Here is a 57,671-nt window from a genome sequence, read left to right as displayed (position 1 = left end):
ACCACGGCTCCTTCCATGACATGGCTGCGCCGACTAATCCGCGAATTGCGCGCGATCGTGCAAGCCCATAGGTGACTTTCTTCACCAATCGTGACACCGTTACAAATAATCGGTCGTTGCAAGTCACAGTCAGGCCCAATGGTGACGTGATCGCCAATAATCGTCCCCGCCGAGATACTCACCCTCGCCCCAATTGAGCAATTGTCCCCAATCAGGATGGGTGCTTCGATTTTGGCAGTTGGGTCAATTGTGCTGTGTTGTCCCACCCATACGCCAGTTCGTAACTGTAAGTAATCTAATTCGAGATGAACCCTACCCCTAATCGCATCATACTGAGCTTGCCGATAAGCTTCTAACGTACCGATATCGCACCAGTAACCCTCCGCCACATAGCCAAACATGGGGACTGCCTTTTCTAAAAGCAAAGGGAAAAGATCGTGAGAAAAATCTTGGGGCTGATTGGCGGGTAGATAACCGAGCACCTCGGGTTCGAGAATGTAGATGCCTGTATTCACCGTATCAGAGAAAATTTCGCCAGTGGAAGGCTTTTCTAAAAAACGTTGAATCCGATTTTGTTCGTCAGTGATCACGACCCCAAAAGCCATCGGTTCGTTAACGCGTCGCAAAATTAAGGTGGCCTTTGATTTTTTGGTTTTGTGGTAGCGAATTGCCGCAGTCAGATCGAAGTCGGTAATGCTGTCACCACTGATGACGAGAAATGTGTCATCCAAAAGGCTTTCCACATTTTTGACACATCCTGCCGTCCCGAGAGGCTGATCTTCCTCAACCACATACAGCATATCCATGTCAAATTCACTGCCATCCCCAAAATGGTCGCGAATCATGTCAGGCAGGTAGTGCAATGTTGCGATCACTTCCCTGATGCCATGCCGCTTAAGCAAACGCAGAATATGCTCAGTAATTGGACGATTTAAAACCGAAACCATTGGCTTGGGCAGATCGCAGGTGAGCGGTCTCAGTCTTGTGCCAGAGCCTCCTGCCATCAACACTGCTCTCATATAACCCTCCTGATGCCAATAGCCATATTATTATATAGAGATTAGATCGCTGTGTCAGTATCAATTAGAACCACTCGTCATCTTATGCAATCGATGTTTTTTCCCTCAGAGCAAATTTCAGATAAGATTTCTGAGCAAGTTTCTCACAAAATTATCGTAGCGCTAGATGTGCCCAGTGCCGCAGAGGCAGTAGCGCTATGCGATCGCTTGCCCGAAGTTAGCTTTTGGAAAGTAGGCCTAGAATTATTTATTGCCGAGGGACATGCGATCCTGTCTGAACTAAAGCAACGCCAAAAGCAAATTTTTCTCGATCTAAAACTGCACGATATCCCTAACACCGTCGCCTCTGCCTGTCGGGTCGCCGCTAAGTTTGATGTAGATTTTCTCACCGTTCATGCCGTTGGCGGTAAAGCCATGCTCAAGGCTGCCCAAGCCGAAGTTGAGGGATCGAGCACCAAGTTGCTAGGGATCTCCCTGCTGACCAGTATTTCTTCTAGGGAGTTGGCTTTCGATCTCAAAGTTCCGCTCGAGTTACCCGAATATGCCCTGCATATGGCTGAAACCGCCCAGACTTGCGGTTTAGCGGGGGCAGTTTGCTCTCCCCATGAAGTCAGTAGTTTGCGATCGCTTTTGGGGCGAGATTTCTATCTAGTGACGCCGGGCGTCCGTCCCACTTGGGCAGCCACTGGGGATCAAAAACGGGTGATGACGCCCAAACAAGCGATCGCGCTAGGTGCAAATTATCTTGTGATCGGTCGTCCGATTACGGCTGCGCCCGATCCAGTATTGGCTTGGCAGAAAATTTGTGACGAAATTACGGATGCTTCTTAAAATTCGGTTGACAAGTTGCTAACTTTGTTTGCTATAGTATCTAAGTTGCGTTTTCAGAAGCGCGCGATTGGGGTGTCGCCAAGTGGTAAGGCAGCTGGTTTTGGTCCAGCCATTCCGAGGTTCGAATCCTTGCACCCCAGTTCCTTAAATTTAAAACAAATCTTTTTTGCCACGAATTCTGGCAAAGACCCTTTCAGGTTCGGGGTTGGCTTCTTTAAGATCCGCTGCCGTTTGAATGGCGGGTTGATCCCACCGTAGAAATGGATTGGTTAGCTTCTCAATGCCAATCGTTGTAGGGATTGTAGGCTCGTCTCTTTGGCGCATTTCGCTCACAGTTTTGAAGCGATCTTGCAAGATCGCGTTCTTGGCATCTACGGTCAGGGCAAACTTGAGATTGCCCAGCGTATATTCATGGGCGCACCAAACCCGCGTAGCATCAGGCAGTTGGCGCAATTGGCCTAAAGAGTGCATCATTTGGGCAGGCGTTCCTTCAAACAATCTGCCACAACCTCCCGCAAATAGGGTATCCCCACAGAATAAGTCGCCCGACTCTGCATTGGAGGCTGGAAAGTAGTAGGCAATATGGGCGCGGGTATGCCCAGGGATAAAAAATACCTCAGCGGTACGATCGCCAAAGGTGACGCGATCGCCTGCCTTTAAAAACACCTGTTGATGGGGGATGCGTCCGCGATCGAGTTCCCCACCGTAAACGATTAACTGGGGAAATTGTTTTGCCAGAGCTTGATTTGCACCGACATGATCGTGATGATGGTGGGTATTGAAGATCGCGACTAGGTTTGCGCCGAGCTGTTCGAGTTTTTGCAGCACAGGACGAGGTTCGGCAGGATCGACGACAGCGGCAATGTTGCGATCGCGATCGTGCAACAGAAAAATGTAATTATCATTGAGTGCAGGCAGACGGTAGATTTGCATAATGCGGTATACCCGTGGGAATGAATGGCTGACAGACTCCAGAAAATTTTATCTCGCTATGGTGTTGCTTCTCGGCGAGAGGCAGAGCAGTTGATTTTGGCTGGGCGGGTGAAATTAAATGGCGCGATCGTAACTGAATTGGGAACAAAGGCAGATCCTACCTGCGATCGCATTGAGGTTGACAACCATCTGATTGTAAAAGAAACCCCTCAAATTCTGTGGGTACTGTTATACAAGCCCGTAGGGTTCATTTGTACGCGACACGATCCGCAAGGGCGTAAGACGATTTTTGATTTGCTGCCACCCACCTACGATCGCCTCTATTATGTCGGGCGTTTAGATTACAACAGCAGTGGGGCTTTGCTCCTCACCAACGATGGCGATCGCGCCAATTTGCTCACCCACCCCCGACATCATATTCCCAAAACCTATGAGGTCTGGGTCAAAGGACAACCCAGCCAATCAGACTTGCAACAGTGGCGACAGGGTGTTTTACTCGATGAAAAGACAACCCTACCCGCTGACGTGACCGTCCTTGCTGCCCAGCCCCAGCAAACCCAGCTACGCATTGTGTTGCGAGAGGGGCGCAATCGGCAAATTCGTCGTGTAGCCGAGCAGTTAGGTTATCCCGTGCTTGCTTTACATCGTGTTGCGATCGCTTCGATTACGCTTGGCGATCTGCGATCGGGCAGTCATCGCCTCCTTAAGCCCTGCGAGATTGAGAAATTAGCTCTTAGTCATTCTCGCTAAAGTGTTTGGAACCAGAATGATGAATGTAGCGCTCCTTAATTGTTTGCGAACGTAGTACGGGCTTCTGAATCCTTGCAGGCAAGATGTCCACGCTACAAATTAATTACAATTCATTTAGGCTCGCTATAGCTATCCCCTGTCAACCATCAAACGTTCACCTGCCAACCAGCATCTGCCCCAATAAGCGAAAATACTTAAACAAATGTTATATTTATGGTATGGAAACCTTGACTTGCGGGGATCGGTCTAGGTAGTTAAGATAGTTAAAGTTTTGGTATAGATACTGTGGTTAGCAATTGTAATCAAGCGGATAAGTTGGCAGAAATAGGCGCGCAGCTCAAACAGATGCGCGAACAAAAAGATATTTCGCTTCAGCAAGTCACTGCTACTACGCTAATTGCAGAGCGTCATCTCAGAGCCATTGAAGAAGGCGATTTAGGCTCTTTGCCCGAGCCTGTCTACATTAAGGGTTTTATTCGTAAGTATGGTGAAACCGTTGGATTAGGAACCATTGCTGACGATTTTCACCTCACCCCTGTAATTGATGAGAAGAAGAATTGGTCTAAGTCTCCCGCAAGTGAGCTGCGTCCCCTCCATCTCTATGCTTTGTACATTTTGGTAATTGGTGGGGCAGTAGGAACTTTAGCGGCATTTCTGAATCCACCCCTCGCGAATAAGATTGATGATAGTAAGACCAATCTAAGTAAAGCAGCGCAGATAACCCCCAAGGCAACTCCTAAAACAGTTAAGCCAACCCCAGCGATCGCTTCTCCCGTTGATAGTATTATTCCTGTAACCACAGCTTCTGAGGCACTAAAGACCTCTAAGCTTTTTACAAGTAGTCCCGATTCATCCTCAAGTTCTAATCCTAATGGCGCCAGCTTTTTGACTGGTTCTACAGGCGAGACCCTAAGTGCATCTAGTCCACAATCTTTTAGCAATAGTATTTTTAGTCAAGATCTAACCAATACAAGCTTTAGCTTTACGGGAAATAAAGCTGTCAATGTCGGGATCGTGATGACAGGTCAATCTTGGGTTCGAGTGCTTGTAGATGGCAAAACTGAGTTTGAGGGTGTGCTATCTGAGGGTAGAAAATTATCTTGGTCTGCCGATCGACGCGTAGCAATTCGGGCTGGAAATGCTGGTGCTATTGCTGTTACTGTTAACAATCTCCCATCAGAACAACTAGGCAGAGAAGGCGAAGTTGTCGAAAAAAGGTTTGAACAAAACTATAAGCCCACCACTTCAAGCACGAGTCTAGTTCCGACAACGGGTGCTAACGCAAATACTGCTAACGAGCGGGATCGGCTCAATGGGTTTATTGATAACTTCTACGGTGATGGGGGCTCAAGAAATCGGTAGTCGTAGACTTAAATTCTATAGCGACACCGCTAATTTCCCAGTTTGGGACCTTTGGCAAAATCCTCGGGTCTCAAGTTTGATAAAAACTCACGAAATGCTCGCCGCTCCGCCTCATCAGCATCTTGATCGACGGGAATGGAAGCTTCTAAGATCACTTCTTCCATAACCCAAATTGGGCAACGGGCTCTGAGGGCTAGGGCGATCGCATCACTAGGGCGAGCATCAATTTCTTTTCTGACTTCTCCGTATGTGATCGTCAATAGTGCGTAGAAGGTACTATTTTTGAGGGCATGAATCACAACGCGTTCTAGGTTAGCCGACCAACCGTCAATGATATTCATAATCAGATCGTGGGTCATCGGCCTTGCTAAAGGCTTAGGATCGAGCGCATTTACAATTGCCTTTGCTTCAGCTTCACCAATCCAAATCGGTAATGCCCTGCGATCGGTTGTATCGCGCAATAAAACGATGGGGTTATGACTGACAGCATCAATCGCAATTCCAGCCACCTTCATCTCGATCATTGTATGCCACCCTCTTGAAATCAGTTAAACCTCAAATAGCGACCCTCTCTCAGCCATCTGAGAGGAACTTACAGATAGGGGTGTGTTGATACCAAAAGCTTACAGTTATACCTCAGTATTACGATCGCCCTTAAAGTAAATCTTAGGAGTAAATTATGATCCAAGCCAATCTATGTTAATTGAGTTACATAAATCGATTTTCCCAAGATTGCTGCAAGTTTGTGAAGGATGCTGCATATTATATCACTGACCTATTCTTACACTCAGCCTGAATTTCATCAATCAGCCCGATCGCTGACAAAGGGCAATCTCGCCCCACATGCAAATTCTGTCAGCGCTTCTTGACTTAAACTATTTCTCCCCTGACCACTGCTCTCATTCTAAGTTTTTAACGTTCAAATTATGAGTCAAACAAACCTACCTGAAGCCTCTACAATCGCTATTTTGGGTGCAGGAGCTTGGGGATCGGCATTGGCAAAGTTGGCAAAGACCAACCAGCATCGAGTGACGTTGTGGTCGCGCCAGAGTTCTCAAAGCTTAGCCGAGGCGATCGCAGGTAGCGACATGATTGTTTCCGCGATATCGATGAAAGGGGTCGCGAGTATTGCCCAGCAACTTCAGGCAATACCTTTGCCCGAGGAGACGATTTTGGTCAGTGCCACCAAGGGTTTAGAACCAATCACAGGCAATACCCCAGCTCAGATTTGGCGCAAAGCTCTGCCCCATCACCCGATTGTGGTTTTGTCGGGGCCTAATCTGTCTAAAGAGATTGAGGCTGGTTTGCCCTCGGCTACAGTTGTTGCCAGTGATGATGCCCAAGCTGCCCAAATTGTGCAAACAGCCTTCGCTTCTAAAAATTTCAGGGTATATACCAATTCCGATCCCATTGGGGTGGAGTTAGGTGGGACATTAAAAAATGTGATTGCGATCGCCGTTGGAGTTTGTGATGGCTTGCAACTAGGGACAAATGCTAAGGCTGCATTGATCACCCGTGCGCTTATGGAAATTATCCGTGTGGGTTCTTATTTTGGCGCTCGACCTGAGACTTTTTGGGGGCTATCGGGTCTAGGCGATTTGCTCGCAACCTGCAATAGTCATCTCAGTCGTAACTATCAGGTGGGCTTTGCCTTGGCACAGGGAAAACAACTTGATGAAGCGATCGCCTCGATTAGCGGTACTGCCGAGGGTGTAAACACAGCGCATGTCTTAATTGGGATCGGCGATCGCGAGAACATTGCCGTACCCGTGTCTCGTTATGTTTATCGATTATTAAATGGCGAAATCAATCCTCAAGAGGCAGTAGAAGGGCTAATGGAACGAGACTTAAAATCAGAGAGTTGAACCCTCTGCTTACAATCAGCATTCCTGATATCGTGCGATCGATCTAGCCGCGATGAACGAGTTAGACGACATTCTCTCCTGATAGAATTGCGCCTGCTAAAGCGGCTTCATCAATCGAGACTCCCATAAGATTGGCATCGCGCAAATCGGCATCGTGCAGGTCTGCCCCACGCAGGTCTGCCCCGCGCAGATCTGTCCCGTTCAAATTCGCTTTATGAAGGTTGGCTCCCCGCAAATCCACGCCGCGCAAATTCGCTCGTTGAAGGTTCGTATTTCCAAGATCGCTGCCGTTTAACTGCGAACCACTGAGGTTTGACTGCTGCAAGTCAGCATTGGCTAGGCTGACACCACATAAATTCCAACCTAAAAACTCGCGTTTCCCAGAGGCATATTGGCTTAGAAGTAACTGTCCTGAAGCTAGCGCACTCGTTCCATTCTGAAGATAGGCAGACATGAAATTGAAGCTGCCATTGCCATTCTTTTGGGCAGCTTCGTGAAGTGACAGCTCCGTTGCGGTCTGGGCATTCACCAATGACTCTAGGCGGCGCAGTTCGGCTTCTTTGCGTTTGCGATCGCTGATATCTTCAATGATTCTCAATACACCCAGAATCTTACCTTCGGCATCCTTGACTTGGGCAGTGGAGAGACTGACATCAAGGGTAGTTCCATCTTTACAAGGATAAACAGTTTCAACAGCATTGAGTCCATCTCCTGCCAGCGTTTCTAAAAACACTTGAAATTCCGAATCAGACTGACTCATGGTGACTGGTAGGGGGTTGCCAATTACCTCTGCTGCACTCCAACCAAAGATTTTTTCTGCGGCGGGATTCCATAGTAGAACCTTACCTTCGGGACTAATAATATCAATGGACACAGGTGAAGAACGCACGACTGCCTGTAGGAGTTCGTGGGCTCTTTGTAGTTCGGATTCGACATCGCCGCGTTCGCTAATATCGATACAGACCCCATCGGCGATCGTGGAACCATCTTCGCTACGGTAATAACGGGCGATATCCTGTACCCATTTGACTTCGCCCGATTTAGTCACAATCCGAAACTCGCGGCGGAATGTGGCTAACTTTTCGATGCCAGCTCTAACCATTGCCTCAAACTGTTCGCGATCGTCTAGGTACACCAAATCAGCCAATCGGTCAGGTCTAGCCATAGCTTGCTTGGGTTGCATGCCTGTAAGTTCGATCAGACCATCGCTAATGAAGGGTAAAGTCACCGTACCATCAGGATTCCAAACCAATCGGTAAAACGTACCGGGCATACTTGCCGCGATCGCAGCTAGCCGCAGTTCGCTTTCCTGTAGGGCGGTTTGGGTGCGTTTGCGATCGGTAATATCTCTAGAATTAATCACAATTCCCTGAATATTTGGATCTTGCACCAAATCATTACAAACTGACTCCAGATAAACCCAGTCCCCATTGATATGGCGATAGCGCATCACCATGGGCGGAGAGATACTAATTGCTTGTTGAGATTGCGATAGGAAGGATTGAAAAATCGGTAGGTCGTCAGGATGGATAAACTGCACTAATTTTTTGCCTACGATATCTTCAGGCTGAAATCCCAAAATCCGAAAAACCGAGGGGCTACAGTACTGAATGCTAGCATCGGTGTCGATAATATTCACGATATCGGAGGAATGTTGCATCAACGCCCGCAGTTTTCCCTCGTTATGAGCGAGATGTCTAGCTACGCGGCTCTGTTCCTCACGCTCAGAACGAATCTGCCGCTCCAATAGGTTCATCTTGGCATTGAGCGAAGCCAACCGAATTTCTAACTGCTGATTGGCACGCCACAGTTGTTCTTCATCTTGTTTGCGCTCAGTGGTATCCTGAATCCACCACCGCAGTGCCACAACCTTACCATTCCCATCCCTCACACTCAGAATTGTGAATGTGGCATCAAAGGGTTGCCCTGTGGGAAACAGCATCTTAAGGTCAAGGCTCTTAAGATTTTGCCCCCTTTGCAGTTGCCCCAAGAACCGCTGGAATTGCTCTTGATTGGCAGGCAGCACGTATTCTTTAAGATTTTGCCCGATCAGATCGGAGCCCAAAATGACTGTGGCTGCACGGTTTGCCGATTGTACGATTCCCGTTTCATCGGTGACAAAGTAACCGTCAGGGGCAAACTCAAACAGTTCGCGATAATTGTGGCAGTCAGTGGCGATCGCCTCCTGTTGGGTCTCAACTTGGGCGATCGCTTTTTGTAAAGAAGCAAAGGATTCAGATAAAGCAGAAACAACAGCACGTAATTCCCCCGATTGTGTTGCTGGATCGATGGCAGCTTGGAGCTTTTGCAAATTCTGAACCGACGCATCAAGCAACTCGTGGCAGACGCTTAATACCATAGGTTTAGGATGGCTCAGGTAATGTTGTAAATCATCCTAGCATTTTGCTATAGTCATCGATTGCTCGAATTAGATTCGTTATATAAGCTCATGTTCTGTAGTATCTTGATCTTGTCCTGGCGGTTAAAATCAAGAGCCTAGAATTTGCGTATCTTTCATGTCTAGATCTTCTAAATCCAATAAGCCTGCGTCCAAACGTCAAAAATCTTCAGCCCCCTTGTTCGTTGCAATTGGGGCTGCTGTTGCCACAGTCGGTGCAGGGGCAGCCGTTTTCTTTGTCTGGCAAAAATCACAAGTCCCAACCGGCGTAATCGGTACGGCTTCAGCCATTCCCCAAGAAGCACAGGTGGTGATGGCATTTAATACCACTTCTGAGCCTTGGCAAAAGTTGGTACAGTTTGGCACACCAGATTCACAGAAGCTATTGAGCGAGGGCATGGAAAAGTCGCCCCTCAATTCTTTACTCGTGCAAAGCAAGACAGATTTTAGTCGCGATGTACAGCCTTGGCTTAAGGGGCATGTGATTACGGCTTTGATCGCCGACCCACAGAAACCGAATGCGCCACCTGCTACCTTGGTAATTGCCCCCACCAGCGATCGCGCCAAATCCGATCTGTTTTTGACCAAGTATCGCGATGCCCTCACCCAACAGGGGGCAAAGTTTACGCCTAAGGAATATAAAGAATTTAAATATTACGAGTCGCCCACTCGCGACCCTAACAACAGCGTGATTACGGCGGATATTGGGGGGCGCTATGTGGCGATCGCCACCAGTTCTGCCCTGATCCAACGTACCATTGATACCTATAAGGGAGATCTGCCCTCCCTCGCGAAAAAATCTAGCTTTGCTACGGTGTTTGGTGCTGAGAGCAAAAGCAATATTGCTGAGCCCTTGGTACAAATTTATTTAGATGGTGCGATCGCGTTGGAATTCATCGGTTCTCAGACGAAATTAAGCTTGGGAGAACCGATTATTGCCCAGTCGCGCCGCGAGCTAGATGCGATTACCCTCACCGCAGGCACGCAAAAAGAGGGGTTGCGGTTTGAAGTCACTACCTATCTCAAAGATAAAGGCACAACAAATAACCCACAGGCACAGACTGCCGCTGGCACGGTGTTAAATTCTTTGCCCCAAGAAGCTTTCTTACTGGTTTCAGGCATCAATCTCAACCAGTCTTGGCAATCCCTCGTGGCACAGGCAAAGGGGAATGCCAACTCCGAGCAAATGTTAGACCAAATTCGTAAAAGCGTTAAGGATGCCACCAAACTGGATCTGGAACGCGATATTTTGAAATGGATGACAGGTGAGTTTGCGATCGCGGCGATTCCCAATAACCAAGGCATCTTGGCAAATCCAGGATTTGGCTTTGTGGTGTTGTTGCAAACGAGCAATGATAAAGACGCTCAAGCAACTTTTGATAAGCTCGATGCCGCTGCCAAAACCTCTTCTAGTGGACTGATTCCCCAAGGTGTCGATCTGAAGTCAAAGAAATTAGGCGATCGCGACATTGTGACTTGGCAAGTGGGCAACGCCACGATGGCATCCCACGGTTCTCTAGGGAATAATTTTGTGTTTTGGTCGATGGGCGATCTAGCCGATCAATTTGTGCCAAAACCCACCAAAAGCCTACCTGAGAGTAGCTCCTTTCAAATTCTCACGACTGGACTACCCAAAACTAATGGGGGATATTTCTATCTGAATATGACCACAGCGTTAACCATAGCCGATCGCCTGTTGCCACCAGACATTCGCTCGACACCCAGCTTTACCCAAGTTAGAGCCGTACTTGACGCGATTCGCGGCATTGCCGTCACCAGCACCAATATCAACAGCCGTATCACTCGTCTAGATTTCTTGTTTACGCTAAAGCCCACCCCCGGAAATTAAGGCGGGTTTTCCCTACTGCGCAGAGTATCAATTCTTGGATATTGCCCAAGCCCAAACGATTACAATGCAGTAGGATATTTCAAAATTTCTAAAATAAACCTCACACAAACCAGCAAATAAATAAGCCAATGATTACGACTGAAGCAACAGATACCAGAGCCCGCGACCTATTTCGCGCTGCCTATGAAAATCGATATACCTGGGATAGTAACTTCCCTGGGTTGACTGCCAATGTTTCTGTGAGCTTGGATGGAAATACCCGCACAGGCAAGGCTCGCATCAACGCCGACCAATCGGTGGAAGTGGTGATGGATGAACCCAAACTCATTAGTCGCACCACCCGCACGCCTAGCGGTGAAGAAAAGACCGTCAACGTAGATGAAGAACAGGAATGGTTGACCAACCAACTCAAGGATGTCGTCACTCATCGCAAGCGTAAGACCTTTGAAGAAGCCCACGGCAAGTCTGGGTTTAGCATGGGCGCAGCCGATGACACTGGCGCGGTCGAGATTTTAGTGACAGGTGATGCCATGGGCTCGAACTATAAGGTGCGAGACAACCAAATTTGCCTCGTCAGTCGCGTCATGGGACGCATTGGTTTTGTAATCAATCACCTCGATCACCTCGATACGGGCGAAGGCTATATCTCTTCGGCTTACAGCGCTGTATTTCGCAATCCTCAGACCGATGAGATCGTGCGTCAAGCCAAGTTTGAGGATATCTATGAAAAGCTGGGTAACTATTACGTTATGACCAAGCAAATTGTGCATTCTAACGAACAAGGTCAACAAAAAACCTACGAAATCGTATTTAGCGATATCCAATTGCTCTAGGGAATTGCCCCTACCCCAACTTCCCACAGGGTAGGGGGAAACTTAAATCCTCCCCCTTTGCAAGGGGGAGTTAGAGGGGGTAAAAGTAGAGATTTATACGAGATACTGGACTTCTAAAACATCCCCTAACCCTCCCCTTGCCCTAGACACGAAGCAACTTCCCGCAGGGGAGGGAACAAGACTTTCGTAGCCGCGATCGCCTATGCAGACCGATTTAAAACAACTTGAGATTTCGGAAACAGCGCTACAAACCCTGACAGGTGTGCCAAGAACTCTGTCTCGTTCGTCCAATGCGCGATCGCAAGAAGATCGGAAGTTGCTCAAATTTACGATCGTGGCTGCCTCCATCGCAGCGCTGATTGCTTTACTAAGTTCTCTTTGTTATTTCGTTCCCAACTTTCGCATTCCTGCTGCCGTCTTTGCCTTTTGCCTTTTGTTTGGTGCATCTTGCTTGGCAATGGAAATGGCAGAATTGGCATTGATCGGTTTTGCCTTTGCCTTAGCCGCAGGAGCCTATGCGATCTATACCCTTACCGCAGTTTCTTTGCAGATCGTTTTGTTGAGTGTCGCGATCGCAGGGGCTATGGCGCTAGGCGTAGCCGTCTTAATCCAAGTAATTCCATTGGGATTTTCTAAAAACCGCAACTATGGAAATCCCAAACCATCGAGATCTCTGGCGCGTCTCTATGGCGAAGTTGATAAATACAATAAGGTAATTCGGGATATCCATGTTTTTGACCAACTGGAAGCCGCAGGAAATCCCATTCGCTTACACGATCGCGAATCTGTGCTCTCTGCCCTCAAAATTACCCATGGCGATCTGGTGCGCGCCTTAAAAACTGAAAAAATTCTACGAGAAAATCCTGACTTTAATCCCGAACAATTTGCGATTGACTTGAACGCGTTTCATGCCATTCAAGTCAGCGAGCAAGCAGGTGAATACGGACAGTTCTTTGATACCACCATGCAGATAGCGATCGCTGTACAAAAAACCATGCGAGATCTGCAAAAACACCCCTAACCCTCCTAAATTTAAAGTCAGTGGGCTGTATTAGCATCTAGAATCTTTGGCGATCGCATCGTTTTCAATAAGATCGTTCAACTTACTTATGGCGAATGTAGTCATAAATTCCTACATATTGTTCGCCAGGATGGTTCCACGAATAGTCATATTCCATTCCCTGTTTTACTAATTTTTGGAACTCTTCGGGTTCCTTTGCCCATAGGTCTAGGGCGCGGCTCATTGCTGACTCTAGGGCTTGATAGTCAGATTGATAAAAGACAAACCCATTCCGTTCTTCTAGGGGCTTATTTTGATCGTAGTCGCGATCGAAGACTGTATTGACTAGACCACCCACACCGCGCACAATCGGAACCGTACCATAGCGTAAGCTAATTACCTGAGTCAGACCGCAGGGTTCGTAGTTACTAGGCACGACGATCATATCCGCGCCAGCATAAATCAGGTGCGAAAGTTCCTCGTTAAATCCTAATTCCAAATGGCAGTCGGGATTGTTGTTTAAATGCTGTTTCTCATGCCAGAACTTAGAATTAATCGCTGCTTCAGTCGCGGAACCTAAGAGAACAAACTGCGCACCTTTATGCAGCGCATAATAGATAGCATGATGAACTAAATGTACGCCCTTTTGATTGTCTAGGCGACCGATATAGCAAATCAGCGGCTTATCTGAATCCCGTAACAATAGTCTTTCCCGTAGCGCCTTTTTATCCTTGGCTTTCCCCTCTAAATCATCCTTGTTGTAAAAGCCTGGAATATAGCGATCGGACTCAGGATTCCACAGGTTGTAGTCAATGCCATTGAGCACACCCCCAAATTTGCTCTGATGCACTTCCAAAATTCGCCCTAGTCCGCAGCCAATGTCAGAGAAGCGAGCTTCCCACGCATGGTGAGGTGAAACCGTATTCACAAAATTGGAGTAGACGATTCCCCCTTTCATGAAATTGATTGCCCCTGGATGAAAATCATCTACGAGGCGATCGCGACTGTAGTAGTAGGCATCATTATTGAGTCCTGTAGCCCGCAGCACATCTGGACCAGCCATCCCTTGGTGTTTAAAATTGTGAATGGTATAGACCACGCGCTGCGTCCCCATACCGTGAAACTTGTACATTTCAAACAGCATGACTGGAACTAAGCCCGTCTGCCAGTCATGGCAGTGAAGTATATCGGGACGCTTATTGCTTTGCAGCAGAAACTCTAGGGCAGCTTTACTAAAAAAAGCAAAGCGCATATTGTCATCATTCGCACCGTAATAAATGCCTCGATTGAAAAAATTATCGCCAGAATGAGGCTCGATAAAGAAACATAGTTGCCCATGCACCCAGCCACAATAAACCGAGCAGTGAATTGTGCCACCGTACCAGGGCACCCACAGATCGCGATAGGCATCATGCATGCCCCAAACATGGTCATAGCGCATACAGTCGTATTTAGGTAATATCACCTCGACCGCATGACCGCGTACTTCTAGCTCTCGACTGAGTCCATAAACTACATCACCTAGCCCCCCAGCTTTAATGACAGGAGCACACTCTGAAGCTATTTGTACAATGTACATAATCCGTTGAATTAAAAAAGTTGATTTTTTATCATTTAAGCAGGAAACGCATCCCCTTGTTGCGATGAGTCTATGTTTACAGAGCTTATCAATATCAGCTTGCTTTCTATTGCATTGCTGCTACTATGTGTGCATTAATAATGCCACCTCAATTTCACCTCACATTTTAGGTAGTTACAGTGCAGCTTCCACCTCTCCCTGAAATCAACCATCCCAAGGTACAAGCTCTGTTTCAGAAGAGCGATCAAGAGCTTGTGACACTATTTCAGCGTCACCCTGACGCAGGTCAATATTTTGCTGCGGTTTTCTGCCGCTATGGACAGGTACTCTATACCTTGATGAGTACGGCAACGCGATCGCCCGTGCAGTCAGACTATCTGTTCGTCAAGACTTGGGAGTATATCTACCATGAGATGCGATCGCTAGACCTGCGGGCTGTAACTCCTAAAATATCGTTGCAGAGTTGGCTGATCAATATTGCAGCGATGATGATCAACCGTGTCGATCTACCTCTAGTAGAAGACATTCAGTACTCGCTTACCGAAACACCACCCGTGCTATGGTGCTATCTCAATCAAGCCCTGAATCAATTAGCTGGCAATTTACGTCTTGTATTGCTGTTGTCCCAAACGTTTAAATGGAGCCCCGCCCGTATCGCGGCATATTTGCAAGCTGAAGGAGAAAATGTATCGGCAAACGATACGAGACAGTTACTGAACGAAGCATACCAAGCCCTTGATGAAGCGCTACCTGAAGATATTCGAGAGATTTATTTAGCAAAAACCCTAGTTACTGCGTGAGGCAACGACTTATGCAAACCCTTAGTCCCAATATTACATCTAGAGCTACTGAGCCTTCTGAAGACGAAGACCTTCCCTCGATTGCCAAGTCTTCTGTACTCCAAGCTGCATTGAGTGGATTGGATGCCAATCTCAATGATGAACTGGAGCGTTATCGCCATTGGCAGGCAAATGGACAGAGCTATTCTTATTTGAATCCGTTTAGACCGTCAGGTAAGTCATCTGCATGGTCACCGGTGCGTGGAGATGGGCATAAGGACGATCGGTATGAGAATGCCACCTTGCCAACCATTCCAATGAATCCAAGTAAATCACCGATCAGAACCGATGCCAGTGCAGCAATCAGAGAGCTACAGTTACCCCTAAATCAAAAGGTCGCTGACGACTCACCTCGTCCCTTTTCCTATACAGATGCTACGCAGCCAGATGCTTTTGCTTACAAAGCAAGCTATGGCTCTGCCCACCCTAGTATGAATGCAGCAAATGTCACGGCAAACACCAGTGCTAGAACGGTCAATGATGAGGAGTTGTTGCGAGATATCTCCAATAGTTATCAGGAACAAGACGAGTATGTTGAGCCGTCAGTAGTCCCTCAGACACCAGAAACGAATATATTTAGCAGCTTGATGAACCCAGTGGGCATCATCTCTTTGATGCTACTCCTAGTTTCTAGTGCGCTGATCGGCTTTTTAATTGTCGATCCCTCTGGACTGGTAAGGCTGTTAAAGCACGAGCAAAAGAATAATCAATCTTCAGCACTATCCGATCCAAACAGCGATGTCAGCATTAGCGCGCAAAATCGAGAACCTTCTCTGAGTGTGCCAAATTCTGGACTTTCTACTGACAAAAATGGTTTAGTTCCTTTTGTTCCGTTGCCTGGAAGCCAATCAGGGCAGACAAATTCGAGTTTTACCAGTACTTCGCCTAATGCTGTGTTAGGCAATACAAAACCTTCGACTTCTGTGCCTTTGCGATCGCTCCCGAATGCTAATCTCAGTAGTAGTAGCTTACCTCCAGTGTCCTCTAGCTACGAAACGCCTAGAGCTTTGCGACCTGTAGAGTCTTATTTAGAACCAGTTCCACAACCAACGACTCGCAGCAGACCACAACAAACTTCTCGTCCAGTAGCTCAGCCAACGACCAGACCTAGCTCTAATGTTGCCGTGCGAAACGTGCCAACCCCAGCGCCCGTTCAGACCTCTGCACCCAATGTAGAGACCTCTGTACCGAGTACATTCCCTCCCGTGAAATACTCGGCACCGATCTCTTCGGTTTCTACTGCCAATAGTGGAAGTAACTATCGGGTTGTAGTTGATGGGAGTTACGCATCGAAAGTACAGCAAGTTGAAAAGGATGCCTTTGTGCGCTCTGATGGTCAAACCCAAGTTGGCGCTTATCAAGATGTCAATGCTGCTCGTCAACGCGCCGAACAATTGCGTCGTCAGGGCATTCCTGCCAGAGTTAACTGATGTTAGATTCTTGCCATTAAATGCAATTACTCTTTGATGCGATCGCTTGTGGTGTGCTAGCTGCCTTGACTTGGGCAGGTTTAGTTTGGATGTCGCCTGCTCAGCCCATTCAGCAAAGACTCGGATGGTTACAGGGAATTGGCTCGGTCGCGATCGCCAATCTAGCACTCTGGCTGATATTGGTAGGAATTGGCTCGAAGCTGATTCCTGTCTGGGTAATTGTATTGTTTGGATTTAATGCCCTAATTGGCAAGTTGGTATTCCCTTATTTCGGAAATATTCAAATTCCCACGCTGTGGTCGGTCGTCATTCATCCTGCGGCGATCGCTCTGATTGTTGTTCTGCTAGGCGGTGCTTTGGGCGCATTTTAGGAAAGCGTACGAATATTCCACAGGGGACTGGCACAGGGAAACTAGCTATTCTCAGCATCTTCTCTTAGATCGGTGGTTTGCCCCCAGATGATCTGCTCGTGGGTGTAAACGACCATACCGGGTTGTGCGCCATTGGGTTTATGCACGTACTTAGGTTCTGTGAAAACAACTGGGACGAGATCGCTTTGGCGGGCACGGCTATGATAAGCAGCTAGATTAGCAGCAGCCTGTAGATCTTGACTTTCGGCTTCTGTACCTGGTTGCAGTCGCAGCAAGACATGACTTCCTGGAATTTCTTGACTGTGAAACCATAGATCGTAGTTCGTCGCAACTCGAAACGCGAGTAGATCGTTTTGATAGTTATTGCGCCCCACCCAAATTTCAAAACCACTGGGACTTTTGTATCGATAGCAGTTGGGTAGCTCGTCTCTTTTGCCCTTACTAGTCTTTGCTTTACCTTTGCCAGACTTACTCGATCTTGCTTGAGAATTTTGATAATTTCTAGCATTGTTTCTGGAATTGCCGTTGCCCGTACCCGACTCATTTGATTGCCTATTCGCTCCTTTTAAATAGCCCTGTTGCCCTAGCTCTAGTTTGATTTCCTGTAATGCCACCAGATCGTCTAAATCTCTGGGGTCAAGCAAAGCCACGGACGTAGAGACCTGTTCGAGATAGTAAATTTCTTGTAGGGCACTGCTGAGATGGGGTGCGATCGCCTCTTTGGCACGTTTGCGTTTTTGGTGTTGTTTGTAAAGTACTTGGGCATTTTGCACGGCATTCAGCGTCGGGTCGAGGGCGATCGCGACTAATTCTGAAGTCTGAAAATCGGGTAAAGCGATCGCTTTCATGCCAATTTGCCATTGCGATAAATTTGCCATCAGTAAATCGGCGCGATCTTTGAGTTGGTCGGCTTGGGCTGATTGGCGCAGTCGTTCCTCAAAATCATTAACTTTTACCTGCAATTTGGCAATTTGTCCGATCAGAATTTGGCTAATTTGCTGGTGCAGTTGTTGAAAGTTTGAGCGCTGGAGTTCTTGGCTGTAATAGCGATCGAGCAGAGCGTTAATGCCTTGGGGGGAGTCAAGAACGGTGCTGGCTGCGGAATTTTGTGCGGGAATTACGCTATAACTGCCCTTGGTATAGGTTGGCTGAAATTTTTTATGGGTTAAACACAATAGCCAGTGTTGCCAAGCTTGAAATAGGTTTTGCCAATCGGAAGCAGAGAGACTATCAGTAGATTTTTCTGCCTCCGAATTAGGAATACCCGCATCAGTTAACAGCGATCGCACTAGGGCCGAACTCACGCCTCTGTAATTTGTCAATAGACTGCGTTTGATCGATTGGGGAATGAGTGTTAGGCGATCGCGCCATTGCTCAAAGGGTTCATCTAAGCTGGGAATCGTTTCCAATAAAGCAGGGGGCAATGCATAGACATCCCCAGTTTGAATCGGACGTACCCTAGATTGTTTAGCGCTCACCTGATGGGCAGCCGTGACGATCGCATTCTCAGCATTGACAAAAATGGCGTTGCTATATTTGCCCATCACCTCTAGATACAGATGCCACAAAACTTCGCTATCAGGACGTTTGGCAAACTGTAGATCGATGACCCGTTCCCAATCGCTCACAGGTTTAATCGCCACCAGTGCTAAACCAGAGACTTGATGCCAAATTTGTTGGCTAAAAGTAAATGTATCTGGCTCGGAGGGAGGCGATGCGGTCAAATGTAGTCTTGCTGCCTGTGGATGCCAAGATAACAACAGCCACAATTTTTGCTTGAGCGTGCGCAGAGAAAGATAAATGGTATAGCGATCGCTCTGGTGTACTTGCTCTAACCTAGCAGGCAGACAGCACTCAGATATCTCGTGGCAAATTGCCACAAGTGTGGTTAAGTCAACAGGCTGCATTGTGGTGAAGTTAGATCGTAAACATAATTGAGCGTTAGCAAATACCGCCATAAATTCCTAGTTTTTTGGCAGCTACAACCTAAGTTTATTAGAGAAAATTGAGATTCAGACCCAAATCTTAATAAATAAGGCAATGTCTCAGAAAATCTAAACTAAACAATATAAGGGTAATCCCCCTATGGTTACCCTAGACACACTGGGCAGTAACAACAGGAGAACTACCCCTTGATATGTTTATATGTTAGAAATCTCCTAAGAACTCAACAGATCGAGCCTCTATCTTTCATATGCTTATCTACATACGATTTACATATTCACAGATTCGCTGCTTACTTCTCTGCGTCAGGTCGTGGATGGATTTGTTCAGATTCTGGGCAGTCCTCCGATACAAGAATATCGGCAGAAGCCACATTGATTTTTGGCACAGAAGAGAGTCTTTGCGTTACTGCTCCAATACTTTCTAGCCTTACCATTTCTTCCCAAGAGCAAACCTCTTCTTCATCTTCAGTTTCGTAGCGAAGGGTAACTACATCTCCTTCGATGTCTAGTATTTTCGCTCGCTCTAGCCAACGTCCTTGATCCCTCAGATAAATCCACACATCGCTCTTGGCTTCGCAGAGTTGATAAATCTTGCGATGTAGCATTTCGCTTCGTTCCTCTGGGTTACATTGCGTTTTAAGATTTAGAGAATACCATCTACAAGTTATTTGTGTTAGGTATGGCATCTAAACTTTTACCATTGTAATAGACTGAGTAGAAATTTTGTGATCCCCTGTACCAAATCCTAGGTAATTAGTACCAAAATCGCATTTTTGTTTGGATAAACATGAGGATTTCAGGAGCAATTCATATCATTCTCAAGAAATGATGCAGCGCATCTTTTTTAAGACCGTACAGAGCGTGGAACCTAAGGCTCGATCTGCTGAAAATTCAAGAGAAATTGGGTCGAATTTAAATCAAGCGTTAATTCACTTGAAATTGGTATTAGCTATGGGAAATCTAAATCTTACTTTCATCCATAGTCATTCCCTGCGTTAACGATGCCGCCAAGCATGCCAAGCACCCGTTTGCCAAATCGTCGTACCAACACCAATCAGACATAGTAGCGGCGTTAGCCAGTCCCCCCATTGCACATACAAGGTTTGGGTTTGTCGCAGATAAACAGTCTCGGCATGATGCTCAAAGGTATTGATTCCTGAAATCCAGATCGTGCGACCGTTGGGGTCAATAAATGCCGAGTAACCCGTATTGGTTGCTCTTACTGCCCAGCGATCGCTCTCGACTGCCCTTGCGACATCTTGGGCGTAGTGTTGTGCTGTCATCACTTCGGTAAAGTGGGCGTTATTAGACGCAGTAAGAATTAACTGTCCACCAGCGGCAGTTTGATAGCGAAAATGAGCAGGATAGGCAGATTCATAGCAAATTCCCACTGTAAAACGCCCCCAAGGCGTATCGACCAACTGATCGGTAGCCCCTGCTTCGACTTCACCACGCAGCGGCGATAGGCGCTGAATTAAACCGCCAAGAATCGCTTTAAACGGAATATATTCGCCGATGGGGACGAGTCGCACTTTATCAAACTGGCTGAAAATTTTTCCCGATCCATCAATCAAAAATAGGCTGTTGGTATAGTCGTAGGCATTTTCGGGATTAGGTTTGCGCGAATGACCAAAGGCTCCTAACCATGTAAATACGCGATGGTTTGCCACCGAGCGATCGAAGATGGCACGCCGACTATCTGGATCGGGATAGAGAAACGGTACGGCGGTTTCTGGTGTCACCACCATCTCTACACCCTCTTTTACCAATTGCTCGTAACCATTGGTGTAATTGTTCACGGCAATCAGCGTGCCTTTATATTTGAGCGTATTGGGAATATTGCCCTGAATGATTCCTGATTTAATCGCTCTGCCATTTTCCGCTGCTACCCGTTCGGGATTCATCTCCCATAGTCCATAGACCATCATTGCGGCAAGCATTACACCAGCAGCGATCGCGTATCGCCAAGCAATCATTCCTCTTGCCTTCAGCACAAAAGTTTGGCGGTAAGAGTTCTTTGCAGAAATGCGTTGTCTTTGCAGCCATGCCTCTGCCCACAGCCCGTTTACTGCAACGATCGCGGCAGTAAGCGTTTGTTGCCCCGAAAGCCGACTGACTTGCAGCAGTAAAAGATCGTGAGGACTTTGGGTATAGCCTAATGCAGTCCAGTAAAGGGGGCCCCAACTCCAAATCGTTTCCAACGCACATAAGAGAGCGCATCCCACAATTACCCGTCCCGTTACATTCAATTTGGGGGTGAACCATGCCATTCCCCCTGCCCACAGCCCTGACATCACCATGCCCCATGCGGTGATGATTAGCCACACTGCCGCCGCGATCGCCAAACTATTCCACCAAGATACGCCATCGATCCAGGTCATAGGATGAATGCCCGTAATCCAAAATAGCGACATGCCGTGATAAAAAAATCCCCAAGTTGCGCCCATGGCGATCGCCCCACGGATCTTGAGTTTTTGCGTGAGTATCCATAAAGGAACCAGTCCAACCCAAGCTAATATCCAGCAGCTATAGGGATCGGGAGCCAAACCCATGCATATTCCAGCGATCGCTGCGGTTATCAAATTGCGGAGAAGTTGCATACAAGGTCAAGAGGAATATAGATTTGGCTTTGTGCCAGTCTAGCAAGGATAAATCTATACTCCCAAGATTCGATGAATCAAGTAGAAAAAGCACTGGAACCTATTTTCCCCCTTCCAGTACTCAAAAATCTGTGTTGAAAAGCGATCGTAAATTTGGAATTTCCCGAGTTTAAGAATAAAAATGCTCGCTACAGGTTTCCATAAAGCTTTTCTGATAAAGGATCTGATAGAGGATTTGAGTAGCTTCACGCTATTATTCTCAACTCTATTATTCTCAGGCTTTGGAAGGCTCTTGTCAGTTACTAATGGTTAGCAGTAGGTTACTCACAAGTTATCTAAATGTTATTCGTTGAAGTTGTTGAAGTTGCAGCGATTCAATGGTGAAACTCGTAGTGCGATGTGTATCGCACTACGAGAAAATCTGATGAAGCCCTATTAAAGAATTTCTGTCGTTTTTCAAAGGAGGAGACTAAGCCGTGAGGACTCCAAGCGCAGTCTGTTTGGGCAATATTTGCAGTAGATCGAGTTTAGCGCAATAGGCAATATCAGCTGCACAGTTGAGGCGAAGGAGGCGACGACCGTGACTGGCTTGGCAAAAAAGCTCTTCTAGGCGATCGCGCCAAGTTTGATAGAGGGTCAGGGCAGCAATCGCTTCATCATTTCCCCACTCACATTCCCCCTCTAGACCCGCAGCGATCGCGCCTGCACATGCCGTGTCTTCTAAGGAATAACTACCTTCCCAGCCTGACCCCACCACCCAAATCGTTTCGGGCTTTGCTTGTTTGAGATAGCTGACCACTGAGCCGAGGTTAATCATGGCACAGGCAAGAACTACTGGCACGTCTTGTACCCTCTGTAGCGATCGGGTGCCATTGGTGGTACTCATAAAAATACGTTTGCCTTTGACCACATCGGCAGTATAGTCAAACGGTGAATTACCAAGATCGAAACCTTCTACCATACCGCCTCCCCTTTCAGCCGATCGCAATCTTAGTTCTGCTGGGTGTAATTCACTCGTGCGGATTAATGCATCGAGATCGGCAAACACCTGCACTGCTTCAGCGCCTGCAGCAAGGGCAGTGGCAATCGTGGTTGTGGCTCTGAGTACATCAACAGCGATCGCACAATCAGGGAGCACGCCCTCTGGCGTGAGTTCAGGGGTATGGAAAACAGATAGTTTCATTAGTTGGGTTATGAATAATCAGAATCTTAATTATCGTAGATAGGTCTAACTTTTAAACCCGAATCTCTAGACATTCTCAGGGTTTTCTCTGAGCTTAGTCTGGATACAAGACCTAAAAAAAATAAGTATTTTCACCGATCAAAAAAAAGCACAAACCCTGATGGGAATAAGCTTTAATAGATACAAGGGTGCAGCGAATAACTGATTTGGAAAATTGTAATGGGAATTGCGCGGCGGCGGTTCTTACAGGGTGGTTTGGTGAGTCTCATCGGAGGACAACTAGTTTTTGGTCGTCAGGCTGTATGGGCTGCGGATCGGTATGCGCAAAAATTAGCGCAACCCCATAAACGAAAACTGGCTTTGTTAATCGGCATCAACCAATACGATGCCAAAGGCGACTGGCTGCCTTTAACGGGCTGTGTTACGGATGTAGAGCTACAAAAAGAGCTGTTGATTCATCGCTTTGGCTTTGATAGTAAAGATATCTTGACACTGACAGATCGACAGGCCACGGGACAAGCGATCGCAGAGGCAGTCGCAGAACACTTGATCGGTCAAACACTACCTGGTGATTTGGTGGTCATGCACTTTAGCGGTCATGGTTCGCGGCTTGGCAAGCAAAACACCCTTGTCCCGATCGATAGTGGCTTGCCTAGTGCGGGTGAGCTGATTCATGACATTACAGAGGCAACTTTAACTAGCTGGCAACAAGCGATCGCTACCGATCAGATCGTCACAATTCTCGATACAGGCTACAACTATCCAGGCACCCCCGTAGTCGGCAACTTTCGCATTCGCGCTCGTCCTGGTAAACGCGATTGGCAGCCCAGTGCCGCAGAGATAGCTTTGCAACAGGAATTTAGCCAGAAATTTGGTCAGAAAAAATCTGACGAGCAGTTAGGCATGATTCTGAGAGCGGCAAACAACGACGAACTTTGCGCCGATGCCCTTTGGTCAGGATTTAGCAGTGGTGTTTTTACCTATGCGCTTACACAGCAACTTTGGCAAATTACTCCCGCCACCTCTCTGCATGTCGTCTTGAATAATGTGGTCAACACGCTGGCTCAAAAAGCCTTTCGACCCGAGGAAATTAATCTTGACAAGCAAATGGAGTCCCATGTTGAGGGAAATCTTCCGAAGGCAGAAGAGAATAAACCCACCCACAAATTTGGCAAACAAGATTTTAGCCTGTTAGCAACCAGCCTCCCAACTCCCGCACTGAGTCCTAGCGCTGATGGCGTAATTCGATCCACAACCCCCGATCGCAAAACGGGTGAAACTTGGTTAGCTGGACTGCCGATTTCCTCGATTGGCTACTATGGGGTCGGTTCGGTCCTGGCTGTAGCTCCCGATCGCGATCCTTCTGACATGAAACCTAGTAACGCCAATCATCTCGTACAGGTGCGATCGCACAACGGCTTAACTGCCAAAGTTGAAGTTATGGATACCTCCCTCAGACTTGAATCGGGGCAGCTCCTACAAGAGCAAATTCGTGCCCTACCACGAAACTTGGGGCTAACGATCGCTTTAGATTTGAGCTTGAGTAAAATTGAGCGCATTGATGCCACCAGTGCGATCTCGGCGATGCCTAGTATGCTTGGGTTCAACGCCACCGAACAATGTGCTGACTGTTTGTTTGGGGCTGAGTCTACAAGTTATGGACTATTCACCGTGGGGCGCAGTCCCATCCTCGGCTCATTTGGGTCTGTAGGCGAATCTGTAGGTGCGGCGATTAAACGCTTACAGCCTTTATTTGAAGGATTACTGGCAGCTAAGCTAATTCGCCTTACCGCTAATCAAGCATCCTCTTGTCTAGGTTTAAGAGCAACCATGTCGGCAGAAGTGGGGCAAGAATTGCAGCCAAAAATCTTAGGCAGTAAAGTGACCGATCGCGCCAGTGAATCTGCCCCCAAATTACAAGACAGCATCAGTTCGACTTGGCAAAAGTCTTTGGCCATTGGCGATCGCCTTGCCTGCCACCTAGAAAACCTCACCGATCGCCCCCTATATGTCCGCATCTTTAGCTTCGATCCTAGGGGCAAAGTGCTTACCCCCAGTTTTGTCACCAGCCCCTACGCCAGTGACGGCATCATTCAGCCCAAAGAAACCTTAGTAGTTCCGCAGCCTAATGCCCCCTTTAATTGGGTTGTTTCAGCGCCTCAAGGCATGGTGGATGTACAGGTGGTTGTCAGCCATTCACCGCTATCTCAAACCTCGCTTGTGCTAGAAAGCTCGATGCGGCAAGCATCTTCGCCGACAGGAATGATGGTGATTTCAGATCCGTTAAAAGTGGCACAGGCATTACTCTTAGATTTGCACCAAGCAGGTCAAGCCTCTCTAACGGCTAACAGTGAAGATCTCTGGATGCTCGACGTGAGTCGATGGGCAACTTTAGGCTTTTCGTATCATGTGGCTTAGTTAGATAAACACCCCTTAACGACCTCTTAATCCCTGATATATTGGAATTTCCTATCGCAAAGCCACTATATGATTACACTTTGCAATTATATTAGCGATTGCAATGGAATAAGAAGCAAAATGATCGAAAACTCATCAATTTCCTCAAAGGAATAAGTTGCTTAAACCCATGTAGGACAAGGATCTTGTCGCCTTTTATTCACTTGGATTGCTCAGATAACAATCTGCTATACCTCCCGATGGAAATTTTTTCTATTTTTTACTTTAGATTCCAAGAGCGATATGATGCGATCGCATACCCAAATATCGTAACTAGGTGAACCTGAGATAAACTTTGTCTTTCTATAAGTCCAAGGTGATACAGGTAATTCCCTAGATACAACTTCGCAATTTTGAGAGGATCATTACACACATGGCTACATACAAGGTAAGACTGATTAACGAAGCTGAAGGTTTAGATAAAACTATCGATGTACCTTCAGACGAGTACATTCTCGATGTCGCTGAAGCACAAGGAATTGATTTACCCTACTCCTGCCGTGCTGGTGCTTGCTCCTCCTGTGCAGGCAAGATCGTCAAAGGTGAAATCGATCAATCTGACCAATCTTTCTTGGATGATGAGCAAATTGAAGCAGGTTATGCCTTGCTATGCGTAACCTACCCTCAGTCCGATCTAGAGGTAATCACTCATCAAGAAGAAGCTCTGTACTAATACTTTGTACTAATACATAGACGATTTAGATTCGATTGAGATTACTCCGATCTTGTGTGAGGTCGGAGTTTTTGCTTGAAAATATTATTCCAGATAGTATGGAATGCTAATGAGACAGGTGGTAAGAGAACCGCTATACTGATGACTTTGAATTTAGAGGGATTGTAGAGACCATATCCCCTGCCGTTTATGTATGAGATGGGAAGCGAGAAGATTGCCTGAATCAAGCCCTAATTTAAATTCAAACCCCGATCTAAGTCTTAGTTCTGACAACCATGACGAGACAGGTGATTTGGGTGCTGTTCCTGAGTCAAGCGATGAGCTAGTTGAGGAAAATCTAAACGAAGACACTCGCGAAGATACGCTGATAGAGCCTGAGCCCAGTCAGACCAAACCGCAGCGATCGCTGCTCAGTATCGCCACCATTGTCGCTTTTGCGACGCTCCTAAGTAAGGTTGTGGGGTTGCTACGTCAAATGGCGATTGCGGCTGCCTTTGGCGTAGGAGTTGCTGTTGATGCGTACAACTATGCCTATGTGATTCCGGGCTTTTTGCTAATTCTCTTGGGAGGGATCAATGGTCCTTTTCATAGTGCGATCGTCAGCGTCCTTTCTAAGCGCAAACCCGAAGAAGCTGCTCCCCTCGTTGAAACGATTAACTCGATCGTTGGGCTGATTTTGTTGGTTGTGAGTATTTTGCTATTTGTTTTTGCGGAACCATTGATCGATTTAGTCGCTCCTGGTTTGGGTAAAACTGACTTGGGGCAAACTACGAGATTGGTCGCGATCGAGCAATTTCGGATTATGGCACCGATGGCGATGCTGTCAGGTCTGATCGGAATTGGGTTCGGTACGCTCAACGCCGCAAATCAATTTTGGCTACCTTCGATTAGCCCTTTGCTCTCAAGTGTGGCTGTTTTGATTGGTTTGGGTGGCTTGGCGATCGCATTGGGAAAAAATATTATCGACCCTCAATATGCGCGTTTGGGTGGGCAAATTCTCGCTTACAGCACGGTAGCAGGCGCAGTTTTGCAGTGGTTAGCACAGGTTCCAGCACAATGGAAATCGGGCTTAGGAGGACTGCGCTTCCGCCTAGATATTCATCAACCAGGGGTACGCGAGATCTTTAAGATCATGGGGCCTGCGACATTTTCATCGGGCATGATGCAAATTAATGTCTATACAGATTTATTTTTTGCATCTTACATTCCTCAAGCCGCTTCTGCACTGGGTTATGCTGGCTTGCTCGTGCAGACTCCCCTAGGCATTATTTCCAATGTAATTCTTGTCCCCCTATTTCCCATCTTTTCTCGGCTTGCTGAGCCCGAAAATTGGCAACAGCTCAAACTCCGCATTCGTCAAGGACTGGTGTTGACGGGTATTACGATGCTGCCGCTCAGTGCCTTGATGATAGTACTGGCAAGACCAATTGTTAGCCTTGTCTACGAGCGCTATGCCTTTAACCAATCAGCCTCTGAGATTGTGGCAGCCGTTCTTGTTGCTTATAGTATTGGCATGTTTGCCTATCTAGGTCGCGATGTCTTGGTACGAGTGTTTTATGCCCTTGGGGATGGAAACACACCTTTTCGTATCAGTATTGTGAATATCTTTTTGAATGGTTTATTTGATTACCTATTTGTAGACCGATTTGGTGCGCCTGGTTTGGTACTAGCAACGGTTGCGGTCAATGTTTTATCGATGGTGGCATTGCTGTGGTGCTTAGATCGCAAGATCGATGGCTTACCTTGGCGCGATTGGAGTATTCCTCTGATGGGATTAACGCTAGCAAGCGCGATCGCTGGGGTAGCGAGTTGGGTCGTGCTCGTAGGGCTACAAAATTTCTGGGTCAATCAAGGTTTTGGGGTTAAGTTTGCAGAGCTTTGTCTATCTAGTGGTATCGGTTTAGGTGTATTTGGGCTGATTACCCTACAGCTAAAGTTACCTGAAGTTGATGGCGCGATCGCCCAAGTCAAAAAACGTTTAGGACGCTTTGGGTGAGATCTTCGCGAAATCTACCCATGTTTTCAAAAAGAATGATATTGACTTTCGTGGATTAAACAAAACCCTTAACAAACACGTAATTAATCAAGCCGTTCACAGTTTGATCGAGACGCTATACTATCTTTAGGATTGCTTTAAGAAAGCAGGGTTGACGTGTGATTAAATCTAATCGGCAGGCTCGGTTAAGGTCTTTGACCACTACCAATTAAGAACGGAAACCGAAACTGCAAATTAAGCCTCAAGGCAAAAAATGCAAGCAAAACTAAAAGCTAAACCTAAAAGCTAAGACCCAAGCCAAGACTAATGAATAACCCAACTCCCTACGAGAGATTAGGAATAACGGAAGATGCCTCTTTTGAAGAAGTGAGAGATGCACGCGATCGCTTACTTGGCGAACTAGATGGTGATGAATCACAACAGGAACTCATTGAGGCTGCCTATGATGCTGTACTGATGGATCGTCTACGCGCGAGACAGGAAGGCAAGATTAAAGTGCCCGATCGGATTCGTTTTCCTGAGAGATTGTCCTCCAATTTACCACTTACGGTTCAAGCTAGTCCCCCAAAAGGTACGCCTGCTTGGCTTTCTCGCCTCATCGATCAACCTACTCGCAAAGAACTTCTGATTTCATTAGGGGTGTTTGCAGGTTTGGCAATGCTTAGTGCCTTATTGCCTACTGCCTCAACAACATGGCTAGCATTGGGTTTACTCGCTAGTATTTATCTAGTGACGCGTAAAGAAAATCGCTTTGGGCGAGCTTTGTTGATTGCATTTGTAGGGATCGCTGTAGGCATCGTATTGGCAGCATTGTTAGATCAAGTACTATTTTTATCGCGCCTTTCGGGTGGGACTTTTCCTGGTTCTTTGACGATGATGGTGATTTTGCTAGTTATGTGGCTGTTTACTTCTTTCTTTCGCTAGATATTTGCAAGGGATCAATTGCTGATAGTAAATGCAGCTTCAAGGTAGCTCTGTAAATCGATGCAATCTCTTTGATATCTCACCAACGCTACATCAAATCGGCAGGGTAATGTTTCTAAATCTGGATGCTGTACTAGAAATTCGGTTGCAGCTTTGTATAATTTTTGCTGTTTGCGTAGCGTAATTGCCAACGCCCCATCGTGATCCCAGTTGCGATCGCGACGAGTTTTTACTTCTACAAAAATCAACCAGTGGCGATCGCGGGCAATAATATCGATTTCTCCCCAACGACACTTCCATTGCGTTGTGATTATCTGCCACCCATTTGCTTTGAGCAATGATGCAACAAAGGCTTCTCCCATGTTGCCAATACTTGTTGATGTCAAACTTTCTTTCACAGTTTGGTTGTATGCAACGATTATCTAGTATTTTCTCAAGATATCGATTCATAATATAGGTAGATAATTAAGAATATATCGCGCCACAATTAAACTGTTTTGTAATCGCAATGATGAAATTTACATCGATTCTGGGTTCTAAATTGCTCAAAATAGCCAAAATCATGATTGCTTTGAGCTGTCTGTTACTGATCTTCTTTATAAGCAGCGGAATTGATCGTAGTACAGCATTTGCAGACCAGTATGACAAAGAAATTCTAGCAGGTGCTGATTTTTCAAACAAAACATTGCAAGGTTCTCAGTTTAATAAAACTGACTTGCACAATGCGCTGTTTGTAAAATCCGATCTTAAGGGAGTCAGTCTATTTGGTGCAAACATGACCGGTGCAAACTTTACGGATGCAGATCTAAGATATAGCACCCTAGATACAGCCCGTATGAATGAAGCAAATCTAACCAATGCGCTGTTTGAGGGAGCATTTGTCTATGGCGCTAGTTTTGATGGAGCCATTATTGAGGGGGCAGACTTTACCGATGTAGACTTCCGTGAAAATGTTCGCCAAAAACTTTGCAAAGTTGCAAGTGGTAAAAATCCTGTGACGGGTCGGCTAACTCTTGAGACTTTAGAGTGCGATTTGTAACTTATAGGGATATAGGTAGCGATACAATTGAAAGGAATTGATAGGATTGTTAATTGTATATTGCTTTAATTAAGGAGCATAAATTAAATCACTTGAATTTTACGCAGCATGTTCTATTGCGCAGCATACCGTATTATTCCGAAAAAAAACTAAATTATTCGCTTAGATCTACTTTTTATCTCGAATGTTTAGTTTAGGTTTGCAGTTTGCAAAATTATTCGTTAGGTTTGATTAGGTTATATTCACTTATAGTTTTCTTAACCTTTGCCGCACCGCTCTTACCACCTAAATCACCTACTAATTATTCTACTTCTCCGTTTTGAGGTTTATTGACGCGCCGCGTATGCAGCCTAACAGTGCTTCCAATGACTTAACCAATGGTCGATTGCTGCAAAGAAGTTTGCTGCCTCAGACTCTACCAGTGTATTTGGGACTAGATATTGCTGCCGAAGTATGGACAGCAGTCGATCTTGGGGGTGACTATTATCAGTTTTTAGAACAGCCAGGCACCCTAGCTGTTGCGATCGCGGATTCATCGGGTAAATCTGTGGCGGGCGCAATTCATGCTGCCCTGTTTAAAGGTCAATTAGATGCCTACGCTCAGCAAGGTAGACTGCAAAACCCTGTCTCCATGCTGTCATCGCTCAATCAATTGCTCTGTAAAAGTCGAACCGAAGATGCCGTAGCACTCTGTTATGGGGCATTAGATTTGGGTACCTATGAGGTACATTTAGGAAATGCTGGCATTCCAGGCCCGATTATTTATCGGGCAGCAACCAACAAATGTGAAGAAGTCGTCAATCCAGCCATAGCGCTCGGCAGGTATGAAGATACACAATTTAAGGCAACCAAGCGATCGCTAGAAGAAGGAGACATTGTTGTATTTTGCAGCGATGGTTTGTTTGAGGCAGTCAGCCCAGATGGCGATGAATATGGCTCAGCCGGTCTTGATGGCATCTCACCCTTTAAAAAATCGCTGATTAGTTTGGCACATTTGCCTGCAAAAGAAATTTTGTCAGGTCTAAAAGTTGAGCTTGACCGATTTTCTGAGCGGGATGAGCCTGAAGATGATGTCTCGATTGTGGTGATTAAACTCGATCGCAAAGTTCAGTTGCAAGAGCTGAGAGATTGCCCCTATCAAGAGGCATTGCAAGCATGGGCAAGGTCAGAAGAACAGGATGTTTCAGCACTTTTACGAGGAAGTCGTTTAGCCGCAGCTTTAGCTTGGGCAGAGCTTCAACCCACCCTAGGCAAGCTAGATCAAGATTTTTTAGAAGCTAGTAAGCGCGTCAACGAAAAAGAACAATTAATCGCAGCAAGAGCAGCCGATGCAGATCGCCTCGAAAAGCTAAGCCACGACCTCGAAATTAGCCTCGAAACTGAGCGCCAACAACGCATTATTGCGGAAATGGGTGAAATCAACGAGCGCATTGTGGCAATGACGATTTCCTCAGAGGCGCTCTATTTATCCAATAATCATATTGAGGCCTTAATCGCAGGTGTGATCGGAGGGGTACAACTCAAACGTCTCGTCACCCAAGTTTCTGCTGAGAATTTAGCAAATCTAAAAGCCAATACACTAATTCGCTCAATCACCGCGTTAGAGCAGGTTGTCTATGGCATTCATGAATATAATCGCCTTGAGGGGCATGGTTTTTGGGTTAACCGTGTCTGTTACAGCCCGAATGGCAAGCTGATTGCTTCTGTCAGTAGCGATCGCAGTATCAAGATTTGGGGCTCAAACGGTAATTTGATCCAAACTTTACTGGGGCATAGTAACTGGGTAACCAGTGTTGCCTTTAGTCCCAGCGGTAAAATGATTGCTACAGCTAGCCGTGACAATATGGTTAAGTTATGGCAAATTGACGAAAAGACAGGGTTATTTTACGAGCAGCCTACCCAAACCTTAAAAGGGCATGAAGGCCCAGTCTTAGATGTTTGTTTTAGCCCAGACGGTGAAATCGTTGCCTCAGCTAGTGAAGATACAACGGTACGACTGTGGAAAACGAACGGTGTCCTCCTTCGCACGTTTAGAGGTGGGCATGAGCGTTGGGTCACTTGTGTCGCCTTCCATCCCAATGGCAAAAACTTAATTTCTGGTAGTGCCGATCGCTTGCTGATCATTTGGAATCTTCAAGGCGTAATCCAACGCAGGCTTAAAGGTCATGACAGTTTTGTGGAAAGTGTGTGCTTTGACCCACGCGGTCAAGCGATCGCTTCCGCCAGCCGCGATAAAACCGTCAAACTATGGGGAACCGATGGCGTTTTACTCAAAACCTTTTACGGGCATACAGACAAGGTTTGGGGAGTTTGCTTTAGTCCAGATGGCAAAACCCTTGCTTCAGCAGCTTGGGATCGAACCATTCGCGTTTGGGATATCGAACATGGCCTGATCAAAACCTTCAGCGGTCATGGGGATGTCGTCCAAAGTGTAGCCTTTAGCCCAGACGGCAAAAGCATTGCCTCTGCCAGTCGCGATACAACGGTTAAACTGTGGAATATTCGGGGTACACCCATCCGAAGACTTTTGGGGCATGCAGAGGAAGTTTCCTCTGTTGCCATTAGTCCAGACACAAAATTGATGGCTTCTGGCTGCAAAGACAAAACAATCAATCTTTGGAATGCCAATGGAACCTTAGCGGCAAAGCTTGAAGGTCATAACGATCGCGTTCATTGTGTCACCTTTAGCCCCAACTCTGAAACCCTCCTCTCTGCCAGTGGCGATGCCAGCATTCGCTTTTGGCGTAAAGATGGCTCGTTGATAGATACCCTCAGCGCTCACCGAGCCGCAGTCTATTGTGTTGCCTATCGTTGCGATGGACAGGTGTTTGCCTCTTGTAGTGCGGATAGTACTGTAAGAATTTGGACAGCAGAGGGTACATGGCTGCAAACCCTGAGCGGTCATAGCTCTGAAGTCTATAGTGTCTGCTTTAGTCCTGATGGCAGTATGTTGGCTTCGGTCAGTAAAGACAAAATCGTCAATATCTGGAGTTGGGATGGTGTTCTACTGAGAACTTTGGATGGACATAGTGCTGAAGTTTACACGGTCTGCTTTAGCCCCGACGGGCTGTTATTAGCCACAGGCAGTATGGATCAAAGTGTCAAGATCTGGAGTATTGACGGCACATTACTGAAAACTCTCAACGGACATAGTGCTGAAGTCACAAGCGTATGTTTTAGCCCTGATGGTAAAGCACTTGCTTCAGCAAGCGAAGATTCGCTCGTTCAGTTTTGGAGCGTTGATGGCACGCTACTAAGAACCTTTAACGGCCACAGAGGTCCTGTCAGGACTGTCAGCTTTAGTCCTAACGGTCGCATTCTTGTCTCTGCGGGTGAAGATGGTGGAATTGTGATGTGGAACCTCGATTTAGAGAATCTACTAATGCGCGGCTGCCAATGGCTACAAGAGTATTTACGCACGAGTGCAAACGTTTCTGAGGAAGATAAACGCAGTTGTCTTGGTGGTTGTGGCTGGTTGTATAAGTATTTGAAAGCTGGAACAAAATGATTTTCAGGTATCGGTTTTCAGGCATCGGTTTTCAGTTGTTCAAGAGCCTCCAGTAATGAGAGCTGTGAGCGATTTCTTCAGGAACAAAGGCTAAATACTCATTTGTTCCATTAACTCGATGGGTAAACCATCGGGGTCGGCAATGAAAGCCACTTTATAGGTACGATCGCCAATCGCTTGTTCTCTAAGGGGTAAGAGTAGTTTGAGTTTTCCTAAGGCGGATACTAAGCGTTCTAGTAGCGCCTCTAGGTTGTCCACATGAAAGGATAGGTGATAGTAGCCGACGTAATGCTCGTCGCCAAAGCAGTCGGGGGCGGGTTTGGGTTCGGGAATTTGGATTAGTTCTAAATGGGTTCCCGCACCTACCATCCAACAGGCAAGGGTGATGCCTGCGGTAAAGCGCGTTTCTACCTCAAAGCCCAGTTGCTCGTAAAAAGCGATCGCAGCAAAAATATCGGCAGTCCGAATCGATGTGTGATGGTGTTGCAACATAGAGGGATTCGTATTGTAGGGGCAAGGCATTCGGCAACAATTGCCTACCCTCAATATAAACCCATCTTCCGAATGCTTAGCCCTCTTACTTAGCTCTCTTACTTAGGAGTATGATCTGACTGGACAATAAACACAGATACCATGACGATACGAGTTGGAATTTTAGGATTTGGTGGCTTAGGACAAGCGGCAGCTAAAGTGTTAGCGGGTAAGCAAGAGATGACTTTAGTGGCAATATCCGATAAACAGGGATTTGCCTATGCCCCCAATGGGTTTGACATTGACGCAGCGATCGCCGCTTACAACCAAAAAGGCTCTGTCGGTTACTTAGAGCCATCAGGCGTACTCAGCCAAGATAGCATTGCAGAAGCGATCGCCGTGGCAAAGGATGTGGATGGTTATTTCTTAGCTCTGCCAAACCTCCCCAATACCTTTATGGCAAGTGTGGCAAAGCAGTTTATTCAAGCGGGTTGGCGAGGTGTATTGGTGGATGCGATCAAACGCACCAGTGCCGTAGAACAACTCATCGGGCTAGCGGCTGACTTAGAATCAACGGGCATCACCTATATGACAGGCTGTGGTGCAACCCCCGGTCTATTGACGGCAGCAGCTTCTGTAGCAGCTCAGAGTTTTGCCGAAGTGCATAAAGTCGAAATTACCTTTGGGGTTGGCATTGCTAACTGGTCGGCTTATCGCGCCACGATTCGCGAAGATATCGCTCATATGCCGGGCTACAGCGTCGAAATTGCCCAAGCCATGACCGATGCCGAGGTAGAGGCTTTGCTAGACAAAACCAATGGCGTGATTACCTTAGAGAATATGGAACATGCCGACGATATTTTGCTAGAGCGTTTGGGAATTTGCGATCGCGATCGCGTCACGGTCGGCGGTGTGGTCGATACCCGCAATCCTCAAAAGCCGCTCAGTACGAATATGAAACTGACAGGTCGCACGTTTGAGGGCAAAATTTCTACCCACACCTTCACACTTGGGGATGAAACCAGCATGGCAGCAAATGTCTGCGGGCCTGCGTTTGGTTATCTCAAAGCCGCCCATCAGTTCCGCCAACGCGGCATCTGTGGTTTATTCACGGCTGCTGAAGTTATGCCCCAGTTTGTTCGCTAATTCTTCGCCCCCTAACTCCCCCAGAATTGGGGGCTGGGGGCTGATCTGAACCATATTGAACGATCGGGGAAACCCATAGAGGATTGTCCATTCAGCAATTCGTTATGATAAATATAGTGAATCGCAGAATAGGAATAAGACAAAGTGCAGCAATTAGACCAAATTCAAGATACATCAGCGACCTTCTCGCCTGAATGCATTCGACGGGCAGAGGTCGCTTTACGCTGTGCCCCTTTTACGCTAAAGCTGCTGGCAGACATGGCAAAACAGGGAATCATGCTGCGCGCGATCGCTGGAACAGAGGGCATCAAGCACCAATATGCAACCCATCCCACCAATTTAATTAGCACTGAGAACTCTTTACTTTGGTTGATTCAAGTGGGGATCTTGCGCCGTGAGGTTGATGGACAGGGCATTACAGATAGCTTTCGGCTGACACCCCTAGGACATTACCTCCTCGATAAATGGAAAGAGCAAGCCCAATTTCCAAAGGCAACGATCGGCGATCGCTTGCAAAATCTGATCGCTCAACTTCAGCCCTCTCGCTTTTTCTAGAAGATTTTTTGTACCCGAAGTAATATCTATGAAAAAATTCCTCACTGCCAGTTTAATCTTTCTGAGCATGGCAACAGTTCCATTTCTTGCCAGTGAATCAAGCCGAGCACAGCCTCTTTTACCTCCTGACACACCGACTCAGATAATTCCGCTCAAAGGCGATCTCATTACCGTTCGGGTTATTAATAAAAGCAAGGATACGATTACTTTTCAGGCATTAGGGGATACTAGCCGTCGTTCTCTCAAGGGGAACACAAGCGTAACACTACGAAATCTCAAAGTTCCACTGTCTCTGGCGTTTTATTACCAAGATGTTAAAAGAAGCTACGTCCTCAAGACTGGATTGATCGATGCCAAAATTATAGAAAACAAATCTGTAGGAAGTATTGACTTGGTGCTCAGTCCCACCACCGATCCAGACAGCCACAGAAGCAGTTTGTACATCTATACAGATGGTTCCGTCACGTTTTTCTAGCTGATTATTTCTGAGTTGAGAATCTTACAGTAGTTTTTGAGCCCACTTATCACGAAGCTGGGTCGCAGGGCGTAGCCCCGCATTGGGTTTTAGATTTCTGTCTGTGGTGCTTTTAAAGCTAATTTGGTGTAAGACTTTCGCAACAATAGAATAATGTCTGTGATATTGAAGCTAGTTTTTGATCCTAAAAAAGGAGCGATTTATCGCTCCTTTTTTACTTAGTAGAAAACTACTTCAAAGACTACATCGTTAACGTGCGGCGTTTGGTCACCATACGGAAGGCTTCAATGATGTCACCTTCTTGCCAAGCGGTAAACTTGGGTAAAGAGATACCACACTCAAAGCCAGCAGCAACTTCCTTCGCGTCATCTTTCATCCGTTTCAGCGAATCAAGTGGTGCTTCGTGAACTAACTCGTTGCCGCGTTTGATGCGAACCTTACAGTTACGCACTAACTTACCAGACTGGACATAACAGCCTGCGACCACACCCTTACCAATGGTAAATAGGGCTCTAACTTCAGCTTGACCAAGGGGTTCTTCAACCAACTCAGGTTCTAACAAGCCTTCCATTGCGCCTTGAATGTCTTCAAGCAGCTTATAGATGATGTTGTAATCCCTGACATCCACACCCATCTCATCGGAGGCTTGTCTGGCTCCAGATGCCATCGTGGTGTTAAATCCGATGATCACAGCATCACTGGCGGCGGCTAGATCCACATCATTTTCGGTGATTTCACCTGCGGCGGACAAAAGCACCCGTAGTTGAATCTCTTGCTGTGGCAATTGTCCCAAGGCACCCAAGATTGCCTCGACAGAACCCTGCACGTCGGCTTTGAGGATTAAGTTGAGATCCTTGAGTTCGCCTTCCTGTGCCTTCGCCGATACCGTACCAAGGGTGACGCGGCGCGATGCCATCGACTGTTGCAGGCGAGAATGACGTTGCAAGGAAGCGCGATCGCCTGCTGTTGCTCTAGCCAACTTCTCATCCGTAAACACTTCAAACTCATCACCAGCCGCAGGTACGTCGCTTAAGCCCAGTACCTCGACCGCAAAGGAAGGCGTAGCGGCTTCGACGCGCTTGCCCTGGTCATCTACCATTGCCCGTACCTTACCAAAGGCAGAACCCGCTACCAGAATATCTCCGACGCGCAAAGTTCCATTTTGGATTAAGAAGGTCGCAACGGGACCTCTTGCCTTATCTAAGTGAGCTTCGATCACCGTACCTTTCGCCGTCCGATTGGGATTCGCTTGTAAATCTTCAACTTCTGTCACCAGCAAAATCATTTCCAGCAAGGTATCGAGATTTTCACCTCTGATAGCGCTGACAGGAACCATAATCGTGTCGCCGCCCCATTCTTCATCGACTAGACCATATTCAGTCAGTTCCTGACGAATGCGATCGGGCTGTGCCTCAATCTTATCGACTTTATTAATCGCTACAATAATGGGCACTTTTGCAGCACGGGCATGACTAATCGCTTCAATCGTCTGAGGCTGTACGCCATCATCCGCAGCGACCACTAAGATTGCCACATCCGTTACTCTTGCGCCTCTGGCACGCATGGCTGTAAAAGCCTCGTGACCGGGAGTATCAAGAAAGACAATTTGTTGCTTCTGTGCACCTTCGCCAACATCAACATGGTAAGCCCCAATATGTTGCGTGATGCCACCTGCTTCACCCTGTGCCACCTTACTCTTACGGATTGAGTCAAGTAATGTGGTTTTACCATGATCGACGTGACCCATAATTGTAACCACAGGCGGACGACGCTGAAGGCTATCAAAATCCTTCGCCTCGATCATCTCTGTGACTTTACGTGCAGGGGCAGCAGCAGCAACTTGCTCGACTTCATAGCCTAACTCCATGGCTACCATACTTGCCGTAGGGATATCGAGGGTTTGGTTGATGTTAACCATTACACCCTTAAGGAACAGCGTACGGATAACATCGGTTTCAGGTAGCATCAACTTAACGGCAAGTTCCTGTACCGTAATGCTGTCATCGAGTGTGATCTTGGAGGGCTTTTCTGGTGGTGCTTCAGGGACAGTGCGGCGATCGCGGCTAGCGGTCTTTCTACCTAGCTTTGCCCCACCAATCTTGATCTCTGGGAAAACCGTAGACTTGGGCAAACCTTGCTTAGGTCTAGCAGTGGGTCGAGCCAAAGATAAACTCACTTGAGATAGGTCATCGCCATCTAGATCGTCAATTAGCTCATCATCGTCTTCAAGTACGCGTAGATAACGCTTGGGCTTGTTGAGACGAGCTTTTTCCTTCATCTCTAGCAAGTCTTGCTCTTCGTCTTCCTTCTTAGTCTTTCCACGCTTGGCAAGCTTTGCAGGAATTGGCTTTTCAAGTAGCTCGGGTGTCGTCGGAATGACTGCCGCGCTCACTTCATCCCGTCTACGGATGCCATTGGTAATGGGGCGTTCTGGCGCGTTGGCAGAAGGTCGCACAGGAGGAGCCATCGGTGCGCGCAAGGGACGAACAGGATCGTTAGGTCCTGTGATACCCCGCTCAATCAATACAGAGTCCTTGACAGGGGTAGGACGATTGATTTGCGGGCGGCTTGGGGCGGAACGGTTAGGTGATTGAGGCTCTGGACGATTGAGTTTTGGCTTTTCGAGCTTTGGTTTGGCGATGACTTTCTCTGAAACAGCCTTTTCTGAATTTGGTTTATCTGAACCGACATACTCCGAACTTGAATGCTCCGATGCTTGTCTATCAGCAGGTTTTACCGAAACCAAGTCTTGATTTACAGATGAGTTGCTAGATTTGGGTTGAATGGGAGCCTGTGGCTGTACGGGCTTATTCACCGCAACAAACTGCTTGGTGCGATCGCTCCGTTCAGGCGCAACCGATGGCTTCGCCACCTCAGGGGTTTCCGATTTACTCGGCTTAACCTTAGATTCTGGAGCTTTTGACTCTGGAGCCTTGGCTTCAATTGGTTTACTGAGTTGAGGTCTAATCTCTTGAGGTTTTGCTTCCAAGGTCACAGTTTGTAGCTCTACAGGTGATTTCGCTGCGATAGGTGGAACGGCTGCTGCCTTCGGCGCTGTATTTGTCTCTATTTTGGGTTCTGATAGTGTCTCAGATCTACTCTCTAGCTTAACCTCTGTAGTCGTTGGCATGGGTTTAGTAGGACGGCTGGGAGGTGTGGTAATTTGCACAGGTATGTCATTAAGGCTTGAATCACGATCCAAATCATGCCCCACAGGAGAGGTAAGGTTTGATGAGTCCACTGTGGTTTCAGCAGTTTCTGGAGCCTTTGGCTGAACTGGGGGCACAGGAGGCTCGACCGCGATCGCAGGTGGTGACTGGAGCTGCGCAGTAGGCTTACTGACTGTGAGGATTTGCTGTTTGGCTGACTTAGGCTCTGCCTCTTTAGTCGCCTCTTTTACAGATTCTTTTGGCTTTAAATTCACAGTTGTCGAGGATTTTCTCTCTTGATGCTTGTTTTGATTTTTTTCTAATACAGCCGTATTTCTCTCTGGTGCTGCTGCGCGAACAAGTTCAGCTTCAGATTCTGTAATTGTACTGCTATGACTCTTGACGGCAATGTTTAATTGCTCACATACTGCCAGTATATCCTTTGTATCTAACTCCAATTCCTTTGACAACTCATAAACTCTGACTCGATTAATGCTACTCATTTACCCACTCTGCCCTGCGTGATTGACTTACTACATAGAAACTGCTACCTGTTTTGCTAAATTTGACTTTAGGAGCATTGTATGCGTTGACTGTTAGCCAAGGGTTATAAGCCTTGGATCTAGCCGTATGCATTGTAACTATTATTACTCATACAAATTTGGAAATCTTTGTATGAAAAACTCAGCTTTTAAAGTTTACTAGACTAAAGCAGCGATCCCCTACTTAGAATTCCTTACCTTAATAAAGCGCAGTACCTGAGCCATAGCTCGTCCAGTGCTAAATCAGATAGGTTTACATAATACTCTGATTGATAATGATGCCCGATCGCAAGTGTCTCAAATCGCAAATTATGTCCGATAACTCTAATAACAATGTACAGTCGTAGTTTCACAACTGGTTACATTTATTACATTAAGTTAGGATTAGACAGTTAAGAGCGATGTTTCACCTATGACCAACGTACCTGTTTCCCGTATTCGCAACTTTTCTATCATTGCTCATATTGATCATGGCAAGTCAACTTTGGCAGATCGTCTGTTGCAGTATACAGGCACTGTTGCCGATCGCGAGATGAAAGAGCAGTTTCTTGACAATATGGACCTTGAGCGCGAGCGCGGGATCACGATCAAGCTGCAAGCCGCTCGCATGAACTATACCGCTGAAGACGGCAATCAGTATGTGCTGAACCTGATCGATACTCCCGGACATGTGGACTTTTCCTATGAGGTGTCGCGATCGCTAGCTGCCTGCGAAGGGGCATTATTGGTGGTCGATGCCTCCCAAGGGGTAGAGGCACAGACTCTTGCGAATGTCTATCTGGCGCTTGAGAATAATTTAGAAATTATTCCCGTGCTTAATAAAATCGATCTACCGGGGGCAGAGCCCGAACGTATTGCCACCGAAATCGAGCAACTAATTGGGTTGGATTGCTCTGAGGCAGTGAGAGCTTCGGCAAAGGAAGGAATCGGGATTCATGAAATTTTAGAGGCGATGGTCAAGCTCGTCCCTCCGCCTGAGGATACGACAGCTCGACCCTTGCGAGCGCTTATCTTTGACAGCTACTATGATGCCTATCGCGGCGTGATTGTTTACTTTCGGGTAATGGACGGCACGGTGAGTAAAGGCGATCGCATCAAGTTTATGGCTTCTGGGCAAGAGTACGTAATTGATGAGTTGGGTGTACTCGCCCCCAATCAAATCCAAGTTGACGAACTTCATGCGGGTGAAGTTGGCTATCTTGCTGCCGCGATTAAAACCGTAGCCCATGCCCGTGTGGGAGATACGATTACTTCTGCCGTGGAACCTGCCACAGAGGCGTTACCAGGCTATGAAGAAGCAAAGCCCATGGTTTTTTGTGGATTATTCCCAACCGATGCCGATCAATTTGAAGATTTGCGCGAAGCACTGATTAAGCTCAAGTTAAATGATGCATCGTTAAACTATGAGCCAGAGACCTCAAACGCGATGGGATTTGGGTTTCGATGTGGCTTTTTAGGTTTACTCCACATGGAGATCGTGCAGGAACGGCTAGAGCGCGAATATAACCTCAACTTGATTATTACTGCCCCATCGGTGGTTTATCAGGTAACGAGTGCCAATGGTGAAGTCGTTCTAATTGACAACCCCAGCGAATTACCGCCACCCGCAGAGCGCGAAAAGATCGAAGAGCCCTATGTGAAGCTAGATATCATGACGCCACAAGTTTACATTGGCACGTTGATGGAGCTATGCGAATCGCGGCGCGGCATCTATAAGGATATGAAGTACATCACCAAAGTGCGGACGACGCTGATGTACGAAATGCCTCTTGCCGAAATTGTCACAGACTTTTTCGATCAGCTGAAATCTCGCACCAAGGGTTATGCCAGCATGGAGTATCAGATTATTGGCTATCGCGAAAATGACTTGGTGAAGCTAGATGTCTTGGTGAATGATGAGCCTGTGGACGCACTTGCCTGCATCGTGCATCGCGACAAGGCTTACAATCTCGGGCGAGCATTGGTATCCAAGCTCAAGGATCTAATTCCGCGCCACCAGTTTAGGATTCCCGTTCAGGCAGCGATCGGCTCCAAAATTTTGGCAAGGGAAAATATTCCTGCCATTCGTAAGAACGTTTTGAGCAAGTGCTATGGCGGTGACATTTCACGGAAAAAGAAACTGCTAGAAAAGCAAAAAGAAGGGAAAAAACGCATGAAGTCGATCGGGACAGTAGATGTGCCGCAAGAAGCTTTCATGGCAATCTTGCAACTCAATCAGGACTAGTTTGGTGACGGATAGCTTGCCTGAAATTTACCCCACCCTAACCCTCCCCTTGCAAAGGGGAGGGAACAAGATTTTCGGGATAAATCAAGAACGACCGATCGCTGTGGATTTGTTTGCAGGCGCAGGGGGCATGACTCTGGGTTTCGAGCAGGCTGGTTTTGACGTGCTTGCCAGTGTAGAAATCGATCCCGTTCACTGTGCTACCCATAAATACAACTTTCCTTTTTGGGAAATCATTTGTCAGAGCGCGACCGATATTTCAGCCGCAGAAATTAGACACAAGGCTAAAATCGGCGATCGCCCCATTGATGTGGTGTTTGGTGGCCCGCCCTGTCAGGGTTTTTCGATGATGGGCAAACGCGCCCTTGACGATCCGCGCAACCATCTGGTCTTTCATTTTTTGCGTTTGGTGCTGGAACTACAACCTAGATATTTTGTCATGGAAAATGTCAAGGGCTTAACCGTAGGCAAACACAAGCAATTCTTAGCCGAGATTATGGCGGAATTTGAGGCTCAAGGCTACCAAATTGAGCAAAGCTATCGAGTTCTCAATGCCTGTCACTATGGCGTACCGCAGCACCGTGAAAGACTGTTTCTACTGGGCTGTCGTCAAGGGTTGGAACTGCCAAAATATCCTGCCCCCATGACCAAACCAGCAAAAGCCAACAAGATCCCTAAAGAACTGGCAGATTTGCCACCTAGCCCGACCGTATGGGAAGCGATCGCCGATCTACCGAGTCCCGATCGCTATGCGGAGCTGCTACGTCAAGATTGGTGCGAAGCGGAGTTTGACTTAGATCCAAATTTCAGCGTAAGCGATTACGTTCGTAGATTACGCGGATTAGATTGCTCAATCCAAGATTATTCATACCCCCGTCATTTCGATCGCAGATTACTCACCTCTAGCATCCGAACGCACCACTCGCTTGAGTCAATCGCGCGATTTCACGCTACCCCTCAAGGCAAAACCGAACCAATTAGCCGATTCTTGAAACTAGATCCCTTGGGGATCTGCAATACATTAAGAGCGGGAACAGCCAGCAATCATGGTGCATTCACATCACCACGCCCGATTCATCCCTTTGAGCCAAGGTGCATTACGGTTCGAGAGGCAGCCAGACTACATTCCTATCCCGATTGGTTTCGGTTTCACGCGACCAAATGGCACGGATTTAGACAAATTGGTAATTCTGTCCCCCCCCTACTAGCCCAAGCCGTTGCTACTGAAATCCGCAAGGCTTTAAAGGTTACGCCCGTTAAGCCCCAAGTTACACAGCCGCTTCAAGATCCTGCTTTATTGCGCATAAAAATGACTGAAGCCGCCCGAAAATATGGTGTCGATCGCCACGTCATTGCCCCAAGAACCCGACCCGTCAAGGTTGAAACCATGTCTGAATTTACTCTAGCAACCAAGCAAACAAATCCTTAATGGTAAGTTGCAACTCACTGGCAAACGATGGCATCGGAAGCAGACCGTCTACATCATCAAACACTTCAGTTTCTTGTTTAGAACGATAGACAAACACGGTTTGCTCATCTGGATCGATTAACCAGCCCATTTGAGTCCCATACTTCAGACAATGCAGAATATTTTTTGTTACTTTTGTTTGGCTTTGATCGGGAGACAAGATTTCAATTGTCCAATCTGGCGCAACAGGAAATATATTCGCTATTTCTCCATTTTCATCACGGGGAATCCGATTCCACGTAAAAACTGCAATGTCAGGAACTGTGGAACGATCGCCAAAGGTACAACGTAGCTCAGGAAATGCCCGAGCGATTCGCTTAGGCTTGACCACAAGGTTGATGGCAGGAACAAATTCGCCTTGAATTGCACTATGTTTCCCCTGTGGCATTGGTTTCTGGATAGTTTGACCATCTATGTATTCAGTCGCAGGTTTTGTTTCTGGTAATTCCAGAAACTCTGCCAATGTCAAGGTTTTAGATAGTAGTTTCACCATTTTGGGCTTACCTCTAGCTCTACTAGATCCAATGTATTTGATCGTATCTACGATTAGAGTCTCTATTTTTTATGTTGTTCGAGAATTGAGAGAAAGCGATTAACTACGGAAGCTGTCTTTCCAAAACATTCTTCTGCTGTATAGTGTTCTACACAGAGAATTCCAGACTTCTTAAACCATTCATCCTTCTGTTTGTCTTGTTCATATCTACCCTGATGAAAAGCAACTTCTAAAATCCCCCATACGCCTTCATGACATATTAAAAAGTCTGGCTCTCGATGATCTTGAAAATTCTTTCCTGTCTCAGCACGGACAGCTAGTGGTAAGGGAAAAAATAAAATCTTACGTCTTTCAAGTTCTTGTGCAACTCGGATTTCCGTAGCTGACCCAAATTTCATCTCGTTATATTTTAGTGGTTCCTGATCATTTTTTTGCCTAACAATCGTTGTTACCACGCCTTGGTTTGGCTCTTTTGCTCGTGCAATCAAGCTTTTCACTAGCTCACGCCAATTATCTTCGGGTTCCATGAATTTAGTGCCAAACTTAATTCCATTAGAATTGTAATATTTCCCTGACATAAGGAGTTTTATGCACTCACTAAGATGCTCCAAAATCACATCATCATTAAGTACTGTAGAAACATAGCAGACAGGGAAACCAATAAAAATTTCATTAAGGATCGCGAACTAAATTACCTGCAATTCTAATGATTTAGAGTCATTATTTAGAATGCCTATAATTTCTAAAGAACAGCACCTTAATAAATCCACGATCCTAAGGTAACCATCCTCTACTTCTTCTATTACTAATTCGGCATCGACAACAAGAGCCGCTAACTCTGGTTTGCTACTGTGTCGCACTAGCTCTATATATGTTCTGAGAAGCTTCTCTGCAAAACCAGTCATCTGTTATCCTGCTTTTAATCTTTTGATTTATTTATTGAAAAGTAGCATGATCTGATAGATGTGTAGACATGACTTAGTGCAATTACTTTGAATTGTTATTTTGTTGCCAACATCAATAAGTAAAGACACTTAAGAAGTGTTTATATTGAAAATTCCTAGATAACATTCCAAGTATTTGGTAAGTTACATACTGCCTATCCAGAAATTTAGACACATAATCAAAAGCAAAGAAATCAAAAGGTTGTTTTTTTAAAAGAGCTAACTGCTAACAGCCATAATGATTTGCTGAGCGATCTTCCCCAATATCAAACATTTTGGGTTGCTTAACCTCGGCTAGATGAGACTGACTGAGTATGCACGAATTGCTGTATCGACTGTGGCAATTGCTAACTTACTAAACCTCATTATCTATGTTACGAATTGCATTTTGAATATCTGCTGGCAATCGACGATCGCCACTGATAAACCAAAGAAAGATATGTGTATCAAGCAGAATTTTCATTTACCCTCGAAGGCACTCAAAATCTCTTCTGGTAGAGATTCGTCAAAATCATCAGGGACAGTGAACTCGCCAGCACACAAGCCGAATGGTCGTAGCTGCTTTCCGTTCGACGAGAGAGGTCTTAGTTCAGCGATCGCCTTATCTGCTCGAAGTATTACAAATGTTTTGCCTGCCTCCACTTGACGCAAATATTTTGAAGGATCTTGCTGAATTTCATCCACCGTGACAGTTAACATAAAAAAGCCTCAGTCTAAGCTCAAAGGATAAGACACCATCCCACTTACATTCTAGATGATGGGTCGTATAGTCTCAGCTAGAAGTTGAGCGATCGCTTCGGGCGTCAGAGCCAAAATATTTTCTAAAACCAGATCGGCTCCGTGAGCTTTTAACAAATCGGTATAGGCTTGTCGCTGCCGATCCTGAACGTGGGGTGGAATGACACCTACAGCCATAAAATTTTGACCGTTAGTCGCGATCTCGCGAGCTTTTTGGATAGTGATCATATCTGCGACCGTATCACCCGCATAAATCACTAAATCTAGCTTGTCAAAGCGCGACTCAAGGCGAGCGATCGCCATAAATAAACCTGTGGGGTCGGGCTTACCTGGGGCATCCTCCATCGCCACCAGCACGGGATTTTGAATCTCTAGTCGGCGCAAAACATAGGATGCCGAGCCTTGAGTTGCACCGCTAAAAAATCCCCAAGCAACTTTTGCCGTTGTCAAGGTCTGAAAATATTCAGGTGTGGCAATCAGGGGCTCTTGGGAAATATAGCCGTTCCAATGTACGGGATCGTCCCCACGATAGCGGCTTTGAAAAAACTGGACGATCGCTTCATAACTAACCACCTCCCCGCCTTTACCTTCAGTGGCAAAGTAACGACGAGTCAACTCCTGAGCTGCCTCCCAGTCATTATTCCAAACGCCTTCTGCCTTTAAATCATCAATCTGTTGGGGGGTAGGACGATAGGCTTGGTGGGTAAAATGCTCGACTGTATCTGCCAAGGCACGACGATAAGAGCCAGCGACATCTCTAATTACGCCATCAATATCAAGAACCAAGGCAACTTTTGACAGGTCTATCATGTTAGAGTCTAAGATCGCTAATTAAGTATGTAACGTAAATTTCTACGGAGGAAAGGAAGTTTGTCCCAGTTTATTCTAAAAATTCTATGGTTAGAGAATAATGTAGCTTTAGCAGTTGACCAAGTAGTTGGTAAGGGCAATAGTCCTCTTACCAAGTATTTTTTCTGGCCCAGAGACGATGCTTGGGATCAGCTTAAAACCGAGATGGAAGGCAAGCCTTGGATTGCCGATCAAGAAAGAATTGAAATTCTTAACAAAGCTACCGAAGTAATTAATTACTGGCAAGAGGAAGGCAGAAATCGCCCTATGACTGAAGCTCAGGCAAAGTTCCCTGATGTCGTATTTACGGGTAGCAACTAAACTAAACCAAGAGCATAAGCATTAAAAATCCCCTGAAGTTTATTTTCAGGGGATTTTATTTTTCAGTCAGAAATAGAGATAGGGTTGCTATAAAAGCAATTACTTATCAAGGTCTGGCATACTCAACACAGGTTCAGTCTCACGACCAATGCCCTTTTCAAAGCCAGCCACAGCAGCACGAGCGCGTCCTGCATGCCATAGGTGACCGACGAGGAACATAAAGGCAAGAACGAAGTGAGAAGTTGCCAACCAAGAGCGAGGAGATACAAAGTTCACAGCATTGATTTCTGTGATAACGCCACCGACTGAGTTTAGAGAACCCAAAGGAGCATGTGTCATATATTCAGCAGCGCGGCGGGTTTGCCAAGGCTGAATATCATTCTTCATTTTGTCAATATCCAAGCCGTTAGGACCGCGAAGAGGCTCTAGCCAAGGACCGCGAAAATCCCAGAAGCGCATGGTTTCACCACCTAGAATGATTTCGCCAGTAGGCGATCTCATCAAGTACTTACCTAACCCTGTAGGACCTTGAGAAGTACCGATGTTAGCACCTAGCTTTTGGTCGCGCACGATAAAGGTAAAAGCTTGAGCTTGTGAGGCTTCAGGACCTGTAGGACCATAGAATTCACTGGGATAGACTGTGTTATTAAACCAAACAAAGTTAGTCGCAATAAATGCCATGATGCACAAAGCACCCAAGCTATAGGAAAGATAGGCTTCACCAGACCATACCAAAGCACGTCTCGCCCAGCCAAAAGGCTTGGTAACAATATGCCAGATACCACCAGAAATGCAGATCAGCCCAACCCAGATATGTCCACCAACAACATCTTCTAGATTGTTAACCCCAACAATGTTGCCCGAACCACCAAAAGGCGAACCGAGTACATAGCCAAAAATGATCATGGGGTTAAGCGTAGGATTTGTGATAACCCGAACATCGCCACCACCAGGTGCCCAAGTATCATAAAGACCACCAAAGGACATTGCCTTGATTACGAGTAGAAAAGCACCAATTCCCAAAAGGATTAGGTGAATACCCAAGATGGTTGTCATCTTGTTCTTGTCTTTCCAGTCGTAACCAAAGAATGTGGAGTAATTTTCAAGTACTTCAGGTCCGCGAATTGCGTGATAGATGCCACCAAGGCCTAAAACTGCCGAGGAAATAATATGTAGAACGCCAACGACGAAATAGGGGAAAATATCCACAATTTCGCCAGCAGGACCAACGCCCCAGCCTTGAGTCGCAAGGTGAGGCAATAAAATAAAGCCTTGTTCGTACAAAGGCTTTTCGGGTACAAAGTGGGCAACCTCAAATAGGGTCATAGCTCCAGCCCAAAACACAATCAGACCAGCATGGGCAACATGAGCACCCAATAGCTTGCCTGACAGGTTGATTAGGCGTGAGTTTCCAGACCACCAAGCAAAGCCTGAAGTATCTTGAGTTCGTCCACCAACCCCCAACGAGTTGAAGTTAATTGTCGTCGTCACGAGGGAATTTCTCCAAAAACTTATTTATTGTTCAGTGATTAAAGAGATCAGCTACCAGTTGTCAGCCGCTAGCTTTACGATTTGAGATTTATCCTTAGATAAGAATCATAATCTAAAACTAGTCCTTAAGCCGATCGCTGATAGCTGAGTGGTGTAGCTCAAATTACAGAGCATTACCACGGGGTAGAACTTCTTCTGGGAAGATGAAGTTTTCAGCAGGCTGATCTTGAGGAGCCATCCAAGCACGAATACCTTCATTTAACAGGAGGTTTTTGGTGTAGAAAGTCTCAAACTCAGGATCTTCTGCGGCACGAACTTCTTGAGATACAAAGTCATAGGCACGTAGGTTGAGTGCTAGACCAACGATACCAACGCTACAGAACCATAGTCCAGTAACTGGAACGAACAGCATAAAGAAGTGCAACCAACGCTTGTTAGAGAAGGCAATCCCAAAGATTTGGCTCCAGAAACGGTTAGCCGTAACCATGGAGTAGGTTTCTTCAGCTTGGGTAGGGTTAAATGCTTTGAAGGTCGTTGAACCGTCGTCATCTTGATACAAAGTGTTTTCAACAGTTGCACCGTGAATAGCACTGAGTAGAGCACCACCGAGAATACCTGCAACGCCCATCATGTGGAAGGGGTTAAGCGTCCAGTTGTGGAAACCTTGCAAAAATAGGATGAAACGGAAGATCCCTGCTACACCAAAGGTAGGAGCAAAGAACCAACCAGATTGTCCTAGAGGGTACATCAAGAATACGGAAACAAATACGGCGATAGGACCAGAGAATGCGATCGCATTATAAGGACGAATACCAACTAGACGAGCAATTTCAAACTGACGGAGCATGAAGCCAATCAGACCAAAAGCGCCGTGTAGAGCCACAAATGTCCATAGACCACCGATTTGGCACCAACGGGTAAAGTCACCTTGGGCTTCAGGTCCCCAGAGCAGTAGTAGGGAGTGACCCATACTGAGCGAAGGTGTGGAAACAGCTACGGTCAAAAAGTTAGCACCTTCAAGGTAGCTAGAAGCTAGACCATGGGTATACCAAGAAGATACAAAAGTGGTGCCCGTCATCCAGCCACCAACAGCTAAAAATGCGGTAGGGAACAGTAAGATACCGCTCCAACCTACAAATACAAAACGATCGCGCTTCAGCCAGTCGTCAAGGACATCAAACCATCCTCTTTCGACCTGTTGCGATCTCCCGATAGCAATGGTCATAAATTAAATCCCTCTATACGTATAAGTTTTGTATGGATTTTGAATAAGCTTAACACATCTTTACAGTTTGATCCCCTAGACGAAGATTCACCCTGAATCGATGCATATTCTTCATTCTTACGAGGCTTTAGGCGCTCTAAACCGAGAATTTAAAATATAAAGAAATCATTAAACTCGAAAAAGTAATTATCGCCTGAATGGTTGACGTAAAGCAAGTTCTAGTCATCTCGCTAACTGAGTAAATATACTCATCGGAATGGGATAGAAGACTAGAATAGGTATTTTTACTTAGCGTAAAACAATGCTTAACATAAGCCATCAAAAGTTTAGATAACTATGCGCTTTTATGACTTCTATCTAACATTAATTATGCAGGTAAACCTGCAGTTTGCGATCGCTTAAACCCCAAAATGAGAGCGAAGCCTTCACGCTGGCAAGTTTGTCTCAAAAGCAGAATTAATGTTGCCGCAAATGCTTTGCCCCTCAAGGGGCGATCGCTCCTATGCACTGGTTCTAAACAGGATGACATCCCCTTCCTTGACAATGTACTCTTTACCCTCACTGCGCACTAAGCCTTTTTCCTTGGCTGCGGTCATGGAGCCCGTTGCCACGAGGTCATCAAAAGCCACGGTTTCAGCCCGAATAAATGCCCGTTCAAAATCGGAGTGAATCACGCCCGCTGCCTGTGGGGCACTCATTCCCGCATGAATTGTCCAAGCTCTGGCTTCCTTGGGCCCAACCGTGAAGTAGGTGCGTAAGCCCAGCAAATGATAGGTGGCACGGATTAGGGATTTAAGTCCACCTTCACTTACGCCTAGCGATTCTAAAAAGTCTTGGCGCTCTTCGGCAGATAACTCGACTAACTCGGACTCAACTTGGGCAGACACAATAATCACCTCGGCTTTTTCAGCTTCGGCGATCGCCCGCACGCGCTCGACAAAAGCATTGCCCGTCGCTAGATCGGACTCAGAAACATTCGCCGCATAAATGGTGGGTTTGAGCGTCAGCAGTTGCAAAAATTCGATCGCTCCTAATTCCTCATCACTCAAGTCAAGCGAACGGGCTGGTTTACCTAAATCGAGAGCTTCCCGCACTTTCTCTAGGGTGGCTAGCTCTAATTTTGCATCGGCATCGCCTGCTCTTGCGCCTTTGCGGCTGCGATCGATGCGGCGATCGACTTGCGCCAGATCGGAGAGTGCTAGTTCTAAGTTAATAATCTCAATGTCTCGAACGGGATCGATGCTGTTCTCGACATGCAAAATATTCTCATCTTCAAAACAACGTACAACATGGGCGATCGCGTTGCAAGTCCGAATATTTGCCAAAAATTGATTGCCCAGACCTTCGCCTTTGCTTGCGCCTTTGACCAAACCCGCAATATCGACAAACTCCATACGGGTTGGCACGATTTGGGCAGAGTTACCAACCTTTGCCAATACCTCTAGCCGTTCGTCAGGTACTGTAACCGTACCGACATTAGGCTCAATCGTACAAAAGGGAAAGTTGGCAGCCTCGGCTTTGGCATTGGCAACTAAGGCATTAAACAAAGTGGACTTTCCCACATTTGGCAAACCCACAATCCCAGCTTTGAGCATTATTTATCCTAGAAATCTTTTATATATCCGCATTAAATTGTGTCACAACTTTTACCAAAATAATGGGTAAAAGCCCCGTCCTCCGCGTTGCTAAAGGACGGCTTTATATTGCCACCTTAGTATTTTATCTAAACATTTCCCAGATAAAATACAATAGTAAGATGCTAGTAAGAGAAGCCAAGCTAAACCACGGGACAGCAGAACAGTACGGAGCTATTGATGAAGCCATCCGCACAGCGCAGTTTATTAGAAACAAAGCAGTGCGTTTTTGGATGGATAATCGAGGTGCTAGTAAGGCTGTTTTGTACTCACTATGCAAAGACTTAGCCATAGAGTTTCCTTTTGCGAAAAAGTTAAATTCTGCGGCAAGACAAGCAAGTGCGGAACGGGCTTGGGCTGCAATTTCTAGCTTCTATGCCCGATGTAAGAAGGGTGAGAAAAAGAAGGGTTTTCCAACGTTTAAAAAACATTGTCGCTCAGTAGAGTACAAGGTTTCTGGCTGGAAGTTGTCTGAAGATTGTATGAGCATAACCTTCACCGATGGCTTTGAGATTGGAACCCTAGCTTTGTTCTGCAACCATGAAACGAGGGAAGATCTTCATGCATTGAAGATTAACCGTGTACGAGTAGTTCGCAGAGCAGATGGCTATTATGCCCAATTCTGCTTTGATGCTACTCGTAAGGAAGAAGGGGAGTATACGGGTGAAGTTGTTGGGTTAGATCTTGGGTTGAAGTATTTCACCAAAGATCAAAACGATAACGCTGTTGTCTATCCTCAATTTCTAAGAAAGTCTGAGCGTAGATTAAAAAAGGCTCAGAGACGATTAAGTAAGAAGTTTGTCAAGGGTGCTAAACCCCAATCAAAGAACTATCACAAGCAAAGAAAAAGACTTGGTAAAGTCCATCTAAAAGTCCAAAGACAGCGTAAAGACTGGGCAATTAAGCAAGCTCGGTGCGTAGTCCACTCTAACGATGTGGTTGTCTATGAGGATCTAAAGATTGCCAACATGGTGAAGAATCATCATTTGGCTAAGTCAATTTCCGATGCTAGTTGGTATCAATTCACTCAATGGCTGGACTACTACGGAAAGATTTGGGATAAAGCAGTTGTGGCTGTATCGCCTAGCTATACGTCTCAAGATTGCTCTAACTGTGGCTATCGAGTGAAAAAGTCACTCAGCACTAGGACTCATTCATGTCCTAAATGTGGGATAGAAATTTGCCGCGATACAAATGCTGCAATCAATATCCTCAAGAAAGGTATGAAAATGCTAGGGGTAGAGTGGCAACAAAACGGTACTTCTGGGCAAGAAGAATCCGCCTCGTAAGAGGGAAAGCGTGGGGAGAAAACTGCCTCTACTATTGATGGATACCCTGATATAGCAAGCAGACTTCTGTGAACTACGAATAAGAATCACCGTTGCTTTAGCTCGGTGAGTATGTCAACCGTGACGTAAGCGATCGGGCTAAAACCCTCAATTTACCTGAGAATCTAAAATCTCGGAGATAATTGTAAGGATTCAGATTTTTGGGACTCAATGCGATCGATCGGAATATCAGTCAAAAGAGCACATTTGAGTTTTGTAGGAGTTGTGGCAACTTGGGCGTAAATCATCATTCTCGATCACTCTTGCATAGCAATGAGATCGGCGGGATTTGCCTCCAGCCACTGAGTGTAGGCATCGAAAGCGTCATACCAATAGTAATAACGTGCGTAGACTCTGGCTTTTTCTAAATTAGAATTAGCTTCGTGAATCGCTTGTTCTAATGCTTCATTCTGCTCTAAACGCACAAAAGCATTAACACTCATAATGTCAGTATCTTGAATATCGTCGCCACGAGGAAATAGGATACGTACATGCCACCGCATATCTTCACCAGCTTCTAAGGCTGGCGCATTATCGGGCAAAGTAAATTTAAGTAGTCCTGATTTTTTTGACCTCGCAACTACTCGATAAGCTATCTTCCCACTGATTCCATTGCGCAAAAAAAAGATTGCTCGAAAAGGTTTTTCTTGGGAACCTACCAGATTTTCAGCATACAAATAAAATGTTGGGCGTGAAGAAAGCGTTCGTCCTCCATCTTCAGGAGCGATCGAATTACCAATTATTGTTGTTGGACAACGCAGTGCCCCTCCAGTCCTACTAATGCCCTCTAAGCCAAGGCCAAATGGGGATGTGGGAGTTTCAGCTAAAACGGGTGAAGAAGTAATAGAAATGCTTAGCAAAAAAGTCATGCAGGGAGCGATCGCAACCAAGCTACGTTTCAAATACTTGGTAAATAGCTGAGGCTGAATCATAACCGCAATGGCTTAATTTTAGGAAAGCGAGTGCAAAGCGTAATAAATTAAGTATGCCCAAAAACTCGAGTAACTAAGCTAAATTCCTCAAAAGAAGGATTGAGAACTACTAAAATTCGCCCACTGCATACCGTACCAAAGGCACGATCGCTTGGCAAAGCATATCGAGTCCTTGGCGATGGATTGCAGAAATCAAGATCGCATCAGGATATTTTGCCTCAATCTCCATTAGATCGGCATCAGAAACGCGATCGGTTTTATTAAAGACCATCAGGGTTGGCCCCACCGTAATCGGCATTTCTTTGAGAATGCGATCGACCGCCGCAACCTGAGCCTCCCAAGCAGGATGGGAAGCATCGACGACATGCAAGAGGGCATCGGCTTCCGTAACCTCTTCGAGGGTGGCACGAAAGGCATCCATTAAAGAAGGTGGCAACTCGTGAATGAAGCCCACGGTATCTGTCATCAGCACCATGCAGGACTTGCGCTCCTGTTCGCTATCTTTGGGATCTTCCACAGATAAATTGAGGCGGCGGGTGGTGGGATCGAGAGTAGCAAACAGTTTATTCGCCGCAAACACATCTGATTTGGTCAGGGCATTTAACAGAGTGGATTTACCCGCATTGGTGTAGCCCACGATCGCTACAGTCGGAACCTCCCGATCGATCCGCCGTTGCCGCACTCTTGCCCTTTGATCTTGAAGTTGATTGACCTGCTGCTGCAAATGGGTAATTCGCTTTTGAATCACGCGGCGATCGCTTTCTAATTTCGTTTCCCCAGGACCGCGCGTGCCAATACCACCACCAAGTCGCGAAAATTCCTGACCGCGCCCAGAAAGTCTGGGTAGTCGATATTCCAACTGCGCCAGCTCCACTTGTAGCTTTCCGGCCGCCGATTGGGCGCGTTGTGCAAAAATATCGAGAATGACTTCCGTGCGATCGCTCACCCTCACACCGATCTGGCGCTCTAAATTTCGCGATTGGGAAGGGGATAGCTCTCGGTCGAATACGATCAGATTGGCGCGTTGGGTTTGGGCAGCGATCGCCAGTTCCTGTACTTTGCCCTCACCTAAAACGGTTTGGGGTTGCGGGCGATCGCGCTTTTGCCAGAGCATATCCAACACAACCCCCCCAGCACTCTCAACCAATTGACTCAGTTCCATCAAACTGTAGGGCATCGCCTTACCCGTTTGCAAAGACACCTGAGGTGGTGGCAAAACGCGATTAGAATCCTTATTGGGCCTGTCTTCTACTAGTCCTGCGAGGATCACTCGATCTTGGCTTTCTTCAACAACCTGCGCGACGAATTCACGCTTAAATTCTTCTTCGAGCCCAATCACCAAATCCAGAAAGTCTTGCTTGGCGATCGCATCCAAACTCATGGGTGGCGATACTTGCCAAGCTTGGTCGGTGTCCGCGTGGGTATTGGGCAACAGGTGCGCGGTGTAGGCGCGATCGACATGCCCCGAGCCCGACTCGTTTAAAGTCAGCACCACCAAGGTATCTAACCGTTGCATTGCCATCGCAGTTAAATCAGCCAGAGTAGGAGGCTCGCGTTTGAGGCTGGTTGAAATGCAGCGCAGTCCGCATAGACGTTCGTCGCCATAGCGCGGCAATTCTAATGGGGGAATTTTGGCTTGGTTGGGTGTGCCTAATCCGATGCGAATGACTTGCCCGCGCCGATTGGCAAAGGCACAGATCGGCTGTTTAATCTCAGTACTGATCGCTGCCAAGCGTTGCGCAAACTCTGGTGTAGTAAAGCTGCTTTGGGGCAAACGCGATCGATACAGCCGTTGTAATTGCTTGAGCTGATTAGATTTCAGACCTTGAAGGTTTCCGTAGATAGTCTCGATATGGGTTACACGCGAAATTTATACATCACGATCCTACTTTATGATCCCGTCACCTTGCAGGATTTTGGTGGTTAATTCGTTGACCTAGTAGTTTGTGCCAATACAACCATTAAGAAAACAAGAGTGCCAATTTACCCATGCGATCGCAAGTCCAAAAGTTGAAGGCGATCTGTCCCCAGTCTATTTAAGTCCGATCGCTTAACAATTATTCGTTTTTGCGGCAGGACGCATCCTGAAAGGAATCGCCAATAACTCCTTAGAACTCAACAATGAAGTCAACCATTTCTGCTCACCTAATTTTTGCTCAAACAGACATGATTTGAGAGACAGATAAATGAAGTGAAGGCATGATGGAAGATTGAACCAGTTCATCTCCTTGATATGTAATCACCGTGTAAGTTTGATCCTCCAAAATGTAGAGAGTAACTTCCTTTTGGAGTAGATTAACGATCCAGCATTCTGGAATTTTAAGTAGTGCCCATGCTGATGCCCTTAAGTTATAGCAATCGTCTGTTTCGGTGGAATCACTAACCACTTCAACCACTAAAGTAGGAGGTTGCTCGTGCAATTCAATTATTGCTTCTAGTTCGTGCAAGGCTTTCCATTGCGTGAGTGGTAAAATGGTAATAGCGGGAATCCGATAGTTATCCCAGAAAGGACGTTGTCGAATACGTACTCCCACATACCCAGGTAATGCAACCCACGGTTTTTCAGCCTTAGAAAACGCTTCTTCAAATTGATGAGTTAGAAAACGGACAACTTCCCCACGTTGCCCTGTCTTCATACTCTTTCTTGAAAAAGTTAAAGATTTTTTCCACTCTTCAACGTCCTCCTCCGATGCTTGATATTTGTTGAGTAGACGAGAGTATCGAAGAGAAAATTGCCTTAAAACTTGTGCTAATTTTTGTCCTGTCTGATTCTCTATTTGTTGAATTTGTCTACTGTCATTCAACCTAACCAAGACTAATGAGCCATGACTAAAACGATTGGCTTCCTTTGCTGGAATGACTTCGTCACCTTGTAGAGCTTGCCAATTTTGCGCAGACTGCTGATAAGCAAGTAACTTAAGTGCAGTCTTACCCCCAAAGGAAAAACGCTTCTTAATTACTTCGGCTAGATAAAGCAATCCGATCTGAAAAATTGCACCACAGTTAGAACATTTGACTGTTTCTCTTGCAAACTCATCATTTATTGTATAAGACCTTCTACACTGACAGCTAATAGATATTGGCATCAAATAAACCTCCTTTGCCGACTCCAGTAGTAGTGTAGGGTGCATTCATGCAATGAAATGTACTCAATAAATCTACTTTGAACTCAGCCTATCGTTCCAGAGATCTTCATACAAATTTGCAAGCGATTCTCTCAAATTAGCGAGCGAGCTATTGAACTATGGATTGAGTCGTTCTCAAAAGCCCTTGAGATGATAAAATTCCGCGATGATCGATAACATCTGTAAATTCTTAGCAGAAACCTTCCCCACCGACTTTGCCAGTTGGCTACTCGGCGAAGCGATCATTCTAACCAAACTCGAACCCTCCGAACTCTCAGTAGAGCCAATTCGTGCCGATGCCGTAATATTTCTCGAATCATCAGAAGTCATTCTGCATATTGAGTTCCAAACCGAGCCAAATCAAAATATCCCCTTCCGCATGACAGATTATCGACTGCGGCTATATCGCAAGTTCCCCGATAAACAAATCCATCAAGTCGTCATCTATCTCACCCCCAGCCGATCGCCCTTAGTCCATGAGACCCAATTTAACATTGGCAAACTAAACCATGAATTTAGCGTCATCAGATTATGGGAGCAGCCCACCGCAATATTTCAGCAATACCAAGGACTATTTCCCTTTGCCACGCTATCTCAAACCAGCAACCCCGAAGAAACATTACGACAAGTTGCAAGGCAAATTGAAAATATCCAAGATAAACGGTTACAAAGTCACCTAGCCGCATCGACCGCTATAATATCAGGCATAGCCCTAAATAAAGAAATCATCCAAAGACTTCTGAGGAGCGAAATCATGAAGGAATCAGTAATTTATCAGGAAATTTTGCAGGAAGGCGAAGCTAAAGGTCTAGCTAAAGGCAAAGCGGAAGAAAGAAACCAAATTGCCCTCAATATGCTGCGCTCCAACATTGCCATCGATTTAATCGCTCAAGTTACAGGACTAACCCTCAAACAAGTCCAAAAACTACAAAAACTGGCAATACAACAGACCAAACCAGCTAAGGCATCAAAACCCAAGCACTCTGCAAAACTCTAATCGTCAAGCCAATCGAACTGCACCCAGAGTATTAGCAAAGGGTGCGATTTATTCCACGAATGTACCGAAAACGCACCGAGTCAGTTTGAGCCTGTTCTTCTAAAGCTCTCTATATCTCTATAAATAACTCACCTTACGCGGAAGAAATATTTATGTAAAATGAGAGAGAAAAGGAGATA

At 46.3% G+C, this 57,671-nt stretch carries 48 protein-coding genes, 1 tRNA gene and 1 pseudogene (1 of these 50 running past the window's edge); 25 read left to right on the top strand and 25 right to left on the bottom strand.

Features of this window, described 5'->3' with window-relative positions; genetic code table 11:
* Positions 1-1,019, bottom strand: the beginning of a protein-coding gene (locus V2H45_RS04405; protein WP_330482407.1) for a mannose-1-phosphate guanyltransferase. Its footprint begins 1,540 nt before the window's first position; 1,019 of the gene's 2,559 nt are visible here — the first part of the coding sequence; it begins with the start codon at positions 1,017-1,019; the stop codon falls past the left edge of the window.
* A gap of 93 nt (positions 1,020-1,112) precedes the next feature.
* On the opposite strand from V2H45_RS04405, the gene pyrF reads away from it, so the two are divergent.
* Both pyrF and V2H45_RS04395 read left to right on the top strand, forming a co-directional pair.
* Positions 1,113-1,850 (top strand): orotidine-5'-phosphate decarboxylase, encoded by a 738-nt coding sequence (gene pyrF / locus V2H45_RS04400; RefSeq protein WP_408648723.1) that lies wholly within the window; start codon positions 1,113-1,115, stop codon positions 1,848-1,850.
* A gap of 68 nt (positions 1,851-1,918) precedes the next feature.
* A tRNA-Gln gene (locus V2H45_RS04395) sits at positions 1,919-1,990 on the top strand.
* Positions 1,991-2,000: 10 nt separating this feature from the next.
* Here V2H45_RS04395 and gloB read toward each other — a convergent pair.
* Entirely contained in the window at positions 2,001-2,783 is a 783-nt protein-coding gene (gene gloB, locus V2H45_RS04390) for a hydroxyacylglutathione hydrolase (RefSeq protein ID WP_330482405.1), read from the bottom strand.
* Between the two features lie 24 nt (positions 2,784-2,807).
* On the opposite strand from gloB, the gene V2H45_RS04385 reads away from it, so the two are divergent.
* Together V2H45_RS04385 and V2H45_RS04380 are read left to right on the top strand one after the other, a co-directional pair.
* The gene (locus tag V2H45_RS04385; protein ID WP_330482404.1) at positions 2,808-3,533 is read left to right on the top strand and encodes a pseudouridine synthase; all 726 of its coding nucleotides are present in this window, start codon (positions 2,808-2,810) and stop codon (positions 3,531-3,533) included.
* Between the two features lie 285 nt (positions 3,534-3,818).
* The gene (locus V2H45_RS04380; RefSeq protein WP_330482403.1) at positions 3,819-4,895 is read left to right on the top strand and encodes a helix-turn-helix domain-containing protein; all 1,077 of its coding nucleotides are present in this window, start codon (positions 3,819-3,821) and stop codon (positions 4,893-4,895) included.
* A 29-nt stretch (positions 4,896-4,924) separates the two neighbouring features.
* On the opposite strand, the gene V2H45_RS04375 is transcribed toward V2H45_RS04380, so the two are convergent.
* On the bottom strand, positions 4,925-5,419 hold the full coding sequence (locus V2H45_RS04375; RefSeq protein ID WP_330482402.1) for a bifunctional nuclease family protein: 495 nt from the start codon (positions 5,417-5,419) through the stop codon (positions 4,925-4,927).
* A gap of 402 nt (positions 5,420-5,821) precedes the next feature.
* On the opposite strand from V2H45_RS04375, the gene V2H45_RS04370 reads away from it, so the two are divergent.
* Entirely contained in the window at positions 5,822-6,760 is a 939-nt protein-coding gene (locus V2H45_RS04370) for an NAD(P)H-dependent glycerol-3-phosphate dehydrogenase (RefSeq protein WP_330482401.1), read from the top strand.
* A 61-nt stretch (positions 6,761-6,821) separates the two neighbouring features.
* Here V2H45_RS04370 and V2H45_RS04365 read toward each other — a convergent pair whose 3' ends face one another.
* The gene (locus V2H45_RS04365; protein ID WP_330482400.1) at positions 6,822-9,119 is read right to left on the bottom strand and encodes a PAS domain S-box protein; all 2,298 of its coding nucleotides are present in this window, start codon (positions 9,117-9,119) and stop codon (positions 6,822-6,824) included.
* Between the two features lie 157 nt (positions 9,120-9,276).
* On the opposite strand from V2H45_RS04365, the gene V2H45_RS04360 reads away from it, so the two are divergent.
* The 3 genes from V2H45_RS04360 to V2H45_RS04350 all read left to right on the top strand — a co-directional run bounded on the left by V2H45_RS04360 (position 9,277) and on the right by V2H45_RS04350 (position 12,861).
* Positions 9,277-11,007 (top strand): DUF3352 domain-containing protein, encoded by a 1,731-nt coding sequence (locus V2H45_RS04360; RefSeq protein WP_330482399.1) that lies wholly within the window; start codon positions 9,277-9,279, stop codon positions 11,005-11,007.
* Between the two features lie 128 nt (positions 11,008-11,135).
* Entirely contained in the window at positions 11,136-11,840 is a 705-nt protein-coding gene (locus V2H45_RS04355; RefSeq protein ID WP_330482398.1) for a DUF3386 domain-containing protein, read from the top strand.
* A 202-nt stretch (positions 11,841-12,042) separates the two neighbouring features.
* Complete coding sequence (locus tag V2H45_RS04350; protein ID WP_330482397.1) at positions 12,043-12,861, top strand: hypothetical protein; 819 nt, start codon at positions 12,043-12,045, stop codon at positions 12,859-12,861.
* Positions 12,862-12,943: 82 nt separating this feature from the next.
* On the opposite strand, the gene glgA is transcribed toward V2H45_RS04350, so the two are convergent.
* On the bottom strand, positions 12,944-14,419 hold the full coding sequence (gene glgA / locus V2H45_RS04345; RefSeq protein ID WP_330482396.1) for a glycogen synthase GlgA: 1,476 nt from the start codon (positions 14,417-14,419) through the stop codon (positions 12,944-12,946).
* 179 nt (positions 14,420-14,598) lie between these two features.
* Here glgA and V2H45_RS04340 point away from each other — a divergent pair, with 179 nt between their 5' ends.
* From V2H45_RS04340 to V2H45_RS04330, 3 genes are read left to right on the top strand one after another with little or no spacing between them, the layout of a single operon-like run.
* A complete protein-coding gene (locus V2H45_RS04340) occupies positions 14,599-15,219 on the top strand; it encodes an RNA polymerase sigma factor (RefSeq protein ID WP_330482395.1) in 621 nt (206 codons plus the stop codon).
* Between the two features lie 11 nt (positions 15,220-15,230).
* A complete protein-coding gene (locus tag V2H45_RS04335) occupies positions 15,231-16,688 on the top strand; it encodes a hypothetical protein (protein WP_330482394.1) in 1,458 nt (485 codons plus the stop codon).
* 20 nt (positions 16,689-16,708) lie between these two features.
* On the top strand, positions 16,709-17,059 hold the full coding sequence (locus V2H45_RS04330) for a hypothetical protein (protein ID WP_330482393.1): 351 nt from the start codon (positions 16,709-16,711) through the stop codon (positions 17,057-17,059).
* A 41-nt stretch (positions 17,060-17,100) separates the two neighbouring features.
* Here V2H45_RS04330 and V2H45_RS04325 read toward each other — a convergent pair whose 3' ends face one another.
* The 4 genes from V2H45_RS04325 to V2H45_RS04310 form a co-directional block, all read right to left on the bottom strand.
* Positions 17,101-18,966: an Rqc2 family fibronectin-binding protein gene (locus V2H45_RS04325; protein ID WP_330482392.1), complete on the bottom strand. Its 1,866-nt coding sequence runs from the start codon at positions 18,964-18,966 to the stop codon at positions 17,101-17,103.
* Between the two features lie 329 nt (positions 18,967-19,295).
* Positions 19,296-19,610, bottom strand: a complete 315-nt coding sequence (locus tag V2H45_RS04320) for a DUF6679 family protein (protein WP_330482391.1) — start codon at positions 19,608-19,610, stop codon at positions 19,296-19,298.
* A 390-nt stretch (positions 19,611-20,000) separates the two neighbouring features.
* Positions 20,001-21,605 (bottom strand): apolipoprotein N-acyltransferase, encoded by a 1,605-nt coding sequence (lnt, locus tag V2H45_RS04315; protein WP_330482390.1) that lies wholly within the window; start codon positions 21,603-21,605, stop codon positions 20,001-20,003.
* A 469-nt stretch (positions 21,606-22,074) separates the two neighbouring features.
* Positions 22,075-22,788, bottom strand: coding sequence for a 2-phosphosulfolactate phosphatase family protein (locus V2H45_RS04310; RefSeq protein WP_330482389.1), 714 nt, complete (start codon positions 22,786-22,788; stop codon positions 22,075-22,077).
* A gap of 219 nt (positions 22,789-23,007) precedes the next feature.
* Between V2H45_RS04310 and V2H45_RS04305 the strand changes: the two genes are divergently transcribed.
* From V2H45_RS04305 to V2H45_RS04290, 4 genes are all read left to right on the top strand, one after another.
* The gene (locus V2H45_RS04305) at positions 23,008-25,206 is read left to right on the top strand and encodes a caspase family protein (protein WP_330482388.1); all 2,199 of its coding nucleotides are present in this window, start codon (positions 23,008-23,010) and stop codon (positions 25,204-25,206) included.
* Between the two features lie 412 nt (positions 25,207-25,618).
* A complete protein-coding gene (locus V2H45_RS04300; RefSeq protein ID WP_330482387.1) occupies positions 25,619-25,918 on the top strand; it encodes a ferredoxin in 300 nt (99 codons plus the stop codon).
* 367 nt (positions 25,919-26,285) lie between these two features.
* Positions 26,286-27,914: a murein biosynthesis integral membrane protein MurJ gene (gene murJ / locus V2H45_RS04295; protein WP_408648722.1), complete on the top strand. Its 1,629-nt coding sequence runs from the start codon at positions 26,286-26,288 to the stop codon at positions 27,912-27,914.
* A gap of 306 nt (positions 27,915-28,220) precedes the next feature.
* On the top strand, positions 28,221-28,838 hold the full coding sequence (locus tag V2H45_RS04290; protein ID WP_330482385.1) for a CPP1-like family protein: 618 nt from the start codon (positions 28,221-28,223) through the stop codon (positions 28,836-28,838).
* A 14-nt stretch (positions 28,839-28,852) separates the two neighbouring features.
* Here the strand turns inward: V2H45_RS04290 and V2H45_RS04285 are convergent, their stop codons facing one another.
* Positions 28,853-29,236: a YraN family protein gene (locus V2H45_RS04285; protein ID WP_330482384.1), complete on the bottom strand. Its 384-nt coding sequence runs from the start codon at positions 29,234-29,236 to the stop codon at positions 28,853-28,855.
* A gap of 110 nt (positions 29,237-29,346) precedes the next feature.
* Here V2H45_RS04285 and V2H45_RS04280 point away from each other — a divergent pair, with 110 nt between their 5' ends.
* Entirely contained in the window at positions 29,347-29,877 is a 531-nt protein-coding gene (locus V2H45_RS04280) for a pentapeptide repeat-containing protein (protein ID WP_330482383.1), read from the top strand.
* A gap of 343 nt (positions 29,878-30,220) precedes the next feature.
* Positions 30,221-33,385: a WD40 domain-containing protein gene (locus V2H45_RS04275; RefSeq protein WP_330482382.1), complete on the top strand. Its 3,165-nt coding sequence runs from the start codon at positions 30,221-30,223 to the stop codon at positions 33,383-33,385.
* Between the two features lie 90 nt (positions 33,386-33,475).
* On the opposite strand, the gene V2H45_RS04270 is transcribed toward V2H45_RS04275, so the two are convergent.
* Complete coding sequence (locus V2H45_RS04270) at positions 33,476-33,877, bottom strand: VOC family protein (protein ID WP_330482381.1); 402 nt, start codon at positions 33,875-33,877, stop codon at positions 33,476-33,478.
* 141 nt (positions 33,878-34,018) lie between these two features.
* Between V2H45_RS04270 and bioU the strand changes: the two genes are divergently transcribed.
* From bioU to V2H45_RS04255, 3 genes are all read left to right on the top strand, one after another.
* Positions 34,019-35,002, top strand: coding sequence for a (S)-8-amino-7-oxononanoate synthase BioU (bioU, locus tag V2H45_RS04265; RefSeq protein WP_330482380.1), 984 nt, complete (start codon positions 34,019-34,021; stop codon positions 35,000-35,002).
* A 144-nt stretch (positions 35,003-35,146) separates the two neighbouring features.
* On the top strand, positions 35,147-35,557 hold the full coding sequence (locus V2H45_RS04260) for an Npun_F0494 family protein (RefSeq protein WP_330482379.1): 411 nt from the start codon (positions 35,147-35,149) through the stop codon (positions 35,555-35,557).
* A gap of 28 nt (positions 35,558-35,585) precedes the next feature.
* Positions 35,586-36,032 carry a hypothetical protein gene (locus V2H45_RS04255; protein ID WP_330482378.1) on the top strand — a complete coding sequence of 149 codons (447 nt, stop codon included), beginning with the start codon at positions 35,586-35,588 and terminating at the stop codon, positions 36,030-36,032.
* Positions 36,033-36,273: 241 nt separating this feature from the next.
* Here the strand turns inward: V2H45_RS04255 and infB are convergent, their stop codons facing one another.
* Positions 36,274-39,684, bottom strand: coding sequence for a translation initiation factor IF-2 (gene infB, locus V2H45_RS04250; protein ID WP_330482377.1), 3,411 nt, complete (start codon positions 39,682-39,684; stop codon positions 36,274-36,276).
* Between the two features lie 451 nt (positions 39,685-40,135).
* On the opposite strand from infB, the gene lepA reads away from it, so the two are divergent.
* Positions 40,136-41,947 carry a translation elongation factor 4 gene (gene lepA / locus V2H45_RS04245; RefSeq protein WP_330482376.1) on the top strand — a complete coding sequence of 604 codons (1,812 nt, stop codon included), beginning with the start codon at positions 40,136-40,138 and terminating at the stop codon, positions 41,945-41,947.
* A 79-nt stretch (positions 41,948-42,026) separates the two neighbouring features.
* Positions 42,027-43,376, top strand: coding sequence for a DNA cytosine methyltransferase (locus V2H45_RS04240; RefSeq protein ID WP_408648721.1), 1,350 nt, complete (start codon positions 42,027-42,029; stop codon positions 43,374-43,376).
* On the opposite strand, the gene V2H45_RS04235 is transcribed toward V2H45_RS04240, so the two are convergent.
* From V2H45_RS04235 to V2H45_RS04215, 6 genes and pseudogenes are all read right to left on the bottom strand, one after another.
* Positions 43,345-43,908, bottom strand: coding sequence for a Uma2 family endonuclease (locus tag V2H45_RS04235; RefSeq protein WP_330482374.1), 564 nt, complete (start codon positions 43,906-43,908; stop codon positions 43,345-43,347). The two genes, V2H45_RS04240 and V2H45_RS04235, sit on opposite strands and share 32 nt — an antisense overlap.
* 62 nt (positions 43,909-43,970) lie before the next feature.
* Positions 43,971-44,435, bottom strand: coding sequence for a hypothetical protein (locus tag V2H45_RS04230; RefSeq protein ID WP_330482373.1), 465 nt, complete (start codon positions 44,433-44,435; stop codon positions 43,971-43,973).
* 159 nt (positions 44,436-44,594) lie between these two features.
* Positions 44,595-44,813: a hypothetical protein gene (locus V2H45_RS04225; RefSeq protein ID WP_330482372.1), complete on the bottom strand. Its 219-nt coding sequence runs from the start codon at positions 44,811-44,813 to the stop codon at positions 44,595-44,597.
* Between the two features lie 397 nt (positions 44,814-45,210).
* Positions 45,211-45,315, bottom strand: a pseudogene (locus V2H45_RS25525) (type II toxin-antitoxin system VapC family toxin); the annotation flags it as partial.
* A complete protein-coding gene (locus tag V2H45_RS04220; RefSeq protein WP_330482371.1) occupies positions 45,312-45,551 on the bottom strand; it encodes a type II toxin-antitoxin system Phd/YefM family antitoxin in 240 nt (79 codons plus the stop codon). The pseudogene V2H45_RS25525 and the gene V2H45_RS04220, both read right to left, overlap by 4 nt.
* Before the next feature lie 51 nt (positions 45,552-45,602).
* Positions 45,603-46,400: a TIGR01548 family HAD-type hydrolase gene (locus V2H45_RS04215; RefSeq protein WP_330482370.1), complete on the bottom strand. Its 798-nt coding sequence runs from the start codon at positions 46,398-46,400 to the stop codon at positions 45,603-45,605.
* A 60-nt stretch (positions 46,401-46,460) separates the two neighbouring features.
* Here V2H45_RS04215 and V2H45_RS04210 point away from each other — a divergent pair, with 60 nt between their 5' ends.
* The gene (locus V2H45_RS04210; RefSeq protein ID WP_330482369.1) at positions 46,461-46,760 is read left to right on the top strand and encodes a 30S ribosomal protein PSRP-3; all 300 of its coding nucleotides are present in this window, start codon (positions 46,461-46,463) and stop codon (positions 46,758-46,760) included.
* A gap of 99 nt (positions 46,761-46,859) precedes the next feature.
* Here V2H45_RS04210 and psbC read toward each other — a convergent pair whose 3' ends face one another.
* The 3 genes from psbC to ychF all read right to left on the bottom strand — a co-directional run bounded on the left by psbC (position 46,860) and on the right by ychF (position 51,071).
* Positions 46,860-48,251 (bottom strand): photosystem II reaction center protein CP43, encoded by a 1,392-nt coding sequence (gene psbC, locus V2H45_RS04205; protein ID WP_330482368.1) that lies wholly within the window; start codon positions 48,249-48,251, stop codon positions 46,860-46,862.
* A gap of 163 nt (positions 48,252-48,414) precedes the next feature.
* Complete coding sequence (gene psbD / locus V2H45_RS04200) at positions 48,415-49,476, bottom strand: photosystem II D2 protein (photosystem q(a) protein) (RefSeq protein WP_330482367.1); 1,062 nt, start codon at positions 49,474-49,476, stop codon at positions 48,415-48,417.
* Between the two features lie 500 nt (positions 49,477-49,976).
* Entirely contained in the window at positions 49,977-51,071 is a 1,095-nt protein-coding gene (ychF, locus tag V2H45_RS04195; RefSeq protein ID WP_330482366.1) for a redox-regulated ATPase YchF, read from the bottom strand.
* Between the two features lie 161 nt (positions 51,072-51,232).
* Between ychF and V2H45_RS04190 the strand changes: the two genes are divergently transcribed.
* Positions 51,233-52,399 carry an RNA-guided endonuclease InsQ/TnpB family protein gene (locus V2H45_RS04190; protein WP_330482365.1) on the top strand — a complete coding sequence of 389 codons (1,167 nt, stop codon included), beginning with the start codon at positions 51,233-51,235 and terminating at the stop codon, positions 52,397-52,399.
* 164 nt (positions 52,400-52,563) lie between these two features.
* On the opposite strand, the gene V2H45_RS04185 is transcribed toward V2H45_RS04190, so the two are convergent.
* The 4 genes from V2H45_RS04185 to V2H45_RS04170 all read right to left on the bottom strand — a co-directional run bounded on the left by V2H45_RS04185 (position 52,564) and on the right by V2H45_RS04170 (position 56,456).
* Positions 52,564-52,689, bottom strand: a complete 126-nt coding sequence (locus V2H45_RS04185; RefSeq protein WP_330482364.1) for a hypothetical protein — start codon at positions 52,687-52,689, stop codon at positions 52,564-52,566.
* Positions 52,690-52,695: 6 nt separating this feature from the next.
* Positions 52,696-53,370, bottom strand: coding sequence for a DUF928 domain-containing protein (locus V2H45_RS04180; protein WP_330482363.1), 675 nt, complete (start codon positions 53,368-53,370; stop codon positions 52,696-52,698).
* A 109-nt stretch (positions 53,371-53,479) separates the two neighbouring features.
* Positions 53,480-55,222 carry a GTPase HflX gene (gene hflX / locus V2H45_RS04175; protein ID WP_408648720.1) on the bottom strand — a complete coding sequence of 581 codons (1,743 nt, stop codon included), beginning with the start codon at positions 55,220-55,222 and terminating at the stop codon, positions 53,480-53,482.
* A gap of 304 nt (positions 55,223-55,526) precedes the next feature.
* Positions 55,527-56,456, bottom strand: a complete 930-nt coding sequence (locus V2H45_RS04170) for a Uma2 family endonuclease (protein WP_330482361.1) — start codon at positions 56,454-56,456, stop codon at positions 55,527-55,529.
* Positions 56,457-56,661: 205 nt separating this feature from the next.
* On the opposite strand from V2H45_RS04170, the gene V2H45_RS04165 reads away from it, so the two are divergent.
* The gene (locus tag V2H45_RS04165; protein WP_330482360.1) at positions 56,662-57,492 is read left to right on the top strand and encodes an Rpn family recombination-promoting nuclease/putative transposase; all 831 of its coding nucleotides are present in this window, start codon (positions 56,662-56,664) and stop codon (positions 57,490-57,492) included.
* The last annotated feature ends 179 nt before the right edge of the window (positions 57,493-57,671 follow it).

The sequence above is a fragment of the Tumidithrix elongata BACA0141 genome, assembly GCF_036349135.1.
In the GTDB taxonomy this organism is placed as follows: Bacteria; Cyanobacteriota; Cyanobacteriia; order Pseudanabaenales; family Pseudanabaenaceae; genus Tumidithrix; species Tumidithrix elongata.
The sequence above is the reverse complement of the archived record's forward strand: the minus strand, read 5'-3'. Positions and strand labels throughout refer to the sequence as shown.

What these genes read in the sequence shown, in the direction of transcription:
- pyrF (WP_408648723.1), top strand. Translation starts at nt 1,113, where the DNA reads ATGTTTTTTCCCTCAGAGCAAATTTCAGATAAGATTTCTGAGCAAGTT.
- gloB (WP_330482405.1), bottom strand. Translation starts at nt 2,783, where the DNA reads ATGCAAATCTACCGTCTGCCTGCACTCAATGATAATTACATTTTTCTG.
- V2H45_RS04385 (WP_330482404.1), top strand. Translation starts at nt 2,808, where the DNA reads ATGGCTGACAGACTCCAGAAAATTTTATCTCGCTATGGTGTTGCTTCT.
- V2H45_RS04375 (WP_330482402.1), bottom strand. Translation starts at nt 5,419, where the DNA reads ATGATCGAGATGAAGGTGGCTGGAATTGCGATTGATGCTGTCAGTCAT.
- V2H45_RS04370 (WP_330482401.1), top strand. Translation starts at nt 5,822, where the DNA reads ATGAGTCAAACAAACCTACCTGAAGCCTCTACAATCGCTATTTTGGGT.
- V2H45_RS04365 (WP_330482400.1), bottom strand. Translation starts at nt 9,119, where the DNA reads ATGGTATTAAGCGTCTGCCACGAGTTGCTTGATGCGTCGGTTCAGAAT.
- V2H45_RS04360 (WP_330482399.1), top strand. Translation starts at nt 9,277, where the DNA reads ATGTCTAGATCTTCTAAATCCAATAAGCCTGCGTCCAAACGTCAAAAA.
- V2H45_RS04355 (WP_330482398.1), top strand. Translation starts at nt 11,136, where the DNA reads ATGATTACGACTGAAGCAACAGATACCAGAGCCCGCGACCTATTTCGC.
- V2H45_RS04350 (WP_330482397.1), top strand. Translation starts at nt 12,043, where the DNA reads ATGCAGACCGATTTAAAACAACTTGAGATTTCGGAAACAGCGCTACAA.
- glgA (WP_330482396.1), bottom strand. Translation starts at nt 14,419, where the DNA reads ATGTACATTGTACAAATAGCTTCAGAGTGTGCTCCTGTCATTAAAGCT.
- V2H45_RS04335 (WP_330482394.1), top strand. Translation starts at nt 15,231, where the DNA reads ATGCAAACCCTTAGTCCCAATATTACATCTAGAGCTACTGAGCCTTCT.
- V2H45_RS04330 (WP_330482393.1), top strand. Translation starts at nt 16,709, where the DNA reads ATGCAATTACTCTTTGATGCGATCGCTTGTGGTGTGCTAGCTGCCTTG.
- V2H45_RS04325 (WP_330482392.1), bottom strand. Translation starts at nt 18,966, where the DNA reads ATGCAGCCTGTTGACTTAACCACACTTGTGGCAATTTGCCACGAGATA.
- V2H45_RS04320 (WP_330482391.1), bottom strand. Translation starts at nt 19,610, where the DNA reads ATGCTACATCGCAAGATTTATCAACTCTGCGAAGCCAAGAGCGATGTG.
- lnt (WP_330482390.1), bottom strand. Translation starts at nt 21,605, where the DNA reads ATGCAACTTCTCCGCAATTTGATAACCGCAGCGATCGCTGGAATATGC.
- V2H45_RS04310 (WP_330482389.1), bottom strand. Translation starts at nt 22,788, where the DNA reads ATGAAACTATCTGTTTTCCATACCCCTGAACTCACGCCAGAGGGCGTG.
- V2H45_RS04305 (WP_330482388.1), top strand. Translation starts at nt 23,008, where the DNA reads ATGGGAATTGCGCGGCGGCGGTTCTTACAGGGTGGTTTGGTGAGTCTC.
- V2H45_RS04300 (WP_330482387.1), top strand. Translation starts at nt 25,619, where the DNA reads ATGGCTACATACAAGGTAAGACTGATTAACGAAGCTGAAGGTTTAGAT.
- V2H45_RS04290 (WP_330482385.1), top strand. Translation starts at nt 28,221, where the DNA reads ATGAATAACCCAACTCCCTACGAGAGATTAGGAATAACGGAAGATGCC.
- V2H45_RS04280 (WP_330482383.1), top strand. Translation starts at nt 29,347, where the DNA reads ATGATGAAATTTACATCGATTCTGGGTTCTAAATTGCTCAAAATAGCC.
- V2H45_RS04275 (WP_330482382.1), top strand. Translation starts at nt 30,221, where the DNA reads ATGCAGCCTAACAGTGCTTCCAATGACTTAACCAATGGTCGATTGCTG.
- V2H45_RS04270 (WP_330482381.1), bottom strand. Translation starts at nt 33,877, where the DNA reads ATGTTGCAACACCATCACACATCGATTCGGACTGCCGATATTTTTGCT.
- bioU (WP_330482380.1), top strand. Translation starts at nt 34,019, where the DNA reads ATGACGATACGAGTTGGAATTTTAGGATTTGGTGGCTTAGGACAAGCG.
- V2H45_RS04255 (WP_330482378.1), top strand. Translation starts at nt 35,586, where the DNA reads ATGAAAAAATTCCTCACTGCCAGTTTAATCTTTCTGAGCATGGCAACA.
- infB (WP_330482377.1), bottom strand. Translation starts at nt 39,684, where the DNA reads ATGAGTAGCATTAATCGAGTCAGAGTTTATGAGTTGTCAAAGGAATTG.
- lepA (WP_330482376.1), top strand. Translation starts at nt 40,136, where the DNA reads ATGACCAACGTACCTGTTTCCCGTATTCGCAACTTTTCTATCATTGCT.
- V2H45_RS04235 (WP_330482374.1), bottom strand. Translation starts at nt 43,908, where the DNA reads ATGGTGAAACTACTATCTAAAACCTTGACATTGGCAGAGTTTCTGGAA.
- V2H45_RS04230 (WP_330482373.1), bottom strand. Translation starts at nt 44,435, where the DNA reads ATGGAACCCGAAGATAATTGGCGTGAGCTAGTGAAAAGCTTGATTGCA.
- V2H45_RS04225 (WP_330482372.1), bottom strand. Translation starts at nt 44,813, where the DNA reads ATGACTGGTTTTGCAGAGAAGCTTCTCAGAACATATATAGAGCTAGTG.
- V2H45_RS04220 (WP_330482371.1), bottom strand. Translation starts at nt 45,551, where the DNA reads ATGTTAACTGTCACGGTGGATGAAATTCAGCAAGATCCTTCAAAATAT.
- V2H45_RS04215 (WP_330482370.1), bottom strand. Translation starts at nt 46,400, where the DNA reads ATGATAGACCTGTCAAAAGTTGCCTTGGTTCTTGATATTGATGGCGTA.
- psbD (WP_330482367.1), bottom strand. Translation starts at nt 49,476, where the DNA reads ATGACCATTGCTATCGGGAGATCGCAACAGGTCGAAAGAGGATGGTTT.
- ychF (WP_330482366.1), bottom strand. Translation starts at nt 51,071, where the DNA reads ATGCTCAAAGCTGGGATTGTGGGTTTGCCAAATGTGGGAAAGTCCACT.
- V2H45_RS04190 (WP_330482365.1), top strand. Translation starts at nt 51,233, where the DNA reads ATGCTAGTAAGAGAAGCCAAGCTAAACCACGGGACAGCAGAACAGTAC.
- V2H45_RS04185 (WP_330482364.1), bottom strand. Translation starts at nt 52,689, where the DNA reads ATGATGATTTACGCCCAAGTTGCCACAACTCCTACAAAACTCAAATGT.
- V2H45_RS04180 (WP_330482363.1), bottom strand. Translation starts at nt 53,370, where the DNA reads ATGATTCAGCCTCAGCTATTTACCAAGTATTTGAAACGTAGCTTGGTT.
- V2H45_RS04170 (WP_330482361.1), bottom strand. Translation starts at nt 56,456, where the DNA reads ATGCCAATATCTATTAGCTGTCAGTGTAGAAGGTCTTATACAATAAAT.
- V2H45_RS04165 (WP_330482360.1), top strand. Translation starts at nt 56,662, where the DNA reads ATGATCGATAACATCTGTAAATTCTTAGCAGAAACCTTCCCCACCGAC.